Raw genomic sequence first — 55,554 nt, forward strand, 5'->3', positions numbered from 1 at the left:
TGCGACACCGCGCTCGCGGGCGGCGTCGCCATCGCTGGCGTGCGCAAGCAGGGCTACCTCCACTTCCAGGGCGGGATCTTCTCCCCCGACGGCCGCTGCCGCCCCTTCGACGAGAAGGCGGCCGGCACCGTGCCGGGCAGCGGGGTGGGCGTGCTGGTGCTGCGGCGCCTGGAGGACGCGCTGGCCGACGGCGACCCGGTGCGCGCGGTGATCCGGGGCACGGCCGTCACCAACGACGGCGCCGGCAAGGTCGGCTTCACCGCTCCGGGGGTGGACCAGCAGACGGCCGCGATCACGGAGGCGTGGGCGGCGGCGGGGCTGGAGCCGTCGGCGGCGCAGTACGTGGAGGCGCACGGGACCGGGACCGAACTGGGCGACCGGATCGAACTGGAGGCGGCGAGCGCGGCGTTCGCGGCCGGAGCGGGCGACGGTGACCGCACGGGCGTCGACGGCGGGGCCGGTATCGGTGGCGGTATCGGTCTCGGCTCGGTGAAGTCGAACATCGGGCACGCGGACGCGGCGGCCGGTGCGGCGGCGCTGATCAAGACGATCCTGATGCTGGAGCACGCGACGCTGGCCCCGACGGTGGACGTCACGAGCCCGCTCGCCGCGCTCCGGGACTCGCCGCTGCGGCTGGTGACCGAGACCCGGGAGTGGCCGGACAGGCCGGACCTGCCCCGGCTGGCCGGCGTGACCTCGGTCGGTATCGGCGGCACGAACGTGCACGTGGTGGTGCAGGAGGCGCCGGAACGCGGGCCGCGCGCGGATGCCGCCGCACGCCCGACGGTGCTGCCCCTGTCGGCCCGCACCGAGCCCCAGCTCGCCGTCGTCGCCGCCCGGTTGGCGGCACGGCTGCGCGAGGCGGATGCCCCGTCCCTGGCCGACGTGGCCCACACCCTGCGCACGGGCCGGGTCGGGATGCCCGTGCGCGCCTACGTGGTCGCCTCCGGCGCGCAGGAGGCGTCGGACAGGCTCACGGCGCTGGCCGAGGGCCACCCGGAGCCGGCGCGGGACCCGTTGGGCGAGGCGTGGCTGAGGGGCGAGGAGGTGACCTGGCCGGAGCCCGACGGCGAGGTGCGCCGGGTACGGCTCCCGGCGTATCCGTTCGCGGGCGAGAGCCATGGCGCGCTGACGCTGCGCGGCCCGGCGCCGCAGCCGCAGTCCGAGAGCGCGGCGCCGGAGCCGAAGAGCGAACTGGAGGCCGAGGTCGCGGGGTTGGTGATCGAGGCGCTGGATCTCGACGGCCGCGCGGGCCTGGAGAAGTCGTACTTCGAGGCGGGCGGCGACTCGCTGACGGCCGTGCATCTGGCCGGGCGGCTCCGCGACGAGCTGGGCATCGACGTACCGATCCAGCTCTTCCTCGAACCGATCACCCTGAAGGACATGACGATCCGCATCGTGGAGATCAAGCAGGGCGGCGAGGCGGACGGCGCCCTGGACGCCCTGCTGGCGGAGTTCGAGGCAGAGTCGTGACCGCCCCCGGCATCCACACCCGCTGGCTGCGGGGCGTGACCTCGCCCGCCGCGAGGATCCGGCTGGTGTGCTTTCCGCACGCGGGCGGCGCGGCGGGCGCCTTCCACAGTTGGGGCACGCTGACACCACCGCAGATCGAGGTCCTGTCGGTGCAGTACCCGGGCCGCCAGGACCGTCTGTCCGAACCGTGCCCGGCCACCATGGAAGAGCTGGCGGACGCGATCACGGCGGCCTTGACCGAGGAGCTGGAGGACGACCTGCCGCTGGCGCTGTTCGGCCACAGCATGGGCTCGTCGGTGGCGTACGAGGTGGCCCGCCGGCTGGAGGGCATCCCCGGCCGCACCCTCACCCGGCTGATCGTGTCGGGCCGGAGCAGGCCGCGCCTCGCGCAGGAACTGGCGCCGCGGCCGGTGCCGACCGACGCCGACATCCTGAACCACGTCCGCAGGCTGGATCCCGAGAGCGCCGCGCTCTACGAGCACCCCGTGCTGCAGAGCGTGATCATGCCGTCCCTGCGCGCGGACTTCGGGCTCCTCGCGGCGTACCGCCCGACGAGCCTGCACCGACTGGGAGTTCCCGTCACGGCCTGCGGGGGCGACCGTGATCCCGCGTGCCCGCCGGAGGACCTCTCGGCCTGGTCGGACGTCACGACCCGGGGGCTGGACGTCCGGGTCTTCGAGGGCGCCCACTTCTATCTCACCCCGCGGCAGGAGGAGTTGGTCGGGTTCATCACCGCACAGCTCCTGTGACGGACGGCACGGGGTGCGGGGAGCGGACGGAGGACGCTTCTCGCTCTCACGCCGTGCGCTTGCGTGACGTCGTCTTCTTCGCCGCCGTCTTCTTCGCGGTGCTCTTGGCCGTGCTCTTCGCCGCCGTCTTCTTCGTGGACCGGGCGGCCGACTTCGACGTCGACTTCTTGGCCGAGGCCGTCGTCTTCTTCGCGGCCGTCTTCTTGGCGGCGGACGTCGACTTCTTGCCCGCCGTCTGCTTCGGGGCCGCTCGGGCCGACTTGCGCTGGGGCAGGCGTCTGACCTCGGCCGCCTCCTCGGGCTCCTCGCCGCGCGACTCCTTGGCGGCGCGGACGCTGCTCTCCAGGGCCGCCATCAGGTCGAGAACCTTGCCGCCGGTGGCGGGCTCGGGGGCGGACGGCAGGGCCTCGCCGGCCGCCTTCGCGGCGATGACCTCCTCGACGGCCTCGCGGTACTCGTCGTGCAGATCGTCGAGGTCGACCTCGCCGAGGGTGTCCATCAGGGCGTCCGCGAGATCGAGTTCCTTGTCCCGGACGGTGACGTCGGCATCGGGTGCGACGCCCTCGGGCGCGCGGACCTCGTCGGGCCACAGCAGGCCGTGCATGGCGATGGCGTCGCCGACGACCCGGAGCATGCCCAGCCGCTCCCGGCCGCGCAGTGCGAACTTGGCGATGGCGACCTTGTTGCTGCGCTTGAGCGCCTCGCGCAGCAGGGTGTACGGCTTGGCGGCCGGGGCGCCGCTCGCGGCGAGGTAGTACGCCGCGTCCATCTGGAGCGGGTCGATCCGATCGCCCGGGACGAAGGCCACGATCTCGATCGTCTTCGCGGTCGGGATGGGCAACTGGACCAGGTCCTCGTCGGTGATGGGGATGATCGAGCCGTCCGCGTCCTCGTACCCCTTGCCGATCTCGGCCTGGCTGACCTCGCGGTCCTCCAGTTCGCAGAACTTGCGGTACCGGATCCGGCCGCCGTCCTCGGTGTGGATCTGGCGGAAGGAGATCGAGTGGCTCTCGGTCGCGTTCACCACCTTGATCGGGATGCTGACCAGACCGAAGGAGATGGCGCCGTTCCATATGGATCGCACGTGCGGAACCTTTCGAGGCGGTTCAGGCCGGTTTCATGTGATTCTCATCGTATGACGCCGATCACAGAGGTGGAGGGGCGGCGCCTCGCGCTCAGCAACCTGGAGAAGGTGCTGTATCCGGCGACCGGGTTCACCAAGGGCGAGGTGCTGCACTACTACGCGACGACCGCCGAGGTACTGCTGCCGCATCTGCGCGACCGGCCGGTGTCCTTCCTGCGCTATCCGGACGGTCCGGACGGCCAGGTGTTCTTCACCAAGAACGTCCCGCCCGGCACCCCCGAGTGGGTCACCACCGCCGAGGTCCCCCGGGTCGAGGGGCCGGCGCGCATGGTGTTCGTGCAGGACCTCGCGAGCCTGATGTGGGCCGCCAACCTGGTCACCGAGTTCCATACGCCCCAGTGGGTGATCGACGCGCCCGGCGAGGCCGACCGCCTGGTCTTCGACCTCGACCCGGGATCACCGGCCACCGTCGTGGAGTGCTGCGAGGTCGCCCTGTGGCTGCGTGAGCGGCTGGCCGCCGACGGCATCGAGGCATACGCCAAGACGTCGGGTTCCAAGGGCCTCCACCTCGCCGCGACCATCCGGCCGGCCTCCTCCGAACGGGCCACCGAGTACGCCAAGGACCTCGCCGTGGAGGCCGAGAAGGCGCTGCCGAGGCTCGCCATCCACCGGATGACCAAGAGCCTGCGGCCCGGCAAGGTCTTCGTCGACTGGAGCCAGAACGCGGCCCGCAAGACGACGGCGACCCCCTACACCCTGCGCGCCCGCCGCGAGCCGACGGTGTCCGCCCCGGTCACCTGGGCCGAGGTCGAGGCCTGCCGCTCCCCGGGGTCCCTGACCTTCACCGCCCCCGACCTGGCGCCCCGCCTGCAGGACTACGGCGACCTGCTGGCGCCGCTGCTGGACGCGGATCGGGCGGGTGCGCTGCCCTCATGACGGGGGCGGTCACCATCCGGCCCGTCCGGCGTTCGAGGACGAGGCCCCTTTCAGGGCCGAAGCGGGGGCCTGCGCCTGGGGGACGGCACCTCGGCCGACCCGCAGAACTCAACCGGCGCCGCCCCACACCCGCCGGTCCCGGGCCATCGCATGCAGCGCCTCCACATCCGCCGGCTTCAGCACCCCGCCCGTCCGCGCCAGCCGCTCCACCTCCGTGTCCCTGAGGACCCGGACCTCACGAAGCGACGCGGTGATCGCCACGTCGGCCGGGGCGACCAGGACGAGCACGGGACGGACCTCGGCGGTCAGGGCGTAGGACGCGCGGTCGGCGTCGGCACGCACGCGGCGCAGCAGCGGGTACGCCTCACGGCGGCCGAGGGAGACCATCGGGTCGGCGACGGTGACCTTCGCCTTGCGGGCGTACAGCGTGTGCAGCGCGAACAGCCCGCCGGGCCCGATCACCAGGTGGTGGATGCGGTCACCGCCCGGCAGCGGCACGGAGTGCAGCGTGTGCCAGCCCGCGCCGTCCAGTCGGTCCAGTGCCTCCCCGACCGCCTGCTCGGCCGTCAGGGCCCGGCGCCTCGGGTCTGGCCGCAGCCGGTGGGAGGGGCCCGGGTCCCGGTCCAGGGAGATCAGCAGCGCCTCGCCGGGACGGTTCGGCGCCAGGTCGTCGTCCGGGTGCAGGGTGAGGCGCGCCAGCTCGGCGGGGGTGGGTACCGGGGGCGGGCCCACCGTGACCGGGCCGGTGATGAAGGGGCCGAGCGCCTCCAGCACATCCTCTCTGCTCGTGTCGCTGAGCAGGTTGATCCGGCCCGCCTCGCGGTCGTACCAGGCGAGGTTGCGCCCGTCCGTGAGACAGACGTAGAGCCGTTCCTGGCCGTGTCGCCAGGTCGGTATGACGCGCAGTCCGCTCATGCACCATCACCCCACGACCATGGGAACAGGCGGGGTGCTCCGGGGGCAAGAACCCGGTTACCTTTGAGAGGAGTTGGGCACACCCCTCGCGAGGGGTTGGGGAGGCGCCGTTGCGTACCCGCAGGAAGCAACCCGACGTACCTGCTCCGGACAGCCCGTGGAGCGAGATCGTGCCCGGCCTGTGGATGGGCGGGCACGAGTTCCGGGGACGCACGGGGCAACTGGAGTTCGCCGTCGTACGGGACGAGTTCGATCTCGTGCAGACGCTGCTGCGGCTGCCCGGACACGGCCCCGACCCCGGCGTGGAGCACCATGTGTGGCCGATCCCGGACGGGCCGCTGGACGGCACCCAGCTCGCCGGGGTGATCCGGCTCGCGGAAGCGGCGTGCGAGGCCATGGACGCGGGCCGCAACGTCCTCGTGCGCTGCTACCACGGCTACAACCGCTCGGGGCTCGTCGTCGCCCACGCCCTGGTCCGCCGGAGCCACTCCGCCGAGCAGGCGATCAGGCTGATACGCTCCCGCCGCTCTCCGTGGGCCCTGCACAACGAGCTGTTCGTCGACTACCTCCGGGCGGGACTGTCGACCGCCCGGCTCCTGGCAGAGCTCGCCGAGTAGCCGGTCGCCCGTACGCCCGCCGGGTGCGCAAAAAGGACTTCCGTACGAATAGGGTGTACGGGCCGACGACACCCCGAGCCCCAGGAGAACCGTGCCCCGCAGCCGCCTCACGCGCACCGTCGTGCTCAGTGCCCTTGCCGCACTGCTGCTGACGGCCGCGACGGCCTGCGGTGACGCCGGGGGGCTCCGGGGCGCCGGCCCGACCGAGACCGCGGTCAGCCCGGACAAGCTCTGGCCGAGACTGACGCCGGCTTCCCGGCCCGCCTATGAGATCGGCGAGGTGAACCGGGAGGTCGTGAAGGGCGTCATGCTCCCCGGGGACGACATCCACGACGTGAACCCCGTGGCGGTCGTGCGCAAGGAGCTCGCCAAGAGCCCGGGGGACTATCAGGGCAAGGACGCGCCGTACCGCGAGACGGGCCGCCTGATGGCGCAGTGCGCGGCCGGCGCCGGCCATGGGAAGTGCCCGGTGCTGCGGCCCTACTTCCGGGACCTGACCGGCGACGGGCGCCCCGAGCTCACGGTCGGCTTCCGGCTGATGCCCGGCAAGACGACCGCGGTGCGCGTCTACACCGTCGAGAAGAACCGGCTCGTGCAGGTGATGAGCTGGGACGACGCCGTCAGCAGCGTCGAGCTGGCCGGCCGGTCGGTGATCATCCGTTCGCCGTCCGAGGTCGCCGGGTACGAGTACCGCCTCCAGTGGACCTGGGACGCGGACCAGAAGGCGATGCTGCTCACGCACGACGAGATGCTGCGCACCGGGCCCCGCAGGAAGACGCCCCACCCGTCCGCTTCGCCGTCGGCCTCACCGTCCGCGTCCCCCTCCCTCACGCCCTCTGCGAGCACGCCATGAGGCTCGCGCTGCCCCAGTGGGCAGGCACGCTGGCCGTGAAGGCCGCCGTCTTCATCACGGTGATGTGCTGTGCGCTGGCCGTGCTGCTCGGCATCCTCGTGCATGTCTCGGTGACCAACCAGACGGTCGGACAGGCCCGCGAGCTCGCGCTGTCCAAGCTGGAGGACGCGACGGCGGCGTTCGAGGCCGGGGACCCCGCGGGGCCCGGCGTCGCACTCGACCCACCGGACCTGCCCGAGTCCCTGCGGAAGCTGGCGGTGGCCGGGGAGCGCGGGACGATGGTCGCCGATCACCGCGGCCGGCCCACCATGTGGGCGGCGGGCCCCGCCGACGGCGAGCGGGCTCTCGTGGTCGAGGTGGACTACTCCCAGCAGGCCCGCACCATCGACGGCCTCGACCGGGCGATCGTGTGGTCGTCGGCGCTGGCGATCGGGGTGACGGTGCTGGTGGGCGCGTTCGCGGTGACGCGGGTGACCCGGCGGCTGCACGCCACCGCCCGGGTGGCCCGGCGGATCAGCGGGGGCGACCTGGACGCCCGGGTGGACGACCCCCGCACGAAGGAGGACTCGACCCGGCCACAGGACGAGGTGGCCGCGGTCGCGGCGGCGCTGGACTCCATGGCCTCCTCGTTGCAGAGCAAGCTGCTCGCCGAGCAGCGGTTCACGGCGGACGTGGCGCACGAGCTGCGCACCCCGCTGACCGGGCTGCACGCGGCGGCCGAACTGCTGCCGCCGGGACGCCCGACGGAGCTGGTGCGCGACCGGGTGGCCGCGTTGCGCACGCTGACCGAGGACCTGCTGGAGATCTCGCGGCTGGACAGCGGGCGCGAGCGGTCCGAGCCGGACAGTGAGCCGCTCGCGGCACTGGCCGAGCGGGTGGTGCGGGCGTCCGGCACCGAGACCGAGGTCGTCGTCCTGCGCGACGTCGTGGTGGAGACGGACCGGCGGCGGCTGGAGCGGGTGCTCGGCAACCTCGTGGCCAACGCGCACAAGCACGGGCGCGGACCGGTGTCCGTGACGGTGGACGGGCCGGTGGTCACCGTCCGGGATCACGGGGGCGGCTATCCGGAGTACCTCGTCGCACACGGGCCGCAGCGGTTCCGTACCGAGGGTGGGGCGAAGGGGCACGGCCTCGGGTTGACCATCGCGCTGGGGCAGGCGGAGGTGCTGGGGGCGCGGTTGTCGTTCGGCAACGCGGCGGACGGCGGCGCGGTCGCGACGCTCGCCCTGCGGTAGGCACAGCTCCCCGGTGTCGCCCGTGCGGCGCTTCTCCTATGGCCCATTAGGACGAGCGAACGCCCGATCGGCCTCCTAATGTGGCGATTAGTCAGGTTCGTTCCCTTGTCCTGGAGGTACACATGGCACTGCGATCCCGACTCGCGATTTCCATAGCCGCCGGCATCCTCGCCGCCGCGGCCGCCGCAACGCCCGCCGTCGCCGACGACGAGTGGGGGTCCCAGAGTGGTGACTCGTCCGCCGAGTCCCAGGGCGAGGACTGGGGCGGGGAAGAGGGCGGGGACGGGGGCGGCGACCTGGGCGGATCCGGCGAGGACTGGGGCCAAGGCGGCAACCAGGGCCAGCAATTCACCCGGGGGCGCGTCACGGCGAGCACGCTGCTGCTGCGCTCCGCACCCAACCGCGGCAGCCAGGTGATCCGTGTCGTCCACCGCGGGGACATCGTCAGGATCTTCTGCAAGACCCCCGGACAGAGCGTCCAGGGCAACCGCACCTGGTATCTGCTCGCGGACGGCACCTGGGCCTGGGGCTCGGCCCGCTTCATCGACACCCTCGGGCGCACGCCGCGCTGGTGCTGAACATTAGGCACACAAGACGGACTATTTGGGTAAGTTCCGGACATGACCAAGGCCGGAACCACCCTGGTGGCAGCGGACGCGCCCGCTCCCGCCGCACCGCTCCCCCGGCGCCGTGGCATCGAACTGGCCCTCATCGTGGTGGCCGTCCTGCTCTCCGTGTACGGCTACTGCGCGGTCGGCCTCGCCCGTAGCGGCACCGTCCCGCCCGGCGCCGCCGGATACGGCGCCGGGCTCGGCGTACTCGCGCTGGTGGCGCATCTCGCCGTACGTCTGCGCGCCCCGTGCGCGGACCCGCTGCTGCTGCCGATCGGGGTGCTGCTCAACGGCCTCGGCCTGGTACTGATCTACCGGCTCGACCTGGAGACGCCGGGCGACCGGGCGGCGCCCACCCAACTCGTGTGGTCCACGCTGGGAGTGGCGCTGTTCATCGTGGTGGTCCTGCTGCTGCGCGACCATCGCGTGCTCCAGCGCTACTCCTACGTCTGTGTGGTCGCCGCGCTCGTCCTGCTCACCCTGCCGATCTTCTTCCCGTCAGTTAACGGCGCCCGCATCTGGATCCGGATCGCCGGATTCTCCATCCAGCCCGGCGAGTTCGCGAAGGTGCTGCTCGCGGTGTTCTTCGCGGCGTACCTGGCCGCCAACCGCAACGCGCTGGCGTACACGGGCCGTCGCGTCCTCGGCATCCAAAAACTCCAACTGCCCACCGGCCGCGTCCTCGGCCCGATCGTCGCGATCTGGCTGCTGAGCGTGGGTGTGCTGGTGCTGGAGCGCGACCTCGGCACCTCGCTGCTGTTCTTCGGCCTGTTCGTGGTGCTGCTGTACGTCGCCACCGGCCGCACCGGGTGGATCGCCCTCGGCCTGCTGCTCGCGGCGCTCGGCGCGGTGGCCGTCGGGGAGTTGGAGCCGCATGTGCACGGCCGGGTCGAGGACTGGAGGCACCCGTTCGCGTCGATCGCGGCGGGCGAGGGACCCAACCAGCTCTCCCAGTCGCTGTTCGCCTTCGCCGCGGGCGGCACGCTGGGCACCGGACTGGGCCTCGGCCACTCGATCCTGATCGGCTTCGCGGCCAAGTCGGACTTCATCCTGGCGACGGCCGGCGAGGAACTGGGCCTGGCGGGCCTGTCCGCCATCTTCATCCTCTACGGCCTGCTGGTGGAGCGCGGCTACCGGGCCGGCCTCGCCCTGCGCGACCCCTTCGGCCGGCTGCTCGCGGTCGGGCTCGCCTCGATCGTGGCGCTCCAGGTGTTCGTGATCGCGGGCGGGGTGACCGGCCTGATCCCGCTGACCGGCATGGCGATGCCGTTCCTGGCGCAGGGCGGCTCGTCGGTGGTCACCAACTGGGCGATCGTGGCGCTGCTGATCCGGGTGAGCGACAAGGCGCGCAGCAGACTCGGCGTGCCCAAGGGCGAGGATGCCCCCGCGGTGAAGGGACCCGACGACCGTGCGGAGGCGGCCCGATGACCCGGCACATCCGGCACGCCGCTTTCTTCTGCGCCCTGCTGCTGGTCGCACTGCTCGTCAACGCCACCCGCATCCAGGTCTTCGAGGCCCCGTCCTACGACGACAACATCGCCAACCGCCGCACCACGATCGCCCGTTACGGGCAGCCGCGCGGCGACATCCTGGTCGACGGCGACCCGGTCACCGGCTCCCACGACACCGGCGAGCACCTGCGCTACGAGCGGACGTACACCAACGGCCCGATGTACGCGCCCGTCACCGGCTTCGCCTCGCAGGAGTACGGCACGACATTCCTCGAGCACGCGCAGGACGGCGTCCTCGCGGGGACGGACCCGCTGCTCTCCCCGTTCCCGTGGAGCGGTTCCACCCGCGACCGGTTCCCCGGCGGCGACGTCGTCACCACGCTGCGCCGGGCCGCGCAGGAGGCGGCGTACGAGGGGCTGGCCGGTCGCAAGGGCGCGGTGGCGGCGATCGAGCCGTCGACGGGACGGATCCTGGCCCTGGTCTCGGCCCCCTCGTACGACCCGTCCGCCCTGTCCGGCAACGGCTCTTCGGTGACCCGTTCCTGGGCGTCGCTGAACCGGAACCCGGACCGGCCGATGCTCAACCGGGCCGTGCGCAAGACGTATCCGCCGGGCTCGACCTTCAAGGTGGTGACGGCGGCCGCGGCGCTGGACGCGGGCGTGGTCGAGGACCTGGACGAGCCGACCGACTCCCCCGACCCGTACACCCTGCCGGGCACCCGGACCTCGCTGACGAACGAGTCCGAGGGCTGCGAGGACGTCCCGCTGCGGAAAGCCTTCGAGTGGTCCTGCAACACGGTGTTCGCGCGCCTCGGCGTCAAGACGGGCGTCGACCGGATGGCGCGGACGGCGGACGCCTTCGGCTTCAACGACGCGAAACTGAAGATCCCCTACTCGGTCGCCGAGAGCACCTTCGACTCGAAGGTGGACCGGGCGCAGCTCGCCCTGTCCTCGATCGGGCAGTACAACACCCGCGCCACCCCGCTCCAGATGGCGATGGTCGCGGCGGCCGTGGCGAACGGCGGTCAGGTGCGCTCGCCGTATCTGGTGGAGCGCACGACCCGGGCGAGCGGCGGCACGGTGTCGACGGCCGGGTCGCGCCCGACACGGCAGGCGATGCGCCCCTCGACCGCGAGGCTCCTGAAGGAGCTGATGGTGGATGTCGTACGGGAGGGCACCGGCACCAACGCCTGGATCCCGGGTGCGACGGTCGGCGGCAAGACCGGCACGGCCCAGCACGGCCTGGGCAACTCCGGTACGCCGTACGCCTGGTTCGTCTCCTGGGCCAAGGGCGACCGCGATCTGGAGCCCAAGGTGGCGGTCGCCGTGGTGGTGGAGGACGCGGACGCGGACCGGGGCGAGATCAGCGGGGGCGGGGACGCGGCACCGATCGCCCGTGCGGTGATGGAGGCCGTGCTGAAGTCACCCTCGGGCGACGGCGGTTGACGTCGGTTCCTGGATCAGAGTGGCCGGCAGGGCGACGTAGGCGGTGACGCCCGTGCCCTGGGTGGGGCGGAGCTCGACATGGGCGCCGAGGCGGGCGGCGAGGGCGCCGACGACGTGGTGGCCGAGGAACCGGGTCGGGGCGGTGTGCAGGGAGTCGCCCTTCCCCGACAGCACGGCGTTGGCCTTGGCCATGCGCTCCGGTGTCATGCCGATGCCCCGGTCCACGACGGCCAGGCAGTACTCGGTGGCGTCCGGCCAGCCGTAGACCTCGACGGGCTGCGTGGGCGGGCTGAACATCAGCGCGTTCTCCACCAGCTCTGCGATCAGATGGGACAGTTCGGCGACGCTGTGGCCGCGGACGCCGCACTGCTGGACGTCGACCGCGGCCACCCTCTGGTACTGCTCGACCTCCGCGACGGCCGACCGCACCACGTCCGTGACGGCGACCGTGCCCTTCCAGGACCGGGCCGGCGACTCCTCACCGGCCAGCACCAGCAGGGACTCGGCGTTGCGGCGCATCCGGGTGGCCAGGTGGTCGAGTTCGAAGAGCTCGGCGAGGGCGTCCGGGTCGAGCTCCTGGCTCTCCAGGGTGGTGATCAGGCCGAGCTGCCGGTTGAGCAGGCTCTGGTTGCGGCGGCCGAGGCTGGCCAGCGACTCGGTGCTGGTGCGGCGCAGGACGGCCTGTTGGGCGGCGAGGCCGACGGCGGTGTCCTCGACGTTGCGCAGGGCGGCGGCCAGTCGGCTGATCTCCCGTGCGCCGCCGGGGAGTTGGGGCCGCCCGGCCCCGTCGGCGTGCCGGATGTCGGGGTCGGCCTCCTGGATCCGCCGGACGGCCTCGGGCAGCCGTGCTCCGGCGACGGCGTCCGCCTCGTCGGCGAGGGCGCCCAGCGGACGGGTGATGGAGCGGGCCGAGAAGACGGCGAGTGCGACGGCCACGCCCAGGATCAGCGCCCCGAGGGCGAGGAACCCGCCGAGCTGCCGGGTGGCGGCGGAACCGGCATCGGCGGCCCGCTCACGGACCTCGGCCCCGACCTCCCTCTGCACGCCGTGCAGATCGTCCACGAGGGTCGTCATGTCGGCCCACCACCGGGCGGGGGCCACGTCGAGTGCGGACCCGTCGGCCCCTCGCTCGGCCCGCGCCTCGTACCCGGCGACCCGGCGCGCGGCGCCCGTACCGAAGGCGTCGTCGAGCGCGGACTCCTCGTCCGACCGGGCGAGTTGCCGGAACTGCCCCAGCGCGGCCACCCGGGTGGCCCGGACCTCCGTGAAGTCGAGGTATTCACCGGAGCGGAACCGCCCCGCCGCGAACACCCCGTTGAGGGAACCGCGTTCGAGCGCGACGGCCTCGGTGGCCCGGGCGAGGGCCTGAAGGGCCTGCACGCCCTGCGCGATACGCCGGTCGCCGTCCGGGACACCGGCGGACTCGGCGTCGACGAGTCGCGTGACGGCCTTGGTGTAGGTGCGCAGGGTGGCGGCGCGGTCGGCGGTGCCGGTGTCGACGTGCTCGCGCGTGGTGGCGAGGGCGGCGAGCGGAACGTCGGCGGCACGCAGGGCGGAGACGAGGGGACCGCTCCCCTTCTCCAGCTCAGCGCTCAGGGCGTCCCGCGCCCGGTCGGTACGGGTCCGCTGGGCGACGACGTCGTCCCGGTACCCCTTCTCTCCCCCCAACAGCCCGTTGGTCAGCCCGCGTTCCCGCTGCACTTCCCGGACGAGCCCCTGCACCCGCAGCAGCACCCCGACATGTGCCTCGGTGTCCCGGGCGGCGGACCAGTCGGCGACCCGGTCGGCGACACCGAGCCCGGTGAGGGCGAGCAGCAGACACGTCGGAACGGCCAGCACTATCGCCATTCGGCCCCGAATGGAGCTCCAGCCGGGCAGCGCGGCAGGGCGGCGGGCGATCGAGCGGAAGGAGGTCAGTAAGTTCCCCGTCATGCTCCGTGAAGCTACGGGAGGGCCGGTCAGGGCACGGTTTCCCGCCCGTAAGACGGCGGTTCACAGGTACTCACCCACCCGCCGTCACGGATGTGAAAGAGGGACATGTGCCCACGTACTGAGACGCCCTCTGGGCCACCGCCGGCCACCGACCTATCGTTCGGTCCATGCCGACTTCAACCACCCCGGAACCCGCCTTCGAACTCGCCCAGGTCAACATCGGCCGTCTCAAGGCCCCGCTGGACTCACCGCAGTTGAAGGACTTCGTCGACAACCTCGACCCCGTGAACGCCGACGCCGAGGCCGCGGACGGCTTCGTGTGGCGACTGAAGGGCGACTCCGGCGACGCGACGGACGTGGCCGTCTTCGGGGACGAGTGGCTGATCATCAACCTGACGATGTGGCGCGACACGAACGCCCTGACCGCGTACATGTACCAGGGCCGCCACCGCGAGATGCTGGCCCGCCGCCGCGAGTGGTTCGAACGCGTCCAGGAGGCGATGACGGCCCTGTGGTGGGTTCCGGCGGGCCACCGCCCGACGGTCGCGGAGGCCGAGTCCCGCCTCCTCCACCTGCGCACCAACGGCCCCACCCCGTACGCCTTCACCCTGCGCACGTCGTACCCGCCCCAGGGGGCGGAGCCGGTCGCGGGAGAGGTGCCTGAGGGGCTGGGCTGCTCGGTCTAGGTCTGATCAGCCATCGAGGCGTTGACCCGCCTCGATGGCCTGCTCCACCTCCGCCACCCGCTCCCGCTCCTCCACCGCGAACCGCTCGGCGTCGAGTGTCTCGGCGATCTCCTCGTCCTGGGCCATCAGCAGGTCCAGATCGGAGTCCCCCATCTCGAACACGCCCATGTCCACATAGGCCTGCTGAAGGCGCTTGCCCCACAGCCCGATGTCCTTCACGCACGGGACGATGCGGGAGAAGAGCAGCCGCCGGAACAACTGCAGAAACTCCGAGCGCTCACTGATCTGCTCCGCCTCGGCCTTCGGAATGCCGAAGTTCTCCAGGACCTCGACGCCGCGCAGCCGGTCGCGCATGAGATAGCAGCCCTCGATGACGAACTCTTCGCGCTCGCGCAGTTCGGCATCGGTGAGCTGCTTGTAGTAGTCCCGCAGCGCCATCCGCCCGAAGGCCACGTGCCGCGCCTCGTCCTGCATCACATAGGCGAGGATCTGCTTGGGCAGCGGCTTGGTCGTGGTGTCCCGGATCATCCCGAACGCGGCCAGCGCGAGCCCCTCGATCAGCACCTGCATCCCGAGATACGGCATGTCCCACCGGCTGTCGCGCAGCGTGTCGCCGAGCAGCGACTGGAGGTTGTCGTTGATCGGGTAGACCATCTGGACCTTCTCGTGCAGGAAACGCCCGTAGATCTCGGCGTGCCGTGCCTCGTCCATCGTCTGTGTCGCCGAATAGAACTTCGCGTCCATGTCGGGCACCGACTCCACGATCCGCGCCGCGCAGATCATCGCGCCCTGCTCGCCGTGCAGGAACTGGCTGAACTGCCAGGACGCGTAGTGCTGCCGCAGCTCGCCCCGCTCGCGCTCGTTCATCTTCGTCCAGTACGGCGTCCCGTACAGCGCCATCGCCTCGTCCGGCGTACCGAGCGCGTCGTACGGATCGACTTCCAGCTCCCAGTCGATCCTGCGCTGCCCGTCCCACTGCTTGTCCTTGCCCTTCTGGTACAGGGCCAGGAGCCGGTCGCGTCCGTTGTCGTACTCCCAGCCGAAACGGGCCGCGCCGGCCGCCGGCACCTGCCAGAGAGGTTCTCCCGGATCGTTCGTGTACAGGTCGTATGTCGGCATGTTCGGCAGGCTCACACGTGGTAGACGCGGGGTCAACAAGTCCTGCGCAAGGGATTGACGGTCTTGCTGACAGGCAGTCTCATAAGAGTCGGACGACGTACCCCCGGTAACAGAGGTGAGGGACCGATGACGACCCTGACGGAAGCCGACGCGCTGGACGGCCTGCGCGACGCGCTCGGGCTGCTCAAGGACCGCGAACAGGTGGCCGAACGCCTCCTTGCCTCCTCCGCCAAGCACTCCTTCGACCCCGACAAGGAGCTGGACTGGGAGGCGCCCTTCGAGGAGGGCAAGTGGTTCTGGCCCCCGGAGCTGGTCTCGCTCTACGACACCCCGATGTGGAAGCGGATGAGCGAGGAGCAGCGCATCCTCCTCTCCCAGCACGAGGCAGCCGCACTGGCCTCCCTGGGCATCTGGTTCGAGATCATCCTGATGCAGCTCCTGGTCCGCCACATCTACGACAAGGCGGCAACCAGCGCCCACGTCCGCTACGCACTCACCGAGATCGAGGACGAGTGCCGCCACTCCAAGATGTTCGCCCGCCTGATCTCGCACGGCGGCACCCCCTGGTACCCGGTCAGCCGCGCCCACCAGAACCTGGGCCGCCTGTTCAAGACGATCTCGACCACGCCCGGCTCCTTCACGGCGACCCTCCTCGGCGAGGAGGTCCTCGACTGGATGCAGCGCCTGACCTTCCCGGACGAGCGCGTACAGCCCCTCATCCGCGGCGTCACCCGCATCCACGTGGTCGAGGAGGCCCGCCACGTCCGCTACGCCCGCGAGGAACTGCGCCGCCAGATGCTGACGGCCCCGAAGTGGTCCCAGGAGTTCACCCGCGTCACCTCCGGCGAGTTCGCCCGCGTCTTCTCGGTCGCCTTCGTCAACCCCGAGGTCTACACGAACATCGGCCTGGACAAGCGCGAGGCCCTGGCCCAGGTGAAGGCCAGCGCCCACCGCCGAGAGGTCATGCAGACGGGAGCCAAGCGCCTCACCGACTTCCTGGACGACATAGGCGTACTACGCGGAGTGGGCCGCCGCCTGTGGAAGTCGTCGGGCCTACTGGCGTAGCAACCCCCACGACCGGCAGCCGCGTACGGCGGGAAGGGGACGTGCCGGGGGGTGTCCGCCCGCAGCGGCGGGCGTCAAGAAACAGCACATCTTGCGACACAGCAACCGCCCGACCGAGGACGGACACCCCCCGGCACGGCCCCGACCCACAACGCACCCGCACGCGCCACGCACACCCCCACTCTCCGCCACAGGCCACCGCAGGCACCCCCCGGCCTCACCGCCGGAGGCTACGCTGCTGGTCATGACGCCCTCGGCCCCCACCCCCGCCTACCGTCGCCTAAGCGTCGAGGAGCGCCGCAGCCAGCTCCTGGAAGCCGCCCTCGGCCTCTTCGCCCACCGCACCCCAGAGGACGTGTCCCTGGACGACGTGGCGGAAGCGGCCGGCGTCTCCCGCCCCCTCGTCTACCGCTACTTCCCCGGCGGCAAGCAACAGCTCTACGAGGCCGCCCTCCGCTCGGCCGCCGAAGAGCTCCAGCACTGCTTCGACGAACCCCGAGACGGCCCCCTCCTCCCCCGCCTCGCCCGCGCCCTCGACCGCTATCTCACCTTCGTCGACCAGCACGACACCGGATTCAGCGCCCTGCTCCAGGGCGGCAGCGTCGTGGAGACCTCCCGCACCACCGCCATCGTCGACGGCGTACGCCGCGCCGCCGCCGAGCACATCCTGCGCCACCTCGACGTCGCCGATCCCGGCCTCCACCTGCGCATGACCGTGCGGGTGTGGATCACCACGGTCGAGGCGGCCTCCCTGATCTGGCTCGACGAGGGCAAGCAGCCCCCGATGCCGGACCTGCGGGACTGGCTGGTCGACCAGTTCGCGGCGGCGCTCGCCGTGACGGCGGCCCGGGACCCCCAGACGGCCGCGCTGGCCCAGAAGCTGGCCGACGACCGATAACGCCGCCCGACGGCCGATGGCCGACACTGTTGCAGTGAAGAGCGAAGACACCCCCTTCGAGGGCGGCCCCATGGACGGCCGCGTTCTCCCCGTCCTGCTGGGCATCACGAGCCACCCGCCCAAGACGTACCGCATCCCGGTCCCCGACCCGCACGGCGGCCCGCCCACGGTCCTCGTCTACCGCCGCGTACCGCGCACACAGGGCGCCCACCCCGGCCTGAGCCGCCGCTGGAAGTACGAGTACGACCCCGAGGGAAAGGCGAGCGGCCGACTGAAGTGGCCGTGGTCCAAGCCAGACACCACGCCGCCCGGCAAGCCACACGACTCGGACGAGTGACCTCGCTGCGCCGAACCGCGCACATCCGCCGCGCGAACCCGGTACGACCGTCCGATGCTCACGATGCGGAGCAGAGAGCCTGCCCGCATCGGAGGTGATGACGTGTCAGGAAGGCTTCTGCGTCTGGCGTGTACGGCGGCGGCGGCCGCGACGGCCGTCACGCTCCTCGCCCCCGCCCCCACCATGGCGGCCCCCTCGGCCCTCTCGACCCCTACGGCCCCCACGGCTCCCGCGCCCCTCGACCCCAAGGAGCGCTCCACAGCAGATCTCCTGACGGACCTTCAGCAGCTCTACCGGGAGACCGAGCAGGCCACGGAGACCTACAACGCCACCGCGGACAAGCTTCAAAGGCAGCGCACCGAGGTGGCCCGCCTGGACACCGCGCTCTCCCGCGCCCGGCTGTCCCTGCACGACAGCAGGGGCGCGGCCGGCCGGCTGGCCCGCCAGCAGTACCAGAACACCACCGACATCTCCCCGTACGTCCGCCTGCTGCTGGCCGCCGACCCGCAGCACGCCCTCGACCAGGGCCATGTCATCGGCCGCCTGGCCCGCGAGCGCGCCGAGACGGTCGGCCGTCTGACCGGCTCCGAACGCAAGGCCGCCGAGCTGGCCCGCCAGGCCCGCAGCGCCCTCGACGGCCAACTCGTCCTCGCGGAGCGCCAGAAGAAGGACCGGGACGCCGTCCTGAAGAAGCTGCGCAAGGTGGAGGAACTCCTGACGTCCCTCACTCCCGAACAGCTCGCCGCGCTGGCCCAACTGGAGAAGAAGGACACCACCGACGCCCAGCGCGACTTCCTCGCCTCGGGCGCCCTCGATCACGACGACCACAAGCCGTCCTCCGAGGGCGCCCGGGCGATCCGCTACGCCAAGCGGCAGCTCGGAAAGCCGTACGAGTGGGGCGCGGAGGGCCCCAGGTCCTACGACTGCTCGGGCCTGACGTCGAAGGCGTGGGCCCATGCGGGAACGCGCATCCCGCGCACCAGCCAGGAGCAGTGGGCGCGGCTCGACCGCATCCCGCTGACCGAGCTGCGCCCCGGCGACCTGGTCATCTACTTCCCGGACGCCACGCACGTGGCCCTGTACCTGGGCAAGGGCAAGGTGGTCCAGGCCCCGCGCACCGGCGAGAAGATCAAGATCTCCCCGATCGCGTCGAACCCGGTCCTGGGCGCCGTACGCCCGAAGGACCCGGAGGTCACGCCCCAGCGACCTCACCGAGATAGGCCGCGGTCTTCTCAGGATCGTAGAAGTAGTTCTCGAAGTCTGCCGGGTCGTTGAACCCGTTGGCGAACCGGTCGGCGACCGGCTGCAACTGACCGGCGGCGCCGATGAGGTTCAGGATGTGCTCCGGCGGCGGGGCCAGCATGGCGTTGGTCCACTTGGTGACGTGCTGCGCGGTGTCCCAGTACCGGTCGAACGTGGCACGCATCCAGGTCTCGTCGAACTCCTTGTCCCCGTGCTCCAGGATCGAGGAGAGGTAGGCGGCGGCGCACTTGGACGCGGAGTTGGACCCCTGGCCGGTGATGGGGTCGTTGGCCACGACGACGTCCGCGACGCCCAGCACGAGCCCGCCGCCGGGAAGACGGCCGATCGGGTTGCGCACGGTCGGCGCGTATCGTCCGCTCAGCGTGCCGCCGGCGTCCGTGAGCTCGACCTTGGTGGCCCGGGCGTACTCCCAGGGCACGTACCGCTCCATGAGTCCCAGGGTCAGGGAGAGGTGCTCCGCCGGGTCCTTCACGCCGTCGAAGACGTCGAGCGGCCCGCCGGGTATGCCCTCCCAGAACAGGATGTCCGCGCGTCCGGAGGTCGTCAGGCACGGCATGACGAACAGTTCGCCGACGCCGGGCACGAGGTTGCAGCGCACGCCCTCGGTGTCCGGGTGCTCCGGACGCGGGCCGAGGCCGTGGACGTACGACACGGCCAGCGCGCGCTGCGGCTCGCCGTACGGGGACCGCTCCGCGTCCCGCCCGAACATCTGGACGAGCTCGCCCTTGCCGGCCGACACCAGCACCAGGTCGTACGTACGGGAGAAGTAGTCGAGGTCGCCGACCGCCGCGCCGTGGATGACGAGCTGCCCGCCGCGCTGGGCGAACGTCTCCATCCAGCCGGCCATCTTCACCCGCTGGTCGACGGACTGCGCGTACGCGTCGAAGCGCCCGAGCCAGTCGATCGCGCGGACCGCGGGCCCCTCGCTCCAGGAGCCGGGGGCCGCGACCGAGACGCCGAGTCCTTCGATCTTCGGGGCCTGGGACTCCCAGAAGTTCAGCTCGAGGTCGCGCTCGTACTGGAGCGCCGTGTGGAACATGCACTGCGTGGACATGACCCGGCCGGAGCGGATCTCGTCCGCCGTCCGGTTGGACATCAGGGTGACCTCGTACCCGTTCGACTGGAGTCCGAGGGCGATCTGGAGTCCGGACTGGCCGGCTCCGACGACGAGTATCTTCCGCATGCGGGTGGTGTCTCCTACAGGGATCGGGGGCGGCTCGGGGAGGACGGGGCTACTCGGGGGTCACGTCCAGGGCATGGCCGACGAGGGCCAGCAGGGTCTCGATCACCGAGATCCGGCGCCGCGCATCCATGATCATTACAGGTATGTGCGCGGGGATCGTCAACGCCTCCCGCACGTCAGCCGGTTCGAACAGCTCGCTGCCGTCGAAGTGGTTGACCGCGACGACGTACGGCAGCCCGCAGCTCTCGAAGTAGTCGAGCGCCGGGAAGCAGTCCTTCAGGCGCCGGGTGTCGGCCAGGACGACCGCCCCGATCGCGCCGCGCACCAGGTCGTCCCACATGAACCAGAACCGCTGCTGGCCCGGCGTGCCGAACAGGTAGAGCACCAGGTCGTCGTCGAGCGTGAGCCGGCCGAAGTCCATGGCCACGGTGGTGGTCAGCTTGCCGGGCGTGGCGGTGAGGTCGTCGGTCTCCTCGCTCGCCTCGGTCATCAGCGCCTCGGTCTGCAGCGGCGTGATCTCCGAGACGGCGGTGACCAGCGTGGTCTTGCCGACACCGAAGCCACCGGCCACGACTATCTTCGTGGCGACCGGGGCCCGGGTGCGGTCCGTCTGCCAGGACCGCAGGTGCTCCTCCTCGTCGGGGAGCGGGGCGACGCCGAAAGCGGCGGCGTCAGAGACGACGGAGTCCACTCAGCACCCTTTCCAGCAGAGCGCGGTCCGGCCGGCCCGTGCCGTGGCCGGTTCCCGTGCCGTACACCCGGATCTTTCCCTGGTCCGCGAGATCGCTGAGGAGCACCCGGACCACGCCGAGCGGCATCTTCAGCAGCGCGGCGATCTCGGCCACCGTGCGCATGCGGCGGCACAGTTCGACGATGGCCCGCATCTCCGGCATCACCCGCGTGGCGAGGGAGCCCTTCGTCAGCTCCTTGCGCTCCTCGGGGGCTTCGAGGGCGGCCACGAACGTCTCCACGAGGAGGACGTGGCCGAAGCGGGTACGGCCGCCGGTGAGCGAGTAGGGCCGTACGCGGGCGGGCTTGCGGTCACCGCCGCGGACGGGGAGCTGCGGCCTGTTCTTCGGGGCGTTGCTCATCGGGTACTCCCTGCCGACGCGGCCTCCAGCGACTTCCGCAGCTCACTGCGGAGTTCGGGGGTCAGGACATGGCCTGCGCGGCCGACGAAGAGCGCCATGTGGTACGCCACCACGCTCATGTCGCAGTCCGCGGAGCCGTGCACCCCGAGCAGGGAGCCGTCGCTGATGGACATCACGAACAGGCTGCCCTCCTCCATCGCGACCATCGTGTGCTTCACGCCGCCGAACTGGATCAGCCTGGCCGCGCCGATGGTGAGGCTGCCGATGCCGGAGACCACGGTGGCGAGGTCGGCCGACGATCCTCGGGGGCCCCTGGGCTGGGGGGTCTTGGCCCGGGCCGCGTCGTTGCGGTCCGGGTCGGAGGAGAGCAGGAGCAGGCCGTCGGAGGAGACCACCGCCACTGACTGGATGCCCGGCACCTCCTCGACCAGGTTCGTCAGCAGCCAGTGCAGGTTGCGTGCTTCACTGCTCAGTCCGAAGGTACTGGGCGCGGTCAACTGGGTGCCTCCTCGACAGTGCCCCCCGTGGCTTCCTCGGATACGACTGGTTCGGCGGCCGGCGCCTTGTTCTGGGCCGTCTGCTCGGCGATCTCCGCCTCTACCTCTCGGTAGCCGGCCTGGGCGCCCTGGCGGAAGCCGCCGAGCCTTCTGCGCAGGGCCTCGGCGTCGACACCGCCGGTACGCCGGGGCGGAGCCTGGGTGGGGGTGGTGATCTTCGGGGTGCGCTTGGGCAGGCCCTTGTCGGTGAGCTGCTCCTCGTCCGGGGTGCGGGTGTGTTCCGCCTCGGCCACGCCTTCGGCATATGAGTTCGCACCCGCACCACCCGTGCGACTTTCGTCGTCGGGTGCGGGTGGCCCCTGTGGTGCGTCCCCGCCGTCGGCGACCGCGGCTCGGCCGGCCGGCCGCACCGGGAAGTCACCCGAGGGCTGAACCGGGGCGTCGGCTGTGGGCTGCACCGGGGTATCCGCCGTGCGCTGCACCGGGGCGTCGGCCGTGGGCCGTGGCGGGGCGTCCGCCGTGGGCTGCACCGGGATCAGGAGTTCCATCGTGGTCTCGGCAGGGTGCTCGCGCTCCTGCTCGACCTCGATGGCCGGGTCGACGTGCCCGGCCTCCGGTACGGCCTCTTCGGCGCCCGCGAACTCCTGTACCGCCTCACCGGCGGTCGGGCCGGACTCCAGTACCGCGTCCTCGGCGCTCAGGCCGGACTCCAGTACCGCGTCCTCGGCGCTCAGGCCGGACACCGGTACAGCACCCTCGGCGCTCAAGCCGGACACCGGTACAGCACTCTCGGCGCTCAAGCCGGACACCGGTACAGCACTCTCGGCGCTCAAGCCGGACACCGGTACCGCGTCCTCGGCGCTCGGGCCGGACTCCCGTACCGCCTCGTCAGTGCTTCGGCTCGACTCCGGTGCCGTCGCCTCCGCACTCGGGCTCGGCTCTCGTACCGCCTCCTCGGTCTCCTCCGTCTCCCGTACCGCCCGCTCCGCCATGGCCACCAGCGGGTCGGGGTCCTTCGGGCGGCCGCGCAGGACGTTGGAGTTGGCCTCCGCGTCGGCGCCCGGCAGGGAGAAGGCGTGGCCGGCGGTGTGGTGCCGGGTGTCGGAGGGGACCGCGGCGGCGGGGGCGGGGGCCAGCAGGTTCCTGGGCAGGACGGCGACCGCCGCGATCCCGCCCTGCTTCTGCTCGCGGAGCTGGACGCGGACGCCGTGCCGGTGGGCGAGGCGCGCGACGACGTAGAGGCCGAGGCCCAGGCCCTCGTCGCCCTCCTGGTCGTAGGAGACCTCGGGGTCGAACTCGGCGAGGCGGGAGTTGAGGCGGCCGAGGCGCTCGGCGGTCATGCCGATGCCCTCGTCCTGGACGGAGATCATGACCTCGCCGTTCTCCAGCAGCCAGCCGGAGACCTCGACGGGAAGGTCGGGCGGGGAGAACGAGGTGGCGTTCTCCATGAGTTCGGCCAGCAGGTGCGAGAGGTCGTCCGCGGCGAACCCGGCGACGTGCGCGTGCGGCGGGAGCGCGGCGATGCGGACCCGCTCGTACCGCTCGATCTCGCTGACCGCCGCGCGGACGACGTCGACCAGCGGGACCGGTCCCGCGTGCTGCTGGACGTGCTCGGTGCCGGCCAGCACGAGGAGGTTCTCGCTGTGCCGGCGCATGACCGTGGCGAAGTGGTCGAGCTTGAAGAGGGTGGCGAGGCGCTCCGGGTCGTGCTCGCGCTCCTCCAGAGCCTCGATGACGGCGAGCTGGCGCTCGACCAGGCCGAGGGTGCGCAGGGCCAGATTGACGAACGAGCCACCGATGCTGTCCCGCAGCTTCTCGAGCTGGGCGGCGGACTCGCTGAGTTCGGCACGCAGCCCCTCGCGGGCGTCGGCCATCTTCTGCCGCTGCCCGACCAGGTGCTTGCGGTCGGACTCCAGGGTGCCGATGCGCTCGTGCAGGGCGACGGCGTGCGCGTGCAGGGCGTTGACGGAGTTGACGACCTGCGCGAACTCGTCGTTGCGGCCGGTGAACTTGACGGGCTCCTGCGCCGCCGGGTCCTCTGCCCCTGCCAGCCGGGCCGAGCCGAGCCGCAGGACGGCGAGGGGCCGGGTGAGGCTGCGGGCCATGCCGGTGGCGACGCCGACGGCGAGCAGCATCAGGGCACCGAGGATCGCGATCCGGATCTCCAGCGCGGTGACGTCGTCGTCGCGGAGCTGCTCCAGGGCCTTGGTACGGCGGTCGTAGAGCGCGGACTCGGCGCCGCGCATCGAGTCGACGCGGGCGGAGAGGGCGGCCTCGGCACGCTGGGTGTTCGTGGCCAGGTCCCGGTCGGAGAGCGTGGACTGGTCGGTGAGGGCGGCGAGATACCGCTCGGCCGTGTCGACCTCGGGGCCGGTGACCGTGGAGTCGTACGAGTCGCGCGCGCTCTTGGGAGCGGTGTCGCGGAAGTCGTCGAGGGCGGCGTCGGAGCGCAGCCGGGCCTGCTGGGCGGCGGCGCTGAGCGCGGCGCGCTGCTTGGCGTCGGCACCCGAGGAGGTCTCCTGGGTGGTCGCGAGGCCGGTGACCGGGTCGATGACGGTCTCGGTGGTGGTCGGCACGCTGAGCGCGGCGAGCAGCAGCCCACGGGCGGATGCGGCCTGCTGTACGGCGGAGTCCAGCTCGGCCAGCGCGTAGGCGCCGGAGCCCGCGCGCGGCGGCATCTGTTCGGCCAGCCGCTCGGCGAGCCGGTGGAGTTCGGTGATGGCGGCCGAGTAGGCCTGGTGCGAGTCCAGCGCGGTGCTCTTGCCGGTGAGCGAGGACCGGCGCAGGGCCGCGATGCCGTCGAGGTCCGCGCGCAGCGAGGCGGGGGCGTCGGTGTCGGCGCGCAGCTCCTCGACCTGGCGGTCGACGCGGGCGCTGCGCTGCTCGCTGGGCGCCTTGGACTTGGGGCGGCCGGCTGCGATGTACGAGGTGACCTCGTCCCGCTCGTCGGCGAGCGAGTGCGCGAGGGTGAGCGCGTCCTCGGTCTGCTCGGCGAGGGTCACCAGCGCCTGGGAGTCGTGCAGTTGCCCAGAGGCGGCGACGATCGAGGGGACACCGGCGCCGGCGATGGCGGCGGCCACCACGGCCACGGCGACGATCAGCCGGTTCCGTACGTGTGTCGGGCGCCCCTTGCCTGCGGGCGCGATGTCGGCGGTGGTGCCGGGAGCGGGCTGCGCGCCCCCCGCGGAGGCCGTCTGCTTGCCTGAGCGACGTGGCCGCATCTTCTGCACCGGTGCTCGCATTCCTGACTCGTGATACCCATGGGTCCGGATGACGTTCCGTCAACTGCCGCCGACGGTACGTACACCCCTCCCCCAAGCTCTCGACTTAGCTTGAGCAGGGGATGCCCTCACCGGTCCCCGACCCTCCCAGTGCCGGTGGGCGACGGCCGCGCATCAACTGCCCCGCCACTCGAAGGAGTGAACCCCGGAGGAGAGTTGGCGGGCAAGTTCCTCCGGCGCGCTCACATGCCCTGCGGGGCGGGCCGGTTGGACGTCCGCGGCGGGCGATGGCAGTATTCGCCGCCACGCCTCCCCGGAGCACTGCATTCCACCTCAAATCAGGCGCCTGACCTGCGGGTGTGCACCCATCCGGCAACGGATGCGACCCCTTCGAGGACCTTGTGGAGGGCTCGTGCAGACTGGCCGAATGCGAACAGAGCTTGTTTCGGAGCCCGGAGTTGCGGCCCGCCCCAACGAGGACTTCGCAAGTGTCGGCCTTCCCGCCTCGGGACAGGGCGGCGCACTGGTCGTCCTGGACGGGGTGACCCCACCGCGTGGTGAGACGGGCTGTCTGCATTCCGTCCCCTGGTTCACCGCGCGGCTCGGCGGAGCCCTGACCGAACTGACCGTTTCACTCCCCGATGTTCCGCTCGCGGACGCGCTCGCGGGCGCCATCACACGTACCGCTGAGGCACACTCACAAACCTGTGACCTTTCTCACCCACGAACCCCACAAGCGACCGTGGTTCTGGCGCGCTGGTCGCCGGAGACGGTGGAGTACCTGGTCCTGTCGGACTCGGCGCTGCTGACGGAGTCCCCGGACGGCGTGATCACGCCACACCTGGACGACAGCCTGTCCCGCCTCCCGCGCGCCTCCCTCGCCACGGACGCCCTGATCGACGCCCATGTCCGCAACAAGGAGGGCGGCTTCTTCACGGCCGCGGCGGATCCGTCGGTCGCGGCACGGGCGGTGACCGGGGTGCTGCCGCGGGCCGACGTGCGGGCGCTGGCCGCGCTGACGGACGGTGCGACGAGATGGGTGGAGAAGTTCCGGGAGGGGGACTGGGAGGACCTGTTCCGGTTCATCCGCAAGGAGGGGGCGCGGGCGCTGGTGGACCGGGTGCGCGGGCTGGAGCTGGCCGACGAGCAGGAGCGGACGTTTCTGGGGCGGAGCAAGACGCACGACGACGCGACGGTCGTGTACGTCGAGTTCTGAGCCGCCGCCCTTACTTCCCTCCGTCCCCTACTTCTCCATCCCCAGGTTGAGCTGGTTGAGCAGGCGGGCCAGCTCCGCCACTTCACGGCGGTCCCAGTGCGAGAGCTGTTCGACGTAGCGGGCGCGCCGGGCCTCGCGGACCTTGGCGACCCGCCCGCGCCCCACCTCCGTGAGGTGCACCAGCCAGGCCCGTCCGTCGGCCGGGTCCGGCTCGCGGGCGACCAGCCCCAGGTCCTCCAGGGCGCGCAACTGGCGGGACATGGTGGCCTTGCCGACGCCGATGTAGGCGGCGAGTTCGGTGGCGCGCTGGCGGCCCGTGTCGTCCAGACGGACCAACAGGCCGTACGCGGCCGACTCCAGGTCGGGGTGGACCTCGCGGGCCATCTCGCCCTGCTTGGCCCGCGCGCGCCGGAACAGGACCGTCAACTCGCGTTCCAGGTCGAGGAATTCGGGCCGGCCCAGGCCGCCACCGGACGCCGGGGATCCGACTCCCGGCTCGTCGCCGTTTCCGTCTTCGTGCACGTCAGCCCCTGCCTCGATTTCCCGGTCCTGAAAGTTTCCGGCAACCGCCGTCATTGCCGCAGCTCCGTCAGTATTTCGCAGGCGTAGACCAACGGCGGCCTCCCGACCCCCTTCCACCTGCTCTTCCGGCTGCCTAGCTTCTCTGTCAGAACCATGACTGGCATGCCCACGCCACACATGCCAGGCGGCGGCCGGTCACGGACACGCACCACTTCCCCACCGAGCGTCACCGAGCCTTCGGAGGCACGCTATGCCCGTGCACAGACCCGAACCGCTCCGCCCCCGGCGCACCCATGTCGCCGGGGTCCTGCTCGCAGCCGCCCTGACCCCGATCCTCCTCGTGCTGACCACCCGGCCCGCTTCCGCCTCCGCCGACGACCCCCCGCTCCGCGGCTCCGCCTACATGGGCGTGGGCGTCGCGGCCCATGACGGTGTGGACGGTGTCCCCGCCGCCGACCTGGCCGCCCAGACCGAAGGCGTCGACGTCGCCAGCCATCAGGGCAACGTCGCCTGGTCGACCCTGTGGGACAGCGGGGTGAAGTGGGCCTACGTGAAGGCCACCGAGGGGACCTACTACACCAACCCCTATTTCGCCCAGCAGTACAACGGCTCCTACAACGTCGGCATGATCCGCGGCGCTTACCACTTCGCGACCCCGGACACCACCAATGGAGCAACTCAGGCGAACTATTTCGTCGACCACGGCGGTGGCTGGTCCCGCGACGGCAAGACCCTGCCGGGCGCCCTCGACATCGAGTGGAACCCGTACGGGGACGCCTGTTACGGCAAGACCACGACCGCGATGGTCACCTGGATCCGCGACTTCCTGAACCAGTACAAGGCCCGCACCGGCCGCGACCCCGTCATCTACACGGCGACGAGCTGGTGGAAGCAGTGCACCGGCAACTACAGCGGCTTCGCCACGGCCAACCCGTTGTGGGTCGCCCGCTACGCCGCCGAGGTGGGGGAACTTCCGGCGGGCTGGAGCTACTACACGATGTGGCAGTACACGTCCTCCGGGCCGACCGTCGGTGACCACAACAGGTTCAACGGGGCGCTCGACCGGGTCGTGGCGCTCGCCAACGGCTAGCCGGCTCGGCGAAGGCCCGGGCCTCCCTCACGGGACCCGGGCCTTGCCTTTCCGGTCGCGTCCGTCACGCCGCGACCGGAACCTCGGGGGCCGCGCCGTTGGTGGCCGGCGCCAGGGCCAGTTCCAGGACCTGGCGGACGTCGGTCACCGCGTGGACGTCGAGCTTGTCCAGCACCTCGGCGGGGACGTCGTCCAGGTCGGGCTCGTTGCGCTTCGGGATGACGACCGTCGTCACGCCTGCGCGGTGCGCCGCGAGCAGCTTCTGCTTCACGCCGCCGATCGGCAGGACCCGGCCGGTCAGCGAGACCTCGCCGGTCATCGCCACGTCCGTGCGGACCAGTCGGCCCGAGAGCAGCGACGCCAGCGCGGTCGTCATCGTGACGCCGGCGCTCGGGCCGTCCTTCGGTACCGCGCCCGCCGGGAAGTGGATGTGCACGCCCCGGTCCTTCAGGTCGGCGACCGGCAGTTCCAGTTCGGCGCCGTGGGAGCGCAGGAAGGACAGGGCGATCTGTGCGCTCTCCTTCATCACGTCACCGAGCTGGCCCGTCAGGGTCAGCCCCGCCGCGCCCGTCTCCGGGTCGGCCAGCGACGCCTCCACGAACAGGACGTCACCGCCGGCGCCCGTGACCGCGAGGCCGGTCGCCACGCCGGGCACCGCGGTGCGGCGCTCGGCCGGGTCCTGGGCGGACTCGGGCACGTGGTGCGGCCGGCCGATCAGCGCGCGCAGGTCGTCCTCGCCGATCGTGGACGGCAGCTCGCGCTCGCCCAGTTCGTGCTGTGCCGCCACCTTGCGCAGGAGGCGTGCGATGGAGCGCTCCAGGTTTCGCACGCCCGCCTCGCGCGTGTACTCGCCGGCGAGCCTGCGCAGGGCGCCGTCGTCGATGGCGACCTCGTCCTTGTTCAGGCCGGCCCGCTCGAGCTGGCGCGGGAGCAGGTGGTCCCGGGCGATGACGATCTTCTCGTCCTCGGTGTACCCGTCGAGACGGACCAGTTCCATCCGGTCCAGCAGTGCCTCGGGGATGGCTTCCAGGACGTTCGCCGTGGCCAGGAACACCACGTCGCTCAGGTCGAGTTCGACCTCCAGGTAGTGGTCGCGGAAGGTGTGGTTCTGGGCCGGGTCCAGGACCTCCAGGAGGGCCGCCGCGGGGTCGCCGCGGTAGTCCGAGCCCACCTTGTCGATCTCGTCGAGGAGGACCACCGGGTTCATCGAACCGGCCTCCTTGATGGCCCGGACGATCCGGCCGGGCAGCGCGCCGACGTACGTACGGCGGTGGCCGCGGATCTCCGCCTCGTCGCGGACGCCGCCGAGGGCGACCCGGACGAACTTGCGTCCCATCGCGTGCGCGACGGACTCGCCGAGCGAGGTCTTGCCGACGCCGGGCGGGCCGACCAGCGCCAGCACGGCACCGCCGCGCCGGCCGCCGACGACACCCAGGCCGCGGTCACTGCGGCGCTTGCGCACCGCCAGGTACTCGGTGATCCGCTCCTTCACGTCCTCCAGGCCGGCGTGCTCGGCGTCGAGTACGCCCTTGGCGCCCTGGATGTCGTAGGCGTCCTCGGTGCGCTCGTTCCACGGCAGTTCGAGGACGGTGTCCAGCCAGGTGCGGATCCAGGAGCCCTCCGGGGACTGGTCGCTGGACCGCTCCAGCTTGTCGACCTCCTTGAGCGCCGCCTCGCGGACGTTCTCCGGCAGGTCAGCGGCCTCCACGCGGGCGCGGTAGTCGTCGGACTCCTCGCCGTCCTTCTCGCCGTTCAGCTCGCGCAGTTCCTTGCGGACCGCTTCGAGCTGGCGGCGCAGCAGGAACTCGCGCTGCTGCTTGTCGACGCCTTCCTGGACGTCCTTGGCGATGGTCTCGGCGACATCCTGCTCGGCGAGGTGGTCGCGCAGTTGCTGGGTGGCGAGCTTGAGGCGGGCGACCGGGTCGGCGGTCTCCAGCAGCTCGATCTTCTGATCGGTGGTCAGGAACGGCGAGTAGCCGGAGTTGTCGGCGAGCTGGGATACGTCCTCGATGGCCTGGACGCGGTCCACGACCTGCCAGGCGCCGCGCTTGCGCAGCCAGGCGGTGGCGAGGGCCTTGTACTCCTTCACCAGTTCGCCGACCTGTCCGGGCAGCGGCTCGGGCACGCTCTCGTCGATACGCGTTCCCTCGACCCACAGGGCGGCACCCGGTCCGTTCGTCCCGGCGCCGATGCGCACCCGGCCGCGACCGCGGATCAGTGCGCCCGGGTCGCCGTCGGCCAGCCGGCCGACCTGTTCGACGGTGCCGAGCACGCCGGTGCCCGGGTACGTCCCGTCGATGCGTGGCACCAGCAGCACCCGGGGCTTTCCGGGTGTGGAGCGGGCAGCGGCCTGGGCGGCCTCCACCGCGGCGCGTACATCGGCGTCGTTCAAGTCCAGAGGGACCACCATTCCGGGCAGCACTACCTCGTCGTCGAGCGGCAGCACGGGCAGGGTGAGCGAAGTGGACGTCGAAGCCATGATCTCCCCTTAGGCAGTCAAGTTGAGTTATGCCGACTCAATGCACGGGGCGGCTCGAATGTTCCCCGGCCTTAGTTCGCTGTGAGCGATCAGCTCCAGCACAGGCCGTGACCTCGGCTTTCGTATATGAACGCTCGCCGGGGCGCGTTGCTTCCGGATGGACGGGCGGAACCGATGCCGGAGGGAACGGGCTCAGGGCCATGCGGGCCCACCGCGGCCTCGATGAGTCAAGACGGGCCGGATCCGCGCCTGCGGAGATCGCCGCCTACGTCGCCGAAACGGGCAGCGAGGCCGCCCCGGCCGTTTCCCGCGACGGCGGGGCCGCGCGCCACCGCCGCACGAGCGGCCACAGCCCGACCCCGATGACCAGGGCGATCAGATGCCCCCAGTTGGTCAGCGGGTCGGTGAGGTTCAGCAGGTCCTGGACCAGCATCGCGCCGAACAGCGCCAGCACGGGCCACCGCAGCCACGGCCGGAGCAGCCCGGTCAGCGCCCCGATGCTCGTCGCGACGCCGAAGCTGACGCCGTAGTCGAGACGGTGCAGCGAGCTGTCGGGAAGGTGCCCGGCCAGCACCGCGAGCCCCACGGGCACCTCGGTGGCGAGGGTGGCCAGGACGTGGCCGAGCAGAAAGACGACGGCCGTGCGGGCTCCGCCGATGCGCCGCTCCAGCGCGGTGAGCACCAGCAGGAAGCAGATCGTGTACGGCGCCGCGATCCCGCCGGCTATCCACAGCCCGCTGGCGACCAGCACCGTCAGGGGTGTGTGCACGAGGTGCGCCACGTCGGTGCTGGAGCCCTGGTGGAGGGCGTGGACCAGGGCGGGGTCGGCGTACGTGGCAATAAGGGAGGTGACGGTCAGGACGACGGCGTAGGCGAAGGTGAACGGCGTGCCGGTGGGGGTGGGGAGCAGGCGCCAGGCACGGAGGGACCGGACTTTCGCAGCCGCGGCCTCACGCACGTCGACTTCGCGCGGGCCCGACGCCGGCGAGGAAACGGCAGACGCCCCGACAGGCCCGCGCTGCCGCGGCATCCCGTCCAGCAGCCCCGCCACATCGGGCAGACCCGTGTCACCGGCACGGTCGGCCGCGCCCGAAGAAGCCCGCTCGGGGGTCGCCCCCGTCGCACCCGCAGCCACACTCCGCTCCACGCTGAGGCGCTCCTTCCGCTTTCCCTCAGCGTTGGCCCGCCCCGCCCCCTATGTCTGTGACCGTCGCCACACGGGCGCCGATTCACAGCAACCTCTCAAGAAGCACGCGCGTCCTCACAAGACGCGCTCACCGAGGAACGCGCCGCCCGGCAGCCCCGTCCCTGCGACCGCGAGGGCCCGGCGCCGATGTGCGTCAACCCGGAGTGTTCCGCCGCCGGGCCTGGGCTCACCCTCTGAGGTAATTCCCTCGGTCGGCCCGGGTTGAGCTGCCAGGATGGCCGGATGCCCGCTTCGTACGACATCCCCGAAGTCCTGGACCGCCGCGAGGGCCCGCACGGCGAGATCGTGCTGCGACGGCACGGTGAACTGCTCCAGATCATCGCGAACGGCTGCTTCCTGATGGACACCTCCGACGGGCGTTCGGAGCGGCTGCTGGTCGACGCGGCCCTCGGCGCGCTGGACGGGCGGGCGGCACCGCACCTGCTGATCGGCGGCCTCGGCGTCGGCTTCTCGCTCGCACACGCCGCCGCCGATCCCCGGCCGGGACGGATCACCGTCGTCGAGCGCGAGAGCGCGATTATCGGCTGGCATCTCGACGGACCCTTGACGGACTTCTCCGCCCCCGCAGTCGCCGACCCGCGCACCGAGATTCTGGAAACCGATCTCGTGGCGTACGTACATGAGACATCCGACACGTATGACGCGCTGTGTCTCGACATCGACAACGGCCCCGGATGGACCGTCACCGAGGGCAACGAAAGCCTCTACTCACCGGGTGGACTCGCGGCCTGCGCACGGGTGTTGAGGCCGGGTGGGGTGCTGGCGGTATGGTCCGCCCAGCCCTCTCCGGAATTCGAAGAAACCTTGTGTAATGCCGGATTCCAACAGGTGCGTACCGAAGAGATCCCCGTTGCCCGGGGCGTTCCGGACGTCGTACACCTCGCCGTACGACCTGGATAGCCGTGGCGCGGTGACTCCCCGTACTCTGCTCACCTGACGCGGATCATTCAAGCGTCAATCGCAAGCATGAGCAGGCATAGCCAGTCAGCGGGATCACCCCACGGATTCCGGAAAGCAACTTTGGGGCGGGCGATGGAGCAGACACACACCTCCCAGAACGGCACGGCGGCGACCCCGGGCGCTCAGCGCCGGGTCCTCGTGGTCGAGGACGATCCGACCATCGTGGACGCCATCGCGGCCCGCCTGCGTGCCGAGGGATTCCTCGTGCAGACGGCCGGCGACGGTCCGGCCGCGGTCGACACGGCGGAGGCATGGCAGCCCGACCTGCTGATCCTCGACATCATGCTGCCGGGTTTCGACGGTCTGGAGGTCTGCCGCCGCGTGCAGGCCCAGCGGCCGGTACCGGTACTGATGCTGACCGCGCGCGACGACGAGACCGACATGCTGGTCGGGCTGGGCGTCGGCGCCGACGACTACATGACCAAGCCGTTCTCGATGCGGGAGCTGGCGGCACGCGTGCATGTACTGCTGCGCCGCGTCGAGCGGGCCGCGCTGGCCGCCACGACCCCGCGGTCGGGCATCCTCAGGCTCGGCGAGCTGGAGATCGACCACGCGCAGCGGCGGGTGCGGGTCCGCAGTGAGGACGTCCACCTCACGCCGACCGAGTTCGACCTACTGGTGTGCCTGGCGAACACCCCGCGCGCGGTCCTCTCGCGCGAGCAGTTGCTCGCCGAGGTCTGGGACTGGGCCGACGCCTCCGGCACCCGGACGGTCGACAGCCACATCAAGGCGCTGCGCCGCAAGATCGGTGCCGAGCGGATCCGAACCGTGCACGGCGTGGGCTACGCCCTGGAGACACCGACGCCATGAGCGACGGGCCGGCCGCGCGGAGAGGCCCCGGGGAGCCCTGGGGCGGCGTCAGTCCGTTCTCGATCAAGACCAAGCTGGGCACTCTGGTCGTCATCGCGGTGCTGATCACCACGGGTCTGTCGATGATCGCGGTGCGCACGCAGACGGAGCTGCGCTTCATCACGGTCTTCTCGATGATCGCCACACTGCTCATTACGCAGTTCGTGGCCCATTCGCTCACCGCGCCGCTGGACGAGATGAACACGGTGGCCCGGTCCATCTCGCAGGGCGACTACACCCGCCGGGTCAAGGACAACCGCCGGGACGAGCTGGGCGACCTGGCCGAGACGATCAACCTGATGGCCGACGAGCTGGAGGCCCAGGACCAGCAGCGCAAGGAGCTGGTGGCGAACGTCTCGCACGAGCTGCGCACCCCCATCGCGGGCCTGCGGGCCGTCCTGGAGAACGTGGTCGACGGCATCGCCGAGGCCGACCCCGAGACGATGCGCACGGCCCTGAAGCAGACCGAGCGCCTCGGCCGGCTCGTGGAGACCCTGCTGGACCTGTCCCGTCTGGACAACGGCGTCGTACCGCTGCGCATGCGGCGCTTCGAGGTCTGGCCGTATCTGTCCGGTGTGCTGAAGGAGGCCAACATGGTCGCCTCCGCGCGCGGCGGCATGGCCTCCGGCTCCGGCAGCCACACCCGTACGGACGTCCATCTGCACCTCGACGTCTCCCCGCCGGAGCTGACCGCGCACGCCGACCCCGAGCGCATCCACCAGGTCGTCGCCAACCTCATCGACAACGCCATCAAGCACAGCCCGCCGCACGGCCGGGTGACGGTCAAGGCGCGGCGCGGGGCGTACCCGGAGTCGCTGGAGCTGGAGGTCCTGGACGAGGGTCCGGGCATCCCGAAGTCGGAGTGGCACAAGGTCTTCGAGCGCTTCAACCGGGGCGCGGTGCGCCGGCCGCACGGACCGGGCAGCGACGGCGGTACCGGGCTCGGGCTGGCCATCGCGCGCTGGGCCGTGGATCTGCACGGAGGCCGGATCGGCGTGGCCGAATCCGATCGTGGCTGCCGGATTCTTGTCACGCTTCCAGGGCAGCCTTCCGTTCAAGGTTGACGTAAAGTTCGAAGCGGAGTCTCAAGATCCACGTCGTCCTGGCTGACGGACACGTGTGATCAGGTACAGACCTGCGCTTTCGACGCGCCGGGTCCCGGTGCCCCCATCCCTCCTGAAGCGGAACCACGCTTGTTTCCCGCCATTTCCGGGCCCGAAACACGCTTTCCGATGTGACTTACGCGACGATGACCTTGCTCGACCTGACCTTCCCGGCCATGGAGGCGTAGCCTTTATTCCCGCTGTCCATCACCTTGTGAAGCGGAAGAGGGCGGTTGCCGCCGTGTCGCCACAGTCCCCCAGTAACTCGAGCATCTCGACCGACACCGACCAAGCGGGCAAGAACCCCGCGGCCGCGTTCGGGCCGAACGAGTGGCTCGTCGACGAGATCTATCAGCAGTACCTCCAGGACCCGAATTCCGTAGACCGTGCCTGGTGGGACTTCTTCGCCGACTACAAGCCCGGCGTCGGCGCCGCGGCTCCGGCGGGTACTGCGGCCGCGGGGGCCGCAGAGACCACCACCGCTCCGGCTGCTCCGGCTGCCCCGGCGCCGGCCCCCGCGGCCCCGAAGCCCGCGGCCGCCGCGCCGGCAGCCCCGGCCCCTGCGCCGGCTGCGACGAAGCCCGCCGCGCCCGCCCCGGCCGCGAAGCCCGCTCAGCCGAAGAAGGCCGAGCCCGCCGCCACCTCCGCCGAGGGCCCCGAGCTCGTCACGCTGCGCGGCCCGGCCGCCGCGGTCGCGAAGAACATGAACGCCTCGCTGGAGCTGCCGACCGCCACCTCGGTCCGCGCGGTCCCGGTGAAGCTGCTCTTCGACAACCGCATCGTCATCAACAACCACCTGAAGCGCGCCCGGGGCGGGAAGATCTCCTTCACGCACCTGATCGGCTACGCGATGGTGCAGGCCATCAAGGCCATGCCGTCGATGAACTACTCCTTCGCGGAGAAGGACGGCAAGCCGACCCTGGTCAAGCCGGCCCACGTCAACTTCGGCCTCGCCATCGACCTGGTGAAGCCCAACGGCGACCGCCAGCTCGTCGTCGCGGGCATCAAGAAGGCCGAGACGCTGAACTTCTTCGAGTTCTGGCAGGCCTACGAGGACATCGTCCGCCGCGCCCGTGACGGCAAGCTGACGATGGACGACTTCACCGGCGTCACGGTCTCCCTGACCAACCCCGGCGGCCTCGGCACCGTCCACTCGGTCCCGCGTCTGATGCCCGGCCAGTCGGTCATCATGGGCGTCGGCTCCATGGACTACCCGGCGGAGTTCCAGGGCACCTCCCAGGACACCCTGAACAAGCTCGGCATCTCGAAGGTCATGACGCTCACGTCGACCTACGACCACCGGGTCATCCAGGGCGCCGCGTCCGGCGAGTTCCTGCGGGTCGTCGCGAACTTCCTGCTCGGCGAGAACAACTTCTACGACGAGATCTTCGAGTCGCTGCGCATCCCCTACGAGCCGGTCCGCTGGCTCAAGGACATCGACGCCTCGCACGACGACGACGTCACCAAGGCCGCGCGCGTCTTCGAGCTGATCCACTCCTACCGGGTCCGCGGCCACGTCATGGCCGACACCGACCCGCTGGAGTACCGCCAGCGCAAGCACCCCGACCTCGACATCACCGAGCACGGCCTCACCCTGTGGGACCTGGAGCGCGAGTTCGCGGTCGGCGGCTTCTCCGGCAAGTCCCTGATGAAGCTGCGCGACATCCTCGGCGTGCTGCGCGACTCGTACTGCCGCACCACCGGCATCGAGTTCATGCACATCCAGGACCCCAAGCAGCGCAAGTGGATCCAGGACCGCATCGAGCGCGGGCACACCAAGCCCGAGCGCGAGGAGCAGTTGCGCATCCTGCGCCGGCTGAACGCGGCGGAGGCCTTCGAGACCTTCCTGCAGACGAAGTACGTCGGCCAGAAGCGCTTCTCCCTGGAGGGCGGCGAGTCCGTCATCCCGCTGCTCGACGCGGTGCTGGACTCGGCCGCCGAGTCCCGCCTGGACGAGGTCGTCATCGGCATGGCCCACCGCGGCCGGCTGAACGTCCTCGCCAACATCGTCGGCAAGTCGTACGCCCAGATCTTCCGCGAGTTCGAGGGCAACCTCGACCCGAAGTCGATGCACGGCTCCGGCGACGTGAAGTACCACCTGGGCGCCCAGGGCACCTTCACGGGCCTGGACGGCGAGCAGATCAACGTCTCGCTGGCCGCGAACCCCTCCCACCTGGAGACGGTCGACCCGGTCATCGAGGGCATCGCCCGCGCCAAGCAGGACATCATCAACAAGGGCGGCACGGACTTCACCGTCCTGCCGGTGGCGCTGCACGGCGACGCGGCCTTCGCGGGCCAGGGCGTGGTGGCCGAGACCCTGAACATGTCGCAGCTCCGCGGCTACCGCACCGGCGGCACGGTCCACATCGTCATCAACAACCAGGTCGGCTTCACCGCCGCCCCGGAGTCGTCCCGCTCGTCGATGTACGCGACGGACGTGGCGAGGATGATCGAGGCCCCGATCTTCCACGTGAACGGCGACGACCCGGAGGCGGTCGTGCGCGTCGCGCGCCTGGCCTTCGAGTTCCGCCAGGCGTTCAACAAGGACGTGGTGATCGACCTCATCTGCTACCGCCGCCGCGGTCACAACGAGTCGGACAACCCGGCCTTCACCCAGCCGCTGATGTACGACCTGATCGACAAGAAGCGCTCGGTGCGCAAGCTCTACACCGAGTCCCTCATCGGTCGCGGCGACATCACCCTGGAAGAGGCCGAGCAGGCGCTCCAGGACTACCAGGGCCAGCTCGAGAAGGTCTTCACCGAGGTCCGCGAGGCCGTCACGGCCCAGCCGGCCGCCGGTCCCGTCTCGGACCCGCAGGCGGAGTTCCCGGTCGCCGTGAGCACCGCGATCTCCTCGGAGACCGTGAAGCGGATCGCCGAGTCCCAGGTCAACATCCCCGACACCTTCCACGTCCACCCGCGTCTGCTGCCCCAGCTCCAGCGCCGGGCTGCGATGGTCGAGGACGGGACGATCGACTGGGGCATGGGCGAGACGCTGGCCGTCGGCTCCCTGCTCCTGGAGGGCACCCCGGTCCGCCTCTCCGGCCAGGACTCCCAGCGCGGCACGTTCGGTCAGCGCCACGCGGTCCTCATCAACCGTGAGACGGGCGAGGAGTACACCCCGCTCCAGTACCTCGCCGAGGACCAGGCCCGCTACAACGTCTACAACTCCCTGCTGTCCGAGTACGCGGTCATGGGCTTCGAGTACGGCTACTCGCTGGCCCGTCCCGACGCGCTCGTGATGTGGGAGGCGCAGTTCGGCGACTTCGTCAACGGCGCGCAGACGGTGGTCGACGAGTACATCTCGGCGGCCGAGCAGAAGTGGGGCCAGACGTCCGGCGTCACCCTGCTGCTCCCGCACGGCTACGAGGGCCAGGGCCCGGACCACTCCTCGGCCCGCGTCGAGCGCTTCCTGCAGCTCTGCGCCCAGAACAACATGACGGTCGCGATGCCGACCCTGCCGTCGAACTACTTCCACCTCCTGCGGTGGCAGGTGCACAACCCGCACCACAAGCCGCTGGTGGTCTTCACCCCGAAGTCGATGCTGCGCCTGAAGGCCGCCGCGTCGAAGACGGAGGAGTTCACGTCGGGCCAGTTCCGCCCCGTCATCGGCGACGCGACGGTGGACCCGGCCGCGGTCCGCAAGGTCGTCTTCGTCGCGGGCAAGCTGTACTACGACCTGGAGGCCGAGCGGGTCAAGCGCGGCGTCACGGACACGGCGATCATCCGCATCGAGCGCCTGTACCCGCTGCCGGGTGCCGAGCTCCAGGCCGAGATCGCCAAGTACCCGAACGCCGAGAAGTACCTGTGGGCCCAGGAGGAGCCGGCGAACCAGGGTGCCTGGCCGTTCATCGCGCTCAACCTGATCGACCACCTGGACCTGGCGGTCGGCGCCGATGTCCCGCACGGCGAGCGCCTGCGTCGCATCTCGCGTCCGCACGGCTCGTCCCCGGCCGTCGGTTCCGCCAAGCGGCACCAGGCCGAGCAGGAGCAGTTGGTGCGTGAGGTGTTCGAGGCCTAGGCCTGCCGATCCCTCGCACGGGTCTGATCGCAAGGCCCGGTTCCCAGTCCACGCGACCGGGAACCGGGCCTTGCGCCGTTCACGGCCGACTCCCCCGCCACACGCGCCTGTGCCGGGCAGGACTTATCCTCGCTGCATGTACTTCACCGATCGAGGCATCGAAGAACTGGAGAAGCGGCGCGGTGAGGAGGAGATCACCTTCGAGTGGCTGGCCGAGCAGCTACGCACCTTCGTCGACCTGAACCCGGACTTCGAGGTGCCGGTGGAGCGCCTGGCGACGTGGCTGGCGCGGCTGGACGACGAGGACGACGACGTGTAGGAGCACCACCGCTGTTCGGGCGCCCCGGTGCGGGGCGCCCTTTTTGTTTTCTGTACGGCCGTGCAAGGTCCCTCAGTCCAGCGGCCGCACCACGCTGTATGCCAGCTCCAGCACCCCGTCGACCAGCAGCACCGCGCCCGCCGCGGCCCAGCCGGCGCTGCGGTGCCGTACGGCCCAGACGGTGAGGGGCAGCGCCGCCGCGATCTGGGCGAGGGCCAGAGGGCGGGATCTGGGGCCGCCGGCCCAGGGGAGCCAGGGGCCGAGGCGGCTGCCTTCCACGGCGTCGAGTTCCGCACGGAAGGCGTCGCGCCAGCCCGACCACTCGATCAGGCGGATGTGCGGCTGGTCGCGGGCGGCGGCCTGGAGCGCGTCGGTGCTTTCGCCGGGGGCGAGGCCCTCGGGCAGGGTGACGCCCGCGCGCGTGAGGACGGCGATCAGGCCGCGCATGCGTGCCCGCGCGTCGGCCGCGGTGTCGGGGTGGGTCAGTTCGTCGAGGGACTGCACGTCGAAGACCGGATCGAGGCCGAGGCGGGCGGCGAAGGTGTGCATGGCCTCGTCCACGCCGGCCGGGGTGCCGTTGGCGAGCCAGACGTAGCCGACGGGGCGGCGGAAGCCCGAGGCGAGGGTGTAGCCGGCGCGGTCGGCGTCCCACCAGAGGGCGAGGACGGGCCAGGGCGCGCCGACGGCGAGGGCGGTGGCCCAGCCGGTGAGGACGCGGTCGACCGGCTCGTCGCCGTCCAGCCAGGGCCCGCCCTCGGGGACGAGCACGCTCCACTCCCGGCCCGCCGGGGCGAGCAGCATGTCCTCGCGCAGCAATCGGGCCACGGGGGCGACGGACTCGGGCGCGGCGCGGCAGACCAGCAGGGCGCCGGGGGTGGGGCGGGCCTGACCGGCTGTCCTGGGCTGTTCCGTCGACATGACATCACGCTAGGCCGGTTTGTCCACCTCGCGTGATTTGTGATCACCAGAACGGGTGCCTTGACTTTCGACGTCCGCGATATATCGTGTTTATTGGAAGACGCGATATGGCGCGTATCTGGCGTGTGTCGAGCTTCGCCATGTGCAGCGCGTGCTTCGTGTTCATCGTGTTCAGGTCCGGCCCGCGCGGCCGCGTCCGGTCGCCCAGGAGGTCCGCACCATGTCCGAGTGGTCCGTAGCAGAGCCCAGGAAGCTCACCTTCGACGAGCCGGTGAGCGAACTCCACGTGCGCATCGTCAACGGAACGGTGAACGTCGTGGGGACGGACGAAGGTTCCGCCCGGCTGGAGGTCTCCGAGATCGAGGGCCCGCCCCTGGTGGTGACCCAGCAGGACGGCACCCTGACGGTGGCCTACGAGGACCTGCCCTGGAAGGGCTTCCTCAAGTGGCTCGACCGCAAGGGCTGGCGCCGCCGCGCGGTGGTCTCCCTTGCGGTGCCGGCCGACACCCGGGTCGAGGTGGGCGTGGTGAGCGCCGCAGCGGTGGTCTCCGGGATCCGCGGTCCGTCGGTCGTCAAGGGCGTCACCGGTGACACGACCCTCGTCGGCCTGTCCGGCCCGGTCCGCGCCGACACCGTCTCGGGGAACCTGGAGGCGCAGGCCGTCACCGGCGACCTCCGCTTCAACTCCGTCTCCGGCGATCTCACGGTCGTCGAGGGCTCCGGCTCCGCCGTGAAGGCCGACTCGGTGAGCGGCTCCATGATCATCGACCTCGACCCGAACGGCCCGACGGACGTCCGGCTGACCAGCGTCTCCGGCGAGATCGCGATCCGTCTGCCGGCACCGGCGGACGCCGACGTCGAGGCCAACACCGCGAGCGGCACGATCTCCAACGCCTTCGAGGGGCTGCGGGTGCACGGCCAGTGGGGCGCCCACAAGATCACCGGCCGCCTGGGCGACGGCACCGGCAGGCTCCGGGCGACCACGGTCTCCGGCTCGATCGCCCTGCTGCGCCGCCCGCCACGCGAGGAGGAGCCATGGGAGGCGGAGGCCTGGGAGGACCCCGAGGCGGCCGCGGACACGGCGACCGACCCGGTGAACGGCGCACAGCACGGCTCGGGGGACAATTCCGTCTCCGGCGGGGGCGACGAGGAATCCGGCGCCCCGGCCGACGGCACGACCGACAAGAAGGTGCTCTGACATGCCTCCCGTCTTCGCCCACGGCCGCCTCCGTCTCTACCTGCTGAAGCTGCTGGACGAGGCCCCGCGCCACGGCTACGAGGTGATCCGTCTCCTGGAGGAGCGCTTCCAGGGCCTGTACGCACCGTCGGCCGGCACCGTCTACCCCCGCCTTTCCAAGCTGGAGGCCGAGGGCCTGGTCACCCACACCACCGAGGGCGGCCGCAAGGTGTACGCCATCACGGACGCGGGCCGCGCCGAACTGGCCGACCGCAGCGGCGAGTTGGCCGACCTGGAGCTGGAGATCAGGGAGTCGGTCGCCGAACTCGCCGCCGAGATCCAGGCCGATGTGCGCGGCGCGGCGGGCGAGCTGCGGCGCGAGGTGCGGGCGGCGGCCACCGAGGCCCGCAAGGGGAACGGCGCCAGGGCGGAGACGCCGTTCGGCGACCTCTCCGACTACACCGACAAGGAGGCGTGGCGCGCCGCCAAGGACGAGATGCGCCGGGCCAAGCAGGAGTGGAAGGAGCAGGCGCGCCGCGCCAAGGACGAGAGCCGGCGGGCCCGCGAGGAGGCCCAGCGCGCCCGGCGCCAGGCCAAGGAGGCACAGGACCGCGCCCGGGCGGAGGCCCAGGAGGAGGTCCAGCGCATCGCCCATCGGGTCCAGGAACACGTACAGGACCACTTCGCGCGCGGCGACTGGCCGACGGGTGTACGGGAGGGCCTGACGGAACTGGTCAAGGAGTTCGGCGACTTCGGCAAGGACTACGGCAGAGAGTTCGGCAAGGAGTTCGGCTTCGGCCGGCAGAGCGGCGCGCAGGACACGCCCAAGTCGGCACAGCAGCGGCCCGAGTACTCCGAGACCCCCGAGGGCCTCCCCGCCGACTACGAACCCACCTGGGCCCACGAGCCGCCCAGCGGCGACCCGGCCCGCGACCTGGACCGCCTGCTCGACCGCTTCCGCGACGACATCCGGGACGCCGCCCGGGATCACGGTGTGACGGGGGACCAGCTCCGGGACGCCCGCCGCCACTTGTCGGCAGCGGCGGCCCACATCGGAGCGCTGCTGCGCACGCCCAAGCCGTGACACCGGGCACGACTGCGAGTGCGGGTTGTGGGTGGTTGCTCGCGCAGTTCCCCGCGCCCCTCAAGGGGCCTGGGCTGCACGCCCTCAAGGGGCGCGGGGAACTGCGCGACCAGCCCCCAGGCACCCGCAGCCGCCCGGAGAGCGCACCACTCCTATCCCCTCACCGCCCCCTCCTCACCCGGCCTTGGCGTCTCCCCCGCCGTACAGCACCCGCGTGACCGCCTCATGGGTCACCCCGTGATCGGCGAGCACCTCGGCGGGCACGCCGGGGCGGCTCGTGAGAGCCAGCAGGATGTGCTCGTCGCCGATATGCCGGTCGCGGCGGGACGTGGCCACCCGCAGCGCCCGCACCAGAACGTCCTTGGCGTCCCGGCCGAAGGGCCGATGCCTCGACCGCGAGACCTTGCCGGCCCCCGCCCGGTCCCCGGACATCGCCCCGACCCCGTGCACCTCCTCCACCCGGGCGACGATCTCCCCGACGTCGATCCCGAGCCCGGCGAGCGCCTCGGCCTCGGCCTGTGACAACCCGCCCCGCCGCCGAGCCTCGCCCAGTGCGTCCCGTACGGACTCCAGCCACTGCCCGCCCCCCAGCGCGGCGAGGGCGAACGAGGCCCGGCCGCCCTCCTTGTCGAGCAGGGCGAGCAGCATGTGCTCGGCGTCGACGGCGGTTGCCCCGCCCCTCTCGGCCTGTTCCACCGCACCCGTCACCACCGCGCGGGCATCCTTCGTGAACCGTTCGAACATCAACGCCTCCCGTACTTCTTGTGCACGGCCTGCCTGCTGATTCCGAGTTCCGCGGCGATCTCCTGCCAGGACCACCCCTGGTTGCGCGCACTGCGCACCTGGACCGCCTCCAGTTGCTCCAGCAGTCGGCGCAGCGCCGCGACGGCGCGCAGCCCGATCCGCGGATCGCGGTCCCCCGCCCGCTCGGCGAGATCTGTTGCTTCGGTCATGATGTCAACGTAAGTTGACACACCCATTCTCGTCAACCCCGGTTGACAAACAGAACGGCGAGCCCGGGGCAATGCCCCGGACCCGCCGCAAGCGCCTCGACGTGCGCCGTCAGTTGGTGAGCACGACCTTCCCGAACAGCTCTCCCGACTCCATCCGCTCGAAGCCCTCCCGCGCCCGGTCCATCGGCAGTACCTCGTCGATCACGGGCCGCACACCGGTGGCCGCGCAGAAGGACAGCAGGTCCTCCAGCTCGTCCTTGGTCCCCATCGTGGACCCGACGACCTTCAGCTCCAGGAAGAAGATCCGCGTCAGCTCGGCGTGCGAGGGCCGGTCACCACTGGTGGCACCGGAGATAACCAGAGTGCCGCCCGGCTTCAGCGACTTGACGGAGTGCGACCAGGTGGCGGCACCGACCGTCTCGATCACGGCGTCGACCCGCTGCGGCAGCCGGGCCCCCGACTCCACGGCCTCCACGGCACCCAGCTCCAGGGCCCGCTTGCGCTTGGCCTCGTCCCGGCTGGTGGCGAAGACCCGCAGTCCCGCGGCCTTGCCGAGCACGATGGCGGCGGTGGCCACCCCGCCCCCGGCGCCCTGCACCAGCACGGAGTCCCCGGGCCGCACGCCCGCGTTGGTGAACAGCATCCGGTACGCCGTCAGCCAGGCGGTCGGCAGACAGGCGGCCTCCGCGAAGGACAGTTCCTTGGGCTTGGGCAGGATGTTCCAGGTCGGCACGGCGACCTGCTCGGCGAACGTGCCCTGATAGCGCTCGGTGAGGATGGAACGGGGTTCGCTGGGGCCGACGCCGTGACCGGTCTGCCCGATCACGGAGTGCAGGACGACCTCGTTGCCGTCCTCGTCGACGCCGGCGGCGTCGCAGCCGAGGATCATCGGCAGCCGGCCCTCCGGGAGGCCGACGCCCCGGAGCGACCAGAGGTCATGGTGGTTGAGGGAAGCGGCCTTGACGTTGACGGTGCTCCAGCCGGGCCGGGCCTCGGGAGCGGGACGCTCCCCCAACTCGAGGCCGCTCAGCGGCTGGTCGCGGTCGATTCGGGCAGCGTAGACGGCGAACATGGCGTCGACGATAGGTGGCGATTGCAGCCGACGGAACGGGAGGGGGCTGTGACACACGCCCTCTTGCCAAGGAGCGCTCACCCGAACGGGCGGTTCGGCGGACAAAGCGATCGGCCCCGCCCGAGTGGGCGGGGCCGATTCAGAGCCCGGTCGGTCGACGCACGGGTCAGCGCCGGGCGACGCCCTCGGCCCGAGCCGCCGCCGCGACGGCCGCGGTCACGGCCGGGGCGACCCGCTCGTCGAAGGGCGACGGGATGACGTAGTCCGCGGCGAGGTCGTCACCGACGACACCCGCCAGCGCCTCGGCCGCCGCGATCTTCATGCCCTCGGTGATCCGGGACGCCCGCACCTGGAGCGCGCCCGCGAAGATGCCCGGGAACGCCAGCACGTTGTTGATCTGGTTCGGGAAGTCGGACCGCCCGGTCGCCACGACGGCCGCGTACTTGTGCGCGACGTCGGGGTGCACCTCGGGGTTCGGGTTGGCCATCGCGAAGACGAAGGCGCCCTTCGCCATCGAGGCGACGGCCTCCTCCGCGACCGTACCGCCGGAGACGCCGATGAAGACGTCCGCACCCTCCAGGGCCACTTCCAGCGACCCGGTGATGCCGGCCTTGTTGGTGAAGGAGGCGAGCTCGCGCTTGACCGGGGTGAGGTCCTCACGGTCTGCCGAGACGACGCCCTTGCGGTCCGCGACGGCCACGTCGCCGATGCCGGCCTCGACCAGCATCTTGGCGATGGCGACACCGGCGGCGCCGGCGCCCGAGATGACGGCGCGCAGGTCGGCGATGGCCCGCCCGCTCAGCCGCGCGGCGTTGCGCAGCGCGGCCAGCGTCACGACGGCCGTGCCGTGCTGGTCGTCGTGGAAGACCGGGATGTCGACGCGCTCCTGGAGCTTGCGCTCGATCTCGAAGCACCGGGGTGCCGAGATGTCCTCCAGGTTGACGCCGCCGAAGGACGGGGCGAGGCGGGCCACCGTCTCGACGATCTCGTCGACGTCCGTGCAGTCGAGCGCGATCGGGACCGCGTCCACGCCGCCGAACTGCTTGAACAGAATCGCCTTGCCCTCCATCACGGGGAGGGAGGCTTCCGGACCGATGTCGCCGAGCCCGAGCACCGCGGTGCCGTCGGTGACCACGGCCACGACGGACGACTTCCACGTGTAGTCGTGGACGAGCTCCGGCTGCTCGGCGATGGCGGTGCACACCCGCGCGACGCCGGGCGTGTACGCCAGGGACAGGTCGTCCTTGTCGCGGACCGGCACGGTGGCCTGCACGGCCATCTTGCCGCCGCGGTGCAGCGCGAACGCAGGATCGAAGGAATCGAGGGGCTCGGCCCCGCCGTCCTGATCGGTATTGCTTCCGCTGCGAGGATTGACGATCTCCGCTGCCACTTTGTCTGACCCCTTAGGTGTTCATGGTTTGAGGGTGGAACCACTCCTGGTGAGAAGTGGGCGGGACCGCGTATGGCCCTGCTCGTTGATACGTACGACGTACGACGTACGGACCCATACGCGACGGCGCGCCGCACACGCGCCCTGAGCCCCGGATGAGGGGTGTAAAGAACCTTCTTACCGGACGGACGCCGCCGACGACGAGTCCAATACGTGCAAGATCACATGACGGGAATGGAAACACCCACACCGACGGACACGAATCAGACACAACCCGACGACGACACTGGTGTGATTCGCGGCCGAATAAGCGGACAATCGACATCAGAAACCGCGAAGAACGACCGTCAGCCATAAAACCTACGCACGACCGGTCCGCATCTCGAGATGCACCGAAGATCTTCCGGCCGGAAGGACAGATTCCCGCAGAAGGTGCGGTCAGGATGTACCGACCTGCGGCGGTTCGGGGGTAACCCGTTATCCGATTTTGACATGACGAGCGCCCTGAATGCCTCAGTCCGAATGGCAAGATGCCGTAATCACACGAGGTCGCGGCACTCGAAGGTGTGTGCTCTCGTCGACCTAGGAAACCAAGGCCCCTGCCTGTCCCACGGGCAGGAGCCGGCCCCATCGGCAACTCCACCCATCCGCCGGAGGAACCCACCATGACCGCAAGCACCACCCGTCGTACCACCGCAGCACGCTCCCGGCTCGCAGCGGTCGGCTCGATCGCGGTCGCTGGCGCCCTGATTCTCACCGGCTGCGGTGACCAGACGAGTGACAGCAGCAACGAGGGCACCAAGGAGACGGGGTCGTCCAGCACGGCCCCGCTGTTCGCCAAGCTGCCCAAGAAGATCCAGGACGCGGGCGTCATCAAGGCCGGCACGAACGCCGAGTACGCGCCAATGGAGTTCCAGGAGGGCGGCAAGATCGTCGGTGTCGACCCCGACATCGCCGCCGCGCTGGGCAAGAAGCTGGGTGTGGAGTTCCAGTTCACCTCCGGCTCCTTCGACGGCCTGATCACCGCCCTGAACTCGGGCCGCTACGACCTCGCGATGTCCTCCATCACGGACAACAAGCAGCGCCAGGAGGGCCTGGACGACAAGGGCAAGAAGCTCGGCCCGGGTGTCGACTTCGTCGACTACTTCGTGGCCGGCACCGCCGTGTACGTCCAGAAGGGCAACCCGAAGAACATCAAGTCCATCGAGGACCTGTGCGGCCAGACGGCGGCCGTGCAGCGTGGCACGACGTACGAGAAGGCGCTCCAGGCCCAGTCCAAGGCCTGCACCGAGGGCGGCAAGAAGAAGATCACGATCGAGTCGTTCGAGAACGACACCGAGGCCCAGACCCGTGTGAAGTCGGGCGGCGCGGTCGCCGGCGTCAACGACTACCCGGTCGCGGTCGACCTGGCCCGCAAGGCCGGCGGCGGCAACGACTTCGAGGTCGTCGGCGAGCAGGTCGACGCCGGTCCGTTCGGCATCGCGGTGAACAAGGACAACAAGGAGCTCACCGCGGCCCTCGAAGAGGCCGTCAACGCCATCATCGAGGACGGCACGTACAAGAAGATCCTCGAGAAGTGGGGCGCCGAGTCCGGCGCGATCGACAAGGCCGCGATCAACGGCGGCAAGTGACCGTCCCGGGCAAGACTGAAGGGCAGTCACAGTGACTGACAAGTTCGACAAGGAGCCGGCCGACGCGAACCCGTCGGCCGCAGTCTCCAAGGAGGGCGGGGCCCTCCCGCCCGAGGCGATCAAGGCCATTCCGGTCCGGCACTACGGCCGCTGGGTCAGCGGTGTCATCGTGCTGGCCCTGGTGGCCCTGCTGATCAACGCCTTCGCCAGCGCCGAGAAGATCCAGTGGAACGCCGTCGGCGACTACGTGTTCGACTCCACGGTCCTCGCGGGCGCCGGCCGCACCCTGCTGATCAGCGTCCTGGCGATGATCATGGGCGTGGTCCTCGGCGTGATCCTGGCCGTGATGCGCCTGTCCAAGAACCCGGTGACGAGCTGGGTGGCCTGGGTCTACATCTGGTTCTTCCGCGGCACGCCGGTCTATGTCCAGCTCCTGCTGTGGTTCAACCTGGCGCTGATCTTCCCGGTGCTGAATCTCGGTCCGATCTACAAGGACGAGATGGTCGACGTCATGACCCCGTTCATGGCCGCCCTGCTGGGTCTGGGCCTGAACGAGGCGGCGTACATGGCGGAGATCTGCCGCGCCGGTCTGATGGCCGTCGACGAGGGCCAGACCGAGGCGTCGCACGCGCTCGGCATGAGCCACGCCAAGACGCTGCGCCGGATCGTGATCCCGCAGGCGATGCGGGTGATCGTGCCGCCGACCGGCAACGAGTTCATCAACATGTTGAAGACCTCGTCGCTGGTGTACGCGGTGACGTACAACGAACTGCTGCGCGCCACCTCCACGATCGGCTCCACGTCGTACGCCGTGATGGAGATGCTCTTCGTGGCGTGCATCTGGTACCTGGTCATGACCAGCGTGTTCAGCGTCTTCCAGTACTACCTGGAGCGGCGTTACGCCCGTGGCTCGCTGCGGAACCTGCCGCCGACGCCGTGGCAGAGGATCAAGGTCAACATGATGGCCTTCAGCCGCGAAAGGGGTTCGGTATGACGGCCATGGTGAAGGCCGAGGGCGTTCACAAGTCCTTCGGGCCCGTCCAGGTCCTCAAGGGCATCGACCTGGAGGTGCAGACCGGCGAGGTGTTCTGCCTCATCGGCCCCTCCGGCTCCGGCAAGTCGACGTTCCTCAGGTGCATCAACCACCTGGAGAAGATCAACGCCGGCCGGCTCTACGTCGACGGTGATCTGGTGGGCTACCGCCAGAAGGGCGACAAGCTGTACGAGCTCAAGGACAGCGAGGTCGCGCAGCAGCGCCGGGACATCGGCATGGTGTTCCAGCGGTTCAACCTGTTCCCGCACATGACGGCCATGGAGAACGTCATGGAGGCGCCGATCCAGGTCAAGGGCACGAGCAAGGCCCAGGCCAAGGACCGTGCGCGGGAACTTCTGGACCGCGTCGGCCTCGCCGACAAGGCCGGGAACTACCCCGCCCAGCTCTCCGGCGGCCAGCAGCAGCGCGTGGCCATCGCCCGCGCGCTGGCGATGGACCCGAAGCTGATGCTGTTCGACGAGCCGACCTCGGCCCTCGACCCGGAGCTGGTCGGCGACGTCCTCGACGTCATGCGCGACCTCGCCGAGTCCGGCATGACGATGGTCGTCGTCACCCATGAGATGGGCTTCGCCCGCGAGGTCGGCGACAGCCTGGTCTTCATGGACGGCGGCGTGGTCGTGGAGTCCGGCGACCCGCGCGAGGTCCTGACCAACCCGCAGCACGAGCGGACGCAGGCGTTCCTGTCCAAGGTGCTCTGACGGTACGACGCCGAAGGGGCGGTACGAGATCCTCGTACCGCCCCTTCGCCATGTGTCCGGCCTACGGCAGGAGCTGTGGCGCCGTGACCACTTCACGGAGCTGGTCCGCCGTGAGCGGCGGGGCGTCGAGCCACGAGCCCGGCGACCGCGCGCCGTCGAACCCGCTGCCGGCCGTGATCATGACGATGTAGCCCTTCGTGAACAGCCGCACGGAACGCTTGGGCCCCCACGTGATGCCGTCCCTACGGCTCTCCCGCGCCAGTTCGGTGGACTCGCGCTCATCGCCGTTCGGCAGCGTCTCGGGGACGCAGGTCGACGCCGTCCCTGGGATGTCCGACGAGCACCCCTGCCCGACCGGCACCGGCCAGTCCTTCCGCCGGCCGGGGAGGACCTGGACGTTGAGATACCCGACGCCGCCGTCCTTGAAGACGGCGTAGAACCCGTCGTACGGCCCTGTCCCCACGACGTCCTCGACCTCGCGGATCTCGCCGGTCCCGGGCGGCAGCAGTCGCGCCAGCCCGGCCGCCCTGGACGTGGGGCGGGTGCCCGCGATCCCGGTCGGCGCCGAGTCGTCGCCCGGCAGCACCCCGGCGACCGTCAGGCTCACCGCGACCACGGCAGCGGCCGCCCCCGTGACCAGCCCCCGCCGGCGCCACCGCACGCGCGCGGCCTGCGCGAACACCGCGTCCGCACCGGGCCCCGACGGCATCGGAACACCGTGGAGGGCCAGCCCCAGCAGCTCAGTCGCGCGCGGCACCCCGCTCGCCTCGTCCCGGCTCATACGTGTTCCTCCCGCACCGCGGCCCGCAGTGCCGCGAGCCCCCTCGCCGTGTGGCTCTTGACCGTGCTCTCGCGCATGCCGAGCAGCTCGGCGGTGTCGGTGACGCTGAGGTCCTCCCAGTAGCGCAGCACGAGCACCGCCCGCTGCTTGGGCACGAGCTGCGCGAGGGCGGCCCGGACCATGACACCGGTGTCGCTGTCCACCGGCCGGCCCGGCGCGTCCGGCACCTCGCCGTACGGCTGCTCACGCCGCCAGAACCGGCGGCGCGTGGCGATGAAGGTGTTCACCAGCGTCTTGCGGGCGTAGGCGTCGAGGTTTTCCAGGCGTGTGTGCCGGCGTGTGCCGAGGACGACCTTGACCAGCGTGGTCTGGACGAGGTCCTCCGCCTCGTCCCGGTTGCCGCAGAGCAGATAGGCGCTGCGGAACAAGGCCGTCCGTCTGCCCTCGACGAAGGCATGCAGTGACGCTTCCGCGCCCCCCGTCATCCCGCCCCCTCTCCCGCCCCCTCGGTAGGGACCGTCTCACTCATTCCAGTGCGGCGGGATGCCTTTCCGGACGCAGTGGAGGCGGTACGAATTTCTCGTACCGCCTCCACCTCGCCGTACGGCCACGGGGACGTGCCCCCGGCGGCCTACTTCAGCGCGAGCACGAGCGTGTCCGAGGGCGAGCACCACACCGCCCGGGCCTCCCCGAAGCCCTTCTCGCGCAGCACGTGCGCGTGCCACTCGGCGGACGGCGTGTCGCCGTCGGCGTGCTCGCCGTAGATCTCGAAGCGGCGGGCCGTGGGCTCGGCCAGCAGCGGGTCCTCGGCAGCGAGCTGCCACCACCGGGCCCAGTCGAGGACGCCCCGCGCCTTGGCCTGATCCATGCGGCTGTGACGCTGGGCGCGCTCGGCCGCGTTGATCCGGGGCGTCGAGTCGTCGATCATGTGGTCCGCGTTCATGAAGACACCGCCGTCGCGGACCAGCTCCGCGACCCGACCGTAGAGGGCCGCGAGGGGTTCACGGTGCAGCCAGTGCAGGGCCGTGGCGGTCAGGACGGCGTCGTAGGAGTCGTACGGCAGTTTCGCCGGCCAGTCGGGGTCCTTGAGGTCGGCCGTGACGAACGAGACCCGCTTGTCGCCCGCGAACGTGCCCTCGGCGATGGCGAGGAGCGCGGGGTCGAGATCGACGCCGGTGCTCGTGGCCTCGGGGAACCGTGCGAGCAGCCGGGCAGTGATACTTCCCGTACCGCAGGCGAGATCGAGCACGCGCGGGGCGGGTCCGACGAGGGCCTCGACCATGTCGAGCATGATCCGGAAGCGTTCCTCGCGGTCGGGCATGTACCACTCCTGCTGCCGGTCCCAGCTCTCCTGCCAGGCGGACCAGTCGGCGGTCTTGGTGGTGGTGGTGTCCGTGTCCGTCATCGAGCCCCTCCGTCGCGCACATTACGTAATACCCTGGAAGCACGATCAGCTATTACCCGACCGCACCCTGACGATAGAACGCCTCCGTAAGGACTACAAGTGGAACTGGCCTATTACTCGGACTATGCCGTACGACTCGTCAACAGCGAGGACCCGGCCCGGGGCAAGGACTCGCTGACCTCGGTCGAGGCCGTCCGCGACCTGTTCGGCGTCAGCCAGGAGGCGGGCCGCCGGGCCACCGACGCCGACGTCACCCGCTTCCGCTCGGTCCGCGCCCGGCTGCGGGCGGTCTTCGAGGCGGCGGACCAGGGCGACGAGGCACTGGCGGTGAACCTGCTGAACTCGCTGCTGCTGGAGTTCCCGGTGAGCCCGCAGATCTCCGGCCACGACTTCCGGGACGACGACGGCCGCCCGCTGTGGCACATGCACCTGGCGGACCACCCGTCGAACGCGACCGCGGGCTACGCGGCCATCGCCGCGATGGGCCTTGCGTTCCACCTGACGGAGTACGGCGTGGACCGCCTGGGCCTGTGCGAGGCGGCACCGTGCCGCAACGCCTACCTCGACACGTCCACCAACCGCTCCCGGCGGTACTGCTCGGACCGCTGCGCGACCCGTGCCAACGTGGCCGCCTACCGTGCCCGCAAACGCCTGGAGGCGGACCGGTCGGCGAACAGCGGCCGCACGGCCGACAGCGCCCAGCGCGCCAGCGCGAACGGCGAGCGCTGATCCGGCTTGCGCGGCCGGTAGCGCAGCTTGACCCTGCCCAGGATCAGCTCGTCCGGCACGACCCCGTAGTCGGTGCTGTCACCCCCCGCGTACGCGTTGTCCCCGAGCACCCACCAGCCGCCCTCGCGGCGCTCCGCCGCGCGCTTGACGACGAGCAGGTCCTGCTGGAACGGATGCCGCAGCACGACGACGTCCCCCGGCCGGATGCGCCCCCGGTGCGACACCACGAGCAGGTCGCCGTGATACAGCGTGGGCACCATCGACGGCCCGGTCACCTCGGCCCACCCGAAGGGCCGGTCCGCCCGCCCGCGCTCGGTCTCCTGCGACAACTCCGGCATCCCCGGCACCTCCCCAGTAGGGTCCTCCACCAGTCTCAGTCTCACCCCGGACTTTTGTCCTAAGCCCATGGGGGCACTCGCGAAAACCCGTCTTGCAGGGAGTAATGTCCCACCTGAGAAGACGATCACGAGGAAGGAATGCTCCATGCTTTCCCGCCTGTTTGCCCCCAAGGTCAAGGTCAGCGCGCACTGCGACCTGCCCTGCGGCGTGTACGACCCGGCCCAGGCCCGCATCGAGGCGGAGTCGGTGAAGGCCGTCCAGGAAAAGATGGCCGCCAACGACGACCCGCACTTCCAGGCGCGTGCCACCGTCATCAAGGAGCAGCGCGCCGAGCTCGCCAAGCACCACGTCTCGGTGCTCTGGAGCGACTACTTCAAGCCCCCGCACTTCGAGAAGTACCCGGAGCTGCACCAGCTCGTCAACGACGCCCTGAAGGCCCTCTCGGCCGCCAAGGCGTCCACCGACCCGGCGACCGGCCAGAAGGCGCTGGACTACATCGCCCAGATCGACAAGATCTTCTGGGAGACCAAGAAGGCCTGATCCAGGGCTTTCTGGCTTCCCCAAGGGGCCCGACCGGTTCTCCGGTCGGGCCCCTGCCGTGTGTTCGGGGCCGCCATCAGTTCGGTGCTCCGACGTCGAGGCCCGCCTGGAGGAACCCGTCCATCACCGGTGAAACGGATCAATACGACGGCTCGACGGGCTCAAGGTTGCGTGAATCGACGGTGATTGTCTTCACGCGATGAGCGGTGGCCAGAGATCGCCGCCGTCCCGTAGGTTCTGGCATGTCCACCCCCTCTGCCGACCTGTGGCCCGGGTGGCGTACGGGGGAAGCTGATCAGCATTCGGATCCCGTCTCGGCCTGTGCGGCCTTGGCGGTTTTCGCTGTGCGCCGCGAGAGCGAGCGAGTGGGATCACCTCACCCGGCGGCCGGCCCCCGCCGGACCAGATGTCGATCCCTTGGAGAACGCCCGCTTGAACTCGGCCCCGATACGCCCGGATTCCCGTTGGCCGAGAGAGCTCCCTCTCCGGCTGGTCCCGTTCCTGTGGACCCTCGCCCTCGGTCTGTGGGGCCTGTCCCGGCAGCACAGCGTGTGGCGTGACGAGGCCGCCACCTGGCAGGTCGCGCGGCGGTCCGCCGGGGACATCTGGCACATGCTCGCGCAGGTCGACGCGGTGCACGGCCTCTACTACCTGCTGATGCACGCCGTCTTCGAGTGCTTCGGACCGGGCACCACCGCGCTGCGGCTGCCCTCCGTCCTCGCCATGGCGGTCGCGGCGGTCTGCGTGGCCGAAATCGGCCGTCGGCTGGCCGGGATCCGGGCGGGCCTCGCGGCCGGGCTGGCGCTCGGGCTGCTGCCCGCCGTGCAGTTCCACCTCCAGGAAGGGCGCCCGTACGCGCTGGTCGCGGCGGGCGCCGGAATCTCCACGCTGTTGCTGGTGACCGCCCTTCAGGGGCGCGGCCGAGCGGTGCACTGGCTCGCGTACGCGGGCACGGTCGCGGTGTGCGGGCTGCTGAACTGGCTGTCGCTGCTGATCCTGCCCGCGCACCTGGCGACGCTGGTGTGGACGCGGGCCCGACGGCGGACGTGGACGCGCTGGGCGGTGGCCGCGACGATCGCCGTCGCCGCCGTGCTGCCGTTGATCCTGTTCAGCCGGCGCCAGTCCGAACAGGTCTCCTGGATCCCTCCGTTGACCTGGCACATGCTGATCGGCCCGGCGGTCCTGCTGGCGCTCGGCGGTCTCGGGGCCCTGCTGGACAGGCCGCACACCGGGCGGCTGTCGGTCGCGGCCGTCGGGCTGCCGCTGCTGGCCGTGCCGCAGCTCGCCCTCCTCGGGCTCTCCCTGGTGCGGCCGCTCTTCCTGGACCGCTACATCCTGTTCAGCATGCTGGGCCTGGCCCTGCTGATCGGCACGGCCCTGGGCACGGCGACACGGGCGGCCGGGCCGCGCCGTCCGCGCGCGTCGGCGTGGCTCGTCCCGGTGGTGGTCGCCGTGGCATTCGTGGCGCTGCTGCCGCAGTCGCTGGCCAAGCGCTCCCCGGAGAGCCGGGTGGACGACGTCCTGGCCGTCGCGGCGGACGTACGGCGGCTGAAGGAGGCCGGGGACGCGGTGGTCTTCGTACCGGCGGCCCGGCGCGACACCGCCCTGGTCTCCCCCGACGCCTTCGCCGGGCTGCGGGACGTCGCCCTCGTGCGCGGCCCCGTGGCGTCGGGGACGCTGAAGGGCGAGGAGGCGGGTCCCGCCCGAATACGGGCGGCGATGCTGGCACAGCGGCGGATCCTGCTGGTCACCGATGTGCCCGAGGTGGCGCGGGCGGTGACGGCGGAACGCGACAAGACGAAGACCGCCGTGCTGGAGAAGCACTTCAGGGTCATCGCGGACGTGGAGGTCCGGGGACGGCGCGTGACGGTGTACGAGCGGATCGGGCCGGCGGAGGAGACCTGAGCCGCCTGGCCTCCCCCGCTGCACGGCACGATCAGCCCAACTGCTCCGTGTTCAGTGGAACTGCGGCACGATCAAGTAGATCCCGTACGCCACCACCGCCGCGCAGGCCAGGAAGCACAGCCCGGCCTGGGCGAGGCCGACGGCGGACGTGCCGCCGCCCTCCTCCTGTGTCCCTTCGTGGCGGGCCAGGCCCAGCACGCCGAGGGCGAAGACGGCGACCACGGCCACGGTGACGGCGAGGCTCACCGCGGCGACCTGGCCGAGTGCGGTCCAGTCGAGGTTCATTGGTGTGAACTCCCCTTGTCTCGGTCGACCCTTGTCCCGGTCGACCGTTGTCTCAGGCGACCCTTGTCTCAGGCGACCCTTGTCTCAGGCGGCCGTTGTCTCAGGCGGCCGTTGTCTCAGGCGGCCGTGCCGACCGGCGCCGGCTCGGTGCCGCGGATGCTGACCTCGTGGGTGTCGTTGACGTTGTGCGCGGACACCGGGTTGCGGCGGGAGGCGAACACGATGCCGGCAGCGACAGCGGCACCGATCAGCGCCACCACGGCCGTACCGACGTTGCCGCCGTGCTTGACCGCGCTCGCCGAGACCCCGCCGACCAGCGCCGCGGCGGGCAGGGTGATCAGCCAGGCCACGACCATGCGGCCGGCGACGCCCCAGCGGACCTCCGCGAGACGGCGGCCGAGTCCGGCGCCGAGGATGCTGCCGGAGGCGACCTGGGTGGTGGACAGGGCGAAGCCCAGGTGGGCCGAGGTGAGGATCACCGTCGTCGAGGCGGTCTCGGCGGCGAAGCCCTGCGGTGACTGAATCTCCGTCAGGCCCTTGCCCATCGTGCGGATGATGCGCCAGCCACCGAGGTAGGTGCCGAGGCCGATGGCCAGACCCGCGGAGGCGATCACCCACAGGGGCGGGCCCGCGTCATGGCCGAGCGCGCCCGCCGAGATCAGGGTCAGCGTGATGACGCCCATCGTCTTCTGCGCGTCGTTGGTGCCGTGGGCCAGGGAGACCAGCGAGGCCGAGGCGATCTGGCCGACACGGAAGCCTTTGGTGACGGAGTCTTTGCGGGCGCGAGAAGTGAGCCTGTATGCCAGGTAGGTGGCGAGCAGCGCCGCGACCCCCGCGACGACCGGCGAGGCCACCGCCGGTATCAGCACCTTCTCGACAACCTTGTCGAAGTGCACGCCGTGGGACCCCGCACCGACCCAGACGGCCCCGATCAGCCCGCCGAACAGCGCGTGCGACGAACTGGACGGCAGCCCTACCAACCAGGTCAGCAGGTTCCACAGGATCGCCCCGATCAGGCCCGCGAAGATCATGCCCGGGGTGACGAGTGTGTCGTCCACTATGCCGCCGGAGATCGTCTTGGCGACCTCGGTGGACAGAAAGGCGCCGACGACGTTCAGGACGCCGCTGATGAGCACGGCCGTCCTCGGTTTGAGGGCCCCCGTGG

At 71.0% G+C, this 55,554-nt stretch carries 52 protein-coding genes (2 of these 52 cut by a window edge); 29 read left to right on the forward strand and 23 right to left on the reverse strand.

The genetic code is table 11. The features are described from left to right. A protein-coding gene (locus tag ACZ69Q_RS21450; protein ID WP_471044094.1) for a beta-ketoacyl synthase N-terminal-like domain-containing protein crosses the window boundary here: on the forward strand, nt 1–1,473 show its 3' portion. The gene continues 606 nt to the left of window position 1, outside the view; the window shows 1,473 of its 2,079 coding nt (coding positions 607–2,079); its start codon lies off the left edge, out of view; its stop codon occupies nt 1,471–1,473. Then, the gene (locus ACZ69Q_RS21455) at nt 1,470–2,222 is read left to right on the forward strand and encodes a thioesterase II family protein (protein WP_471044096.1); all 753 of its coding nucleotides are present in this window, start codon (nt 1,470–1,472) and stop codon (nt 2,220–2,222) included. Before ACZ69Q_RS21450 ends, ACZ69Q_RS21455 begins: the two co-directional genes overlap by 4 nt. 46 nt (nt 2,223–2,268) lie before the next feature. Here ACZ69Q_RS21455 and ku read toward each other — a convergent pair whose 3' ends face one another. After that, nucleotides 2,269–3,306 (reverse strand): non-homologous end joining protein Ku, encoded by a 1,038-nt coding sequence (ku, locus tag ACZ69Q_RS21460; protein ID WP_471044098.1) that lies wholly within the window; start codon nt 3,304–3,306, stop codon nt 2,269–2,271. A 51-nt stretch (nt 3,307–3,357) separates the two neighbouring features. Between ku and ligD the strand changes: the two genes are divergently transcribed. Next, entirely contained in the window at nt 3,358–4,242 is an 885-nt protein-coding gene (gene ligD / locus ACZ69Q_RS21465; RefSeq protein ID WP_471044100.1) for a non-homologous end-joining DNA ligase, read from the forward strand. A 108-nt stretch (nt 4,243–4,350) separates the two neighbouring features. On the opposite strand, the gene ACZ69Q_RS21470 is transcribed toward ligD, so the two are convergent. Beyond that, on the reverse strand, nt 4,351–5,157 hold the full coding sequence (locus ACZ69Q_RS21470) for a nuclease-related domain-containing protein (RefSeq protein ID WP_471044102.1): 807 nt from the start codon (nt 5,155–5,157) through the stop codon (nt 4,351–4,353). 110 nt (nt 5,158–5,267) lie between these two features. On the opposite strand from ACZ69Q_RS21470, the gene ACZ69Q_RS21475 reads away from it, so the two are divergent. The 6 genes from ACZ69Q_RS21475 to ACZ69Q_RS21500 all read left to right on the forward strand — a co-directional run bounded on the left by ACZ69Q_RS21475 (nt 5,268) and on the right by ACZ69Q_RS21500 (nt 11,370). Next, entirely contained in the window at nt 5,268–5,774 is a 507-nt protein-coding gene (locus ACZ69Q_RS21475; RefSeq protein WP_471044105.1) for a protein-tyrosine phosphatase family protein, read from the forward strand. Nucleotides 5,775–5,865: 91 nt separating this feature from the next. After that, a complete protein-coding gene (locus ACZ69Q_RS21480) occupies nt 5,866–6,627 on the forward strand; it encodes a hypothetical protein (protein WP_471044107.1) in 762 nt (253 codons plus the stop codon). After that, nucleotides 6,624–7,862 carry an ATP-binding protein gene (locus tag ACZ69Q_RS21485; protein WP_471044110.1) on the forward strand — a complete coding sequence of 413 codons (1,239 nt, stop codon included), beginning with the start codon at nt 6,624–6,626 and terminating at the stop codon, nt 7,860–7,862. The genes ACZ69Q_RS21480 and ACZ69Q_RS21485 overlap by 4 nt, the downstream gene beginning before the upstream one ends. Nucleotides 7,863–7,984: 122 nt before the next feature. Then, the gene (locus ACZ69Q_RS21490; RefSeq protein ID WP_471044113.1) at nt 7,985–8,440 is read left to right on the forward strand and encodes an SH3 domain-containing protein; all 456 of its coding nucleotides are present in this window, start codon (nt 7,985–7,987) and stop codon (nt 8,438–8,440) included. Nucleotides 8,441–8,482: 42 nt separating this feature from the next. Then, entirely contained in the window at nt 8,483–9,901 is a 1,419-nt protein-coding gene (locus ACZ69Q_RS21495; RefSeq protein WP_471044115.1) for an FtsW/RodA/SpoVE family cell cycle protein, read from the forward strand. Then, a complete protein-coding gene (locus ACZ69Q_RS21500; protein WP_471044118.1) occupies nt 9,898–11,370 on the forward strand; it encodes a penicillin-binding transpeptidase domain-containing protein in 1,473 nt (490 codons plus the stop codon). Before ACZ69Q_RS21495 ends, ACZ69Q_RS21500 begins: the two co-directional genes overlap by 4 nt. Here ACZ69Q_RS21500 and ACZ69Q_RS21505 read toward each other — a convergent pair. Next, nucleotides 11,347–13,302: a sensor histidine kinase gene (locus ACZ69Q_RS21505; protein WP_471044121.1), complete on the reverse strand. Its 1,956-nt coding sequence runs from the start codon at nt 13,300–13,302 to the stop codon at nt 11,347–11,349. The two genes, ACZ69Q_RS21500 and ACZ69Q_RS21505, sit on opposite strands and share 24 nt — an antisense overlap. Before the next feature lie 167 nt (nt 13,303–13,469). Here ACZ69Q_RS21505 and ACZ69Q_RS21510 point away from each other — a divergent pair, with 167 nt between their 5' ends. Continuing rightward, nucleotides 13,470–13,988, forward strand: a complete 519-nt coding sequence (locus ACZ69Q_RS21510) for a DUF3291 domain-containing protein (protein WP_471044124.1) — start codon at nt 13,470–13,472, stop codon at nt 13,986–13,988. A gap of 6 nt (nt 13,989–13,994) precedes the next feature. On the opposite strand, the gene ACZ69Q_RS21515 is transcribed toward ACZ69Q_RS21510, so the two are convergent. Next, the gene (locus ACZ69Q_RS21515; RefSeq protein WP_471044127.1) at nt 13,995–15,107 is read right to left on the reverse strand and encodes a ferritin-like domain-containing protein; all 1,113 of its coding nucleotides are present in this window, start codon (nt 15,105–15,107) and stop codon (nt 13,995–13,997) included. 126 nt (nt 15,108–15,233) lie between these two features. On the opposite strand from ACZ69Q_RS21515, the gene ACZ69Q_RS21520 reads away from it, so the two are divergent. From ACZ69Q_RS21520 to ACZ69Q_RS21535, 4 genes are all read left to right on the forward strand, one after another. Then, complete coding sequence (locus ACZ69Q_RS21520; protein ID WP_471044129.1) at nt 15,234–16,172, forward strand: AurF N-oxygenase family protein; 939 nt, start codon at nt 15,234–15,236, stop codon at nt 16,170–16,172. A 244-nt stretch (nt 16,173–16,416) separates the two neighbouring features. Further along, nucleotides 16,417–17,070, forward strand: coding sequence for a TetR/AcrR family transcriptional regulator (locus ACZ69Q_RS21525; RefSeq protein WP_471044132.1), 654 nt, complete (start codon nt 16,417–16,419; stop codon nt 17,068–17,070). A 16-nt stretch (nt 17,071–17,086) separates the two neighbouring features. Continuing rightward, on the forward strand, nt 17,087–17,407 hold the full coding sequence (locus tag ACZ69Q_RS21530; protein ID WP_471044134.1) for a hypothetical protein: 321 nt from the start codon (nt 17,087–17,089) through the stop codon (nt 17,405–17,407). 102 nt (nt 17,408–17,509) lie between these two features. Then, a complete protein-coding gene (locus ACZ69Q_RS21535; RefSeq protein ID WP_471044137.1) occupies nt 17,510–18,682 on the forward strand; it encodes a C40 family peptidase in 1,173 nt (390 codons plus the stop codon). Here the strand turns inward: ACZ69Q_RS21535 and ACZ69Q_RS21540 are convergent. From ACZ69Q_RS21540 to ACZ69Q_RS21560, 5 genes are read right to left on the reverse strand one after another with little or no spacing between them, the layout of a single operon-like run. Then, on the reverse strand, nt 18,600–19,853 hold the full coding sequence (locus ACZ69Q_RS21540; RefSeq protein ID WP_471044139.1) for a styrene monooxygenase/indole monooxygenase family protein: 1,254 nt from the start codon (nt 19,851–19,853) through the stop codon (nt 18,600–18,602). The genes ACZ69Q_RS21535 and ACZ69Q_RS21540 overlap by 83 nt on opposite strands. A gap of 49 nt (nt 19,854–19,902) precedes the next feature. Next, entirely contained in the window at nt 19,903–20,544 is a 642-nt protein-coding gene (locus tag ACZ69Q_RS21545) for a GTP-binding protein (protein WP_471044142.1), read from the reverse strand. Next, nucleotides 20,525–20,944 carry a DUF742 domain-containing protein gene (locus ACZ69Q_RS21550; protein WP_471044144.1) on the reverse strand — a complete coding sequence of 140 codons (420 nt, stop codon included), beginning with the start codon at nt 20,942–20,944 and terminating at the stop codon, nt 20,525–20,527. The genes ACZ69Q_RS21545 and ACZ69Q_RS21550 overlap by 20 nt, the downstream gene beginning before the upstream one ends. Continuing rightward, nucleotides 20,941–21,441, reverse strand: a complete 501-nt coding sequence (locus tag ACZ69Q_RS21555) for a roadblock/LC7 domain-containing protein (RefSeq protein WP_471044146.1) — start codon at nt 21,439–21,441, stop codon at nt 20,941–20,943. The genes ACZ69Q_RS21550 and ACZ69Q_RS21555 overlap by 4 nt, the downstream gene beginning before the upstream one ends. Continuing rightward, a complete protein-coding gene (locus tag ACZ69Q_RS21560; protein ID WP_471044149.1) occupies nt 21,438–24,671 on the reverse strand; it encodes a sensor histidine kinase in 3,234 nt (1,077 codons plus the stop codon). Before ACZ69Q_RS21560 ends, ACZ69Q_RS21555 begins: the two co-directional genes overlap by 4 nt. A gap of 418 nt (nt 24,672–25,089) precedes the next feature. Here ACZ69Q_RS21560 and ACZ69Q_RS21565 point away from each other — a divergent pair, with 418 nt between their 5' ends. After that, the gene (locus ACZ69Q_RS21565; protein WP_471044152.1) at nt 25,090–25,878 is read left to right on the forward strand and encodes a protein phosphatase 2C domain-containing protein; all 789 of its coding nucleotides are present in this window, start codon (nt 25,090–25,092) and stop codon (nt 25,876–25,878) included. A gap of 27 nt (nt 25,879–25,905) precedes the next feature. On the opposite strand, the gene ACZ69Q_RS21570 is transcribed toward ACZ69Q_RS21565, so the two are convergent. Continuing rightward, nucleotides 25,906–26,400, reverse strand: coding sequence for a MarR family winged helix-turn-helix transcriptional regulator (locus ACZ69Q_RS21570; RefSeq protein WP_471044155.1), 495 nt, complete (start codon nt 26,398–26,400; stop codon nt 25,906–25,908). Between the two features lie 250 nt (nt 26,401–26,650). Here ACZ69Q_RS21570 and ACZ69Q_RS21575 point away from each other — a divergent pair, with 250 nt between their 5' ends. Next, the gene (locus ACZ69Q_RS21575; protein ID WP_471044157.1) at nt 26,651–27,490 is read left to right on the forward strand and encodes a lysozyme; all 840 of its coding nucleotides are present in this window, start codon (nt 26,651–26,653) and stop codon (nt 27,488–27,490) included. A 64-nt stretch (nt 27,491–27,554) separates the two neighbouring features. Here the strand turns inward: ACZ69Q_RS21575 and lon are convergent, their stop codons facing one another. Continuing rightward, complete coding sequence (lon, locus tag ACZ69Q_RS21580; protein ID WP_471044160.1) at nt 27,555–29,969, reverse strand: endopeptidase La; 2,415 nt, start codon at nt 29,967–29,969, stop codon at nt 27,555–27,557. Between the two features lie 265 nt (nt 29,970–30,234). Further along, nucleotides 30,235–31,116: a rhomboid-like protein gene (locus tag ACZ69Q_RS21585; RefSeq protein WP_471044163.1), complete on the reverse strand. Its 882-nt coding sequence runs from the start codon at nt 31,114–31,116 to the stop codon at nt 30,235–30,237. Nucleotides 31,117–31,398: 282 nt separating this feature from the next. Between ACZ69Q_RS21585 and ACZ69Q_RS21590 the strand changes: the two genes are divergently transcribed. The 5 genes from ACZ69Q_RS21590 (at nt 31,399) to ACZ69Q_RS21610 (ending at nt 38,428) form a co-directional block, all read left to right on the forward strand. Beyond that, nucleotides 31,399–32,076 carry a spermidine synthase family protein gene (locus ACZ69Q_RS21590; RefSeq protein WP_471044166.1) on the forward strand — a complete coding sequence of 226 codons (678 nt, stop codon included), beginning with the start codon at nt 31,399–31,401 and terminating at the stop codon, nt 32,074–32,076. Nucleotides 32,077–32,208: 132 nt separating this feature from the next. Then, nucleotides 32,209–32,946 carry a response regulator transcription factor gene (locus ACZ69Q_RS21595; protein WP_471044169.1) on the forward strand — a complete coding sequence of 246 codons (738 nt, stop codon included), beginning with the start codon at nt 32,209–32,211 and terminating at the stop codon, nt 32,944–32,946. Then, on the forward strand, nt 32,943–34,049 hold the full coding sequence (locus ACZ69Q_RS21600; protein ID WP_471044171.1) for a HAMP domain-containing sensor histidine kinase: 1,107 nt from the start codon (nt 32,943–32,945) through the stop codon (nt 34,047–34,049). The genes ACZ69Q_RS21595 and ACZ69Q_RS21600 overlap by 4 nt, the downstream gene beginning before the upstream one ends. Nucleotides 34,050–34,329: 280 nt before the next feature. Next, on the forward strand, nt 34,330–38,109 hold the full coding sequence (locus ACZ69Q_RS21605) for a multifunctional oxoglutarate decarboxylase/oxoglutarate dehydrogenase thiamine pyrophosphate-binding subunit/dihydrolipoyllysine-residue succinyltransferase subunit (RefSeq protein WP_471044174.1): 3,780 nt from the start codon (nt 34,330–34,332) through the stop codon (nt 38,107–38,109). 136 nt (nt 38,110–38,245) lie between these two features. Next, nucleotides 38,246–38,428 carry a DUF6104 family protein gene (locus ACZ69Q_RS21610; protein ID WP_003997970.1) on the forward strand — a complete coding sequence of 61 codons (183 nt, stop codon included), beginning with the start codon at nt 38,246–38,248 and terminating at the stop codon, nt 38,426–38,428. A 72-nt stretch (nt 38,429–38,500) separates the two neighbouring features. Here ACZ69Q_RS21610 and ACZ69Q_RS21615 read toward each other — a convergent pair whose 3' ends face one another. After that, nucleotides 38,501–39,346, reverse strand: coding sequence for a hypothetical protein (locus ACZ69Q_RS21615; protein WP_471044176.1), 846 nt, complete (start codon nt 39,344–39,346; stop codon nt 38,501–38,503). A 220-nt stretch (nt 39,347–39,566) separates the two neighbouring features. Here ACZ69Q_RS21615 and ACZ69Q_RS21620 point away from each other — a divergent pair, with 220 nt between their 5' ends. Beyond that, complete coding sequence (locus tag ACZ69Q_RS21620) at nt 39,567–40,544, forward strand: DUF4097 family beta strand repeat-containing protein (RefSeq protein WP_471044179.1); 978 nt, start codon at nt 39,567–39,569, stop codon at nt 40,542–40,544. Between the two features lies 1 nt (nt 40,545). After that, a complete protein-coding gene (locus ACZ69Q_RS21625) occupies nt 40,546–41,607 on the forward strand; it encodes a PadR family transcriptional regulator (RefSeq protein WP_471044182.1) in 1,062 nt (353 codons plus the stop codon). A 174-nt stretch (nt 41,608–41,781) separates the two neighbouring features. Here ACZ69Q_RS21625 and ACZ69Q_RS21630 read toward each other — a convergent pair whose 3' ends face one another. From ACZ69Q_RS21630 to ACZ69Q_RS21645, 4 genes are all read right to left on the reverse strand, one after another. After that, nucleotides 41,782–42,351, reverse strand: coding sequence for a Clp protease N-terminal domain-containing protein (locus ACZ69Q_RS21630; RefSeq protein WP_471044185.1), 570 nt, complete (start codon nt 42,349–42,351; stop codon nt 41,782–41,784). Continuing rightward, nucleotides 42,351–42,560: a helix-turn-helix domain-containing protein gene (locus ACZ69Q_RS21635; protein WP_107902895.1), complete on the reverse strand. Its 210-nt coding sequence runs from the start codon at nt 42,558–42,560 to the stop codon at nt 42,351–42,353. Before ACZ69Q_RS21635 ends, ACZ69Q_RS21630 begins: the two co-directional genes overlap by 1 nt. A 109-nt stretch (nt 42,561–42,669) precedes the next feature. Next, nucleotides 42,670–43,632: a zinc-binding dehydrogenase gene (locus ACZ69Q_RS21640; RefSeq protein ID WP_471044188.1), complete on the reverse strand. Its 963-nt coding sequence runs from the start codon at nt 43,630–43,632 to the stop codon at nt 42,670–42,672. Between the two features lie 166 nt (nt 43,633–43,798). Continuing rightward, on the reverse strand, nt 43,799–45,022 hold the full coding sequence (locus tag ACZ69Q_RS21645; RefSeq protein WP_471044190.1) for an NAD(P)-dependent malic enzyme: 1,224 nt from the start codon (nt 45,020–45,022) through the stop codon (nt 43,799–43,801). Between the two features lie 665 nt (nt 45,023–45,687). On the opposite strand from ACZ69Q_RS21645, the gene ACZ69Q_RS21650 reads away from it, so the two are divergent. The 3 genes from ACZ69Q_RS21650 to ACZ69Q_RS21660 are packed head-to-tail and all read left to right on the forward strand — an operon-like array spanning nt 45,688 to nt 48,405. Further along, nucleotides 45,688–46,653 carry an ABC transporter substrate-binding protein gene (locus tag ACZ69Q_RS21650; RefSeq protein WP_471044194.1) on the forward strand — a complete coding sequence of 322 codons (966 nt, stop codon included), beginning with the start codon at nt 45,688–45,690 and terminating at the stop codon, nt 46,651–46,653. 31 nt (nt 46,654–46,684) lie between these two features. Beyond that, on the forward strand, nt 46,685–47,647 hold the full coding sequence (locus ACZ69Q_RS21655; protein WP_471044197.1) for an amino acid ABC transporter permease: 963 nt from the start codon (nt 46,685–46,687) through the stop codon (nt 47,645–47,647). Next, nucleotides 47,644–48,405 carry an amino acid ABC transporter ATP-binding protein gene (locus tag ACZ69Q_RS21660; protein ID WP_471044199.1) on the forward strand — a complete coding sequence of 254 codons (762 nt, stop codon included), beginning with the start codon at nt 47,644–47,646 and terminating at the stop codon, nt 48,403–48,405. Before ACZ69Q_RS21655 ends, ACZ69Q_RS21660 begins: the two co-directional genes overlap by 4 nt. Before the next feature lie 61 nt (nt 48,406–48,466). On the opposite strand, the gene ACZ69Q_RS21665 is transcribed toward ACZ69Q_RS21660, so the two are convergent. From ACZ69Q_RS21665 to ACZ69Q_RS21675, 3 genes are all read right to left on the reverse strand, one after another. Continuing rightward, nucleotides 48,467–49,186 carry a hypothetical protein gene (locus tag ACZ69Q_RS21665; protein WP_471044202.1) on the reverse strand — a complete coding sequence of 240 codons (720 nt, stop codon included), beginning with the start codon at nt 49,184–49,186 and terminating at the stop codon, nt 48,467–48,469. Continuing rightward, nucleotides 49,183–49,671, reverse strand: coding sequence for a SigE family RNA polymerase sigma factor (locus ACZ69Q_RS21670; RefSeq protein ID WP_471044205.1), 489 nt, complete (start codon nt 49,669–49,671; stop codon nt 49,183–49,185). Before ACZ69Q_RS21670 ends, ACZ69Q_RS21665 begins: the two co-directional genes overlap by 4 nt. Nucleotides 49,672–49,817: 146 nt before the next feature. Then, nucleotides 49,818–50,591, reverse strand: coding sequence for a class I SAM-dependent methyltransferase (locus ACZ69Q_RS21675; RefSeq protein ID WP_471044208.1), 774 nt, complete (start codon nt 50,589–50,591; stop codon nt 49,818–49,820). A 99-nt stretch (nt 50,592–50,690) separates the two neighbouring features. On the opposite strand from ACZ69Q_RS21675, the gene ACZ69Q_RS21680 reads away from it, so the two are divergent. Then, on the forward strand, nt 50,691–51,320 hold the full coding sequence (locus ACZ69Q_RS21680; RefSeq protein WP_359448547.1) for a CGNR zinc finger domain-containing protein: 630 nt from the start codon (nt 50,691–50,693) through the stop codon (nt 51,318–51,320). Here ACZ69Q_RS21680 and sodX read toward each other — a convergent pair. After that, the gene (gene sodX / locus ACZ69Q_RS21685) at nt 51,224–51,658 is read right to left on the reverse strand and encodes a nickel-type superoxide dismutase maturation protease (protein WP_471044211.1); all 435 of its coding nucleotides are present in this window, start codon (nt 51,656–51,658) and stop codon (nt 51,224–51,226) included. The two genes, ACZ69Q_RS21680 and sodX, sit on opposite strands and share 97 nt — an antisense overlap. A 145-nt stretch (nt 51,659–51,803) precedes the next feature. Here sodX and sodN point away from each other — a divergent pair, with 145 nt between their 5' ends. Both sodN and ACZ69Q_RS21695 read left to right on the forward strand, forming a co-directional pair. After that, a complete protein-coding gene (gene sodN / locus ACZ69Q_RS21690; RefSeq protein WP_020123534.1) occupies nt 51,804–52,199 on the forward strand; it encodes a superoxide dismutase, Ni in 396 nt (131 codons plus the stop codon). A gap of 432 nt (nt 52,200–52,631) precedes the next feature. Next, nucleotides 52,632–54,104, forward strand: coding sequence for a glycosyltransferase family 39 protein (locus ACZ69Q_RS21695; protein ID WP_471044214.1), 1,473 nt, complete (start codon nt 52,632–52,634; stop codon nt 54,102–54,104). 51 nt (nt 54,105–54,155) lie between these two features. Here the strand turns inward: ACZ69Q_RS21695 and ACZ69Q_RS21700 are convergent, their stop codons facing one another. Together ACZ69Q_RS21700 and ACZ69Q_RS21705 are read right to left on the reverse strand one after the other, a co-directional pair. Then, complete coding sequence (locus tag ACZ69Q_RS21700; RefSeq protein ID WP_471044217.1) at nt 54,156–54,389, reverse strand: hypothetical protein; 234 nt, start codon at nt 54,387–54,389, stop codon at nt 54,156–54,158. A gap of 116 nt (nt 54,390–54,505) precedes the next feature. Then, a protein-coding gene (locus tag ACZ69Q_RS21705) for an inorganic phosphate transporter (protein WP_471044220.1) crosses the window boundary here: on the reverse strand, nt 54,506–55,554 show its 3' portion. It continues 106 nt past the right edge of the window; only the last 1,049 of its 1,155 coding nucleotides appear in the window; its start codon lies beyond the right edge, outside the window; its stop codon occupies nt 54,506–54,508.

The organism is Streptomyces sp. NPDC036764, assembly GCF_055609385.1.

What these genes read in the sequence shown, in the direction of transcription:
- ACZ69Q_RS21490 (WP_471044113.1), top strand. Translation starts at nt 7,985, where the DNA reads ATGGCACTGCGATCCCGACTCGCGATTTCCATAGCCGCCGGCATCCTC.
- ACZ69Q_RS21530 (WP_471044134.1), top strand. Translation starts at nt 17,087, where the DNA reads ATGGCCGACACTGTTGCAGTGAAGAGCGAAGACACCCCCTTCGAGGGC.
- ACZ69Q_RS21510 (WP_471044124.1), top strand. Translation starts at nt 13,470, where the DNA reads ATGCCGACTTCAACCACCCCGGAACCCGCCTTCGAACTCGCCCAGGTC.
- ACZ69Q_RS21660 (WP_471044199.1), top strand. Translation starts at nt 47,644, where the DNA reads ATGACGGCCATGGTGAAGGCCGAGGGCGTTCACAAGTCCTTCGGGCCC.
- ACZ69Q_RS21630 (WP_471044185.1), bottom strand. Translation starts at nt 42,351, where the DNA reads ATGTTCGAACGGTTCACGAAGGATGCCCGCGCGGTGGTGACGGGTGCG.
- sodN (WP_020123534.1), top strand. Translation starts at nt 51,804, where the DNA reads ATGCTTTCCCGCCTGTTTGCCCCCAAGGTCAAGGTCAGCGCGCACTGC.
- ACZ69Q_RS21635 (WP_107902895.1), bottom strand. Translation starts at nt 42,560, where the DNA reads ATGACCGAAGCAACAGATCTCGCCGAGCGGGCGGGGGACCGCGATCCG.
- ACZ69Q_RS21500 (WP_471044118.1), top strand. Translation starts at nt 9,898, where the DNA reads ATGACCCGGCACATCCGGCACGCCGCTTTCTTCTGCGCCCTGCTGCTG.
- ACZ69Q_RS21565 (WP_471044152.1), top strand. Translation starts at nt 25,090, where the DNA reads ATGCGAACAGAGCTTGTTTCGGAGCCCGGAGTTGCGGCCCGCCCCAAC.
- ACZ69Q_RS21575 (WP_471044157.1), top strand. Translation starts at nt 26,651, where the DNA reads ATGCCCGTGCACAGACCCGAACCGCTCCGCCCCCGGCGCACCCATGTC.
- ACZ69Q_RS21620 (WP_471044179.1), top strand. Translation starts at nt 39,567, where the DNA reads ATGTCCGAGTGGTCCGTAGCAGAGCCCAGGAAGCTCACCTTCGACGAG.
- ACZ69Q_RS21625 (WP_471044182.1), top strand. Translation starts at nt 40,546, where the DNA reads ATGCCTCCCGTCTTCGCCCACGGCCGCCTCCGTCTCTACCTGCTGAAG.
- ACZ69Q_RS21675 (WP_471044208.1), bottom strand. Translation starts at nt 50,591, where the DNA reads ATGACGGACACGGACACCACCACCACCAAGACCGCCGACTGGTCCGCC.
- ACZ69Q_RS21525 (WP_471044132.1), top strand. Translation starts at nt 16,417, where the DNA reads ATGACGCCCTCGGCCCCCACCCCCGCCTACCGTCGCCTAAGCGTCGAG.
- ACZ69Q_RS21670 (WP_471044205.1), bottom strand. Translation starts at nt 49,671, where the DNA reads ATGACGGGGGGCGCGGAAGCGTCACTGCATGCCTTCGTCGAGGGCAGA.
- ACZ69Q_RS21495 (WP_471044115.1), top strand. Translation starts at nt 8,483, where the DNA reads ATGACCAAGGCCGGAACCACCCTGGTGGCAGCGGACGCGCCCGCTCCC.
- ACZ69Q_RS21665 (WP_471044202.1), bottom strand. Translation starts at nt 49,186, where the DNA reads ATGAGCCGGGACGAGGCGAGCGGGGTGCCGCGCGCGACTGAGCTGCTG.
- ACZ69Q_RS21485 (WP_471044110.1), top strand. Translation starts at nt 6,624, where the DNA reads ATGAGGCTCGCGCTGCCCCAGTGGGCAGGCACGCTGGCCGTGAAGGCC.
- ACZ69Q_RS21470 (WP_471044102.1), bottom strand. Translation starts at nt 5,157, where the DNA reads ATGAGCGGACTGCGCGTCATACCGACCTGGCGACACGGCCAGGAACGG.
- ligD (WP_471044100.1), top strand. Translation starts at nt 3,358, where the DNA reads ATGACGCCGATCACAGAGGTGGAGGGGCGGCGCCTCGCGCTCAGCAAC.
- ACZ69Q_RS21600 (WP_471044171.1), top strand. Translation starts at nt 32,943, where the DNA reads ATGAGCGACGGGCCGGCCGCGCGGAGAGGCCCCGGGGAGCCCTGGGGC.
- ACZ69Q_RS21550 (WP_471044144.1), bottom strand. Translation starts at nt 20,944, where the DNA reads ATGAGCAACGCCCCGAAGAACAGGCCGCAGCTCCCCGTCCGCGGCGGT.
- ACZ69Q_RS21610 (WP_003997970.1), top strand. Translation starts at nt 38,246, where the DNA reads ATGTACTTCACCGATCGAGGCATCGAAGAACTGGAGAAGCGGCGCGGT.
- ACZ69Q_RS21700 (WP_471044217.1), bottom strand. Translation starts at nt 54,389, where the DNA reads ATGAACCTCGACTGGACCGCACTCGGCCAGGTCGCCGCGGTGAGCCTC.
- ACZ69Q_RS21595 (WP_471044169.1), top strand. Translation starts at nt 32,209, where the DNA reads ATGGAGCAGACACACACCTCCCAGAACGGCACGGCGGCGACCCCGGGC.
- ACZ69Q_RS21515 (WP_471044127.1), bottom strand. Translation starts at nt 15,107, where the DNA reads ATGCCGACATACGACCTGTACACGAACGATCCGGGAGAACCTCTCTGG.
- ACZ69Q_RS21520 (WP_471044129.1), top strand. Translation starts at nt 15,234, where the DNA reads ATGACGACCCTGACGGAAGCCGACGCGCTGGACGGCCTGCGCGACGCG.
- ACZ69Q_RS21590 (WP_471044166.1), top strand. Translation starts at nt 31,399, where the DNA reads ATGCCCGCTTCGTACGACATCCCCGAAGTCCTGGACCGCCGCGAGGGC.
- ACZ69Q_RS21505 (WP_471044121.1), bottom strand. Translation starts at nt 13,302, where the DNA reads ATGACGGGGAACTTACTGACCTCCTTCCGCTCGATCGCCCGCCGCCCT.
- ACZ69Q_RS21650 (WP_471044194.1), top strand. Translation starts at nt 45,688, where the DNA reads ATGACCGCAAGCACCACCCGTCGTACCACCGCAGCACGCTCCCGGCTC.
- ACZ69Q_RS21640 (WP_471044188.1), bottom strand. Translation starts at nt 43,632, where the DNA reads ATGTTCGCCGTCTACGCTGCCCGAATCGACCGCGACCAGCCGCTGAGC.
- ACZ69Q_RS21615 (WP_471044176.1), bottom strand. Translation starts at nt 39,346, where the DNA reads ATGTCGACGGAACAGCCCAGGACAGCCGGTCAGGCCCGCCCCACCCCC.
- ACZ69Q_RS21540 (WP_471044139.1), bottom strand. Translation starts at nt 19,853, where the DNA reads ATGCGGAAGATACTCGTCGTCGGAGCCGGCCAGTCCGGACTCCAGATC.
- sodX (WP_471044211.1), bottom strand. Translation starts at nt 51,658, where the DNA reads ATGCCGGAGTTGTCGCAGGAGACCGAGCGCGGGCGGGCGGACCGGCCC.
- lon (WP_471044160.1), bottom strand. Translation starts at nt 29,969, where the DNA reads ATGGCTTCGACGTCCACTTCGCTCACCCTGCCCGTGCTGCCGCTCGAC.